The 56,036-nt window shown below is 67.3% G+C and carries 56 protein-coding genes and 1 pseudogene (1 of these 57 running past the window's edge); 38 read left to right on the top strand and 19 right to left on the bottom strand.

Annotated features, from left to right (window positions below; translation table 11 throughout):
- The 4 genes from IEW15_RS13675 to IEW15_RS13660 form a co-directional block, all read left to right on the top strand.
- On the top strand, window positions 1-79 hold the 3' end of the coding sequence (locus tag IEW15_RS13675) for a class II aldolase/adducin family protein (RefSeq protein WP_229708099.1). 722 nt of this gene lie to the left of the window's left edge; 79 of the gene's 801 nt are visible here — the last part of the coding sequence; the start codon falls outside the window, past its left edge; the stop codon is at window positions 77-79.
- A 49-nt stretch (window positions 80-128) separates the two neighbouring features.
- The gene (locus IEW15_RS13670) at window positions 129-971 is read left to right on the top strand and encodes a TauD/TfdA dioxygenase family protein (RefSeq protein ID WP_188578782.1); all 843 of its coding nucleotides are present in this window, start codon (window positions 129-131) and stop codon (window positions 969-971) included.
- A 140-nt stretch (window positions 972-1,111) separates the two neighbouring features.
- Window positions 1,112-1,672 (top strand): redoxin domain-containing protein, encoded by a 561-nt coding sequence (locus IEW15_RS13665; protein ID WP_229708098.1) that lies wholly within the window; start codon window positions 1,112-1,114, stop codon window positions 1,670-1,672.
- Window positions 1,673-2,002: 330 nt separating this feature from the next.
- The gene (locus tag IEW15_RS13660) at window positions 2,003-3,349 is read left to right on the top strand and encodes an ammonium transporter (RefSeq protein ID WP_188578780.1); all 1,347 of its coding nucleotides are present in this window, start codon (window positions 2,003-2,005) and stop codon (window positions 3,347-3,349) included.
- Between the two features lie 87 nt (window positions 3,350-3,436).
- Here IEW15_RS13660 and IEW15_RS13655 read toward each other — a convergent pair whose 3' ends face one another.
- The gene (locus IEW15_RS13655) at window positions 3,437-4,606 is read right to left on the bottom strand and encodes a zinc-dependent alcohol dehydrogenase (RefSeq protein WP_188578778.1); all 1,170 of its coding nucleotides are present in this window, start codon (window positions 4,604-4,606) and stop codon (window positions 3,437-3,439) included.
- A gap of 163 nt (window positions 4,607-4,769) precedes the next feature.
- Between IEW15_RS13655 and IEW15_RS13650 the strand changes: the two genes are divergently transcribed.
- The 7 genes from IEW15_RS13650 to IEW15_RS13620 all read left to right on the top strand — a co-directional run bounded on the left by IEW15_RS13650 (window position 4,770) and on the right by IEW15_RS13620 (window position 12,557).
- Entirely contained in the window at window positions 4,770-5,960 is a 1,191-nt protein-coding gene (locus IEW15_RS13650) for a serine hydrolase domain-containing protein (RefSeq protein WP_188578775.1), read from the top strand.
- A 75-nt stretch (window positions 5,961-6,035) separates the two neighbouring features.
- Window positions 6,036-6,860, top strand: a complete 825-nt coding sequence (locus tag IEW15_RS13645; RefSeq protein ID WP_188578774.1) for an AraC family transcriptional regulator — start codon at window positions 6,036-6,038, stop codon at window positions 6,858-6,860.
- 122 nt (window positions 6,861-6,982) lie between these two features.
- Complete coding sequence (locus tag IEW15_RS13640; RefSeq protein ID WP_188578772.1) at window positions 6,983-9,130, top strand: TonB-dependent receptor; 2,148 nt, start codon at window positions 6,983-6,985, stop codon at window positions 9,128-9,130.
- Complete coding sequence (locus IEW15_RS13635; protein WP_229708097.1) at window positions 9,127-10,221, top strand: MFS transporter; 1,095 nt, start codon at window positions 9,127-9,129, stop codon at window positions 10,219-10,221. Before IEW15_RS13640 ends, IEW15_RS13635 begins: the two co-directional genes overlap by 4 nt.
- Before the next feature lie 52 nt (window positions 10,222-10,273).
- A complete protein-coding gene (locus IEW15_RS13630) occupies window positions 10,274-11,191 on the top strand; it encodes a methyltransferase domain-containing protein (protein WP_229708096.1) in 918 nt (305 codons plus the stop codon).
- 123 nt (window positions 11,192-11,314) lie between these two features.
- Window positions 11,315-11,638 carry a cupin domain-containing protein gene (locus tag IEW15_RS13625; protein WP_188578768.1) on the top strand — a complete coding sequence of 108 codons (324 nt, stop codon included), beginning with the start codon at window positions 11,315-11,317 and terminating at the stop codon, window positions 11,636-11,638.
- An 82-nt stretch (window positions 11,639-11,720) separates the two neighbouring features.
- Window positions 11,721-12,557 (top strand): universal stress protein, encoded by an 837-nt coding sequence (locus IEW15_RS13620; RefSeq protein ID WP_188578767.1) that lies wholly within the window; start codon window positions 11,721-11,723, stop codon window positions 12,555-12,557.
- 39 nt (window positions 12,558-12,596) lie between these two features.
- Here IEW15_RS13620 and IEW15_RS13615 read toward each other — a convergent pair whose 3' ends face one another.
- From IEW15_RS13615 to IEW15_RS13590, 6 genes are all read right to left on the bottom strand, one after another.
- A complete protein-coding gene (locus tag IEW15_RS13615) occupies window positions 12,597-13,625 on the bottom strand; it encodes an ABC transporter ATP-binding protein (protein WP_322111503.1) in 1,029 nt (342 codons plus the stop codon).
- Window positions 13,626-13,627: 2 nt separating this feature from the next.
- A complete protein-coding gene (locus tag IEW15_RS13610) occupies window positions 13,628-14,644 on the bottom strand; it encodes an ABC transporter ATP-binding protein (protein WP_188578814.1) in 1,017 nt (338 codons plus the stop codon).
- A 43-nt stretch (window positions 14,645-14,687) separates the two neighbouring features.
- Complete coding sequence (locus IEW15_RS13605) at window positions 14,688-15,578, bottom strand: ABC transporter permease (protein ID WP_229708093.1); 891 nt, start codon at window positions 15,576-15,578, stop codon at window positions 14,688-14,690.
- Window positions 15,578-16,555, bottom strand: a complete 978-nt coding sequence (locus IEW15_RS13600; protein WP_188578765.1) for an ABC transporter permease — start codon at window positions 16,553-16,555, stop codon at window positions 15,578-15,580. The genes IEW15_RS13605 and IEW15_RS13600 overlap by 1 nt, the downstream gene beginning before the upstream one ends.
- A gap of 72 nt (window positions 16,556-16,627) precedes the next feature.
- Window positions 16,628-18,202 carry an ABC transporter substrate-binding protein gene (locus tag IEW15_RS13595; RefSeq protein WP_188578763.1) on the bottom strand — a complete coding sequence of 525 codons (1,575 nt, stop codon included), beginning with the start codon at window positions 18,200-18,202 and terminating at the stop codon, window positions 16,628-16,630.
- A gap of 53 nt (window positions 18,203-18,255) precedes the next feature.
- Window positions 18,256-19,098, bottom strand: a complete 843-nt coding sequence (locus IEW15_RS13590) for a sulfite exporter TauE/SafE family protein (protein ID WP_229708092.1) — start codon at window positions 19,096-19,098, stop codon at window positions 18,256-18,258.
- A gap of 401 nt (window positions 19,099-19,499) precedes the next feature.
- Between IEW15_RS13590 and IEW15_RS13585 the strand changes: the two genes are divergently transcribed.
- From IEW15_RS13585 to IEW15_RS13550, 8 genes are all read left to right on the top strand, one after another.
- Window positions 19,500-21,137, top strand: a complete 1,638-nt coding sequence (locus IEW15_RS13585; protein WP_188578761.1) for an amidohydrolase — start codon at window positions 19,500-19,502, stop codon at window positions 21,135-21,137.
- The gene (locus tag IEW15_RS13580; RefSeq protein ID WP_188578759.1) at window positions 21,134-22,168 is read left to right on the top strand and encodes a CobW family GTP-binding protein; all 1,035 of its coding nucleotides are present in this window, start codon (window positions 21,134-21,136) and stop codon (window positions 22,166-22,168) included. Before IEW15_RS13585 ends, IEW15_RS13580 begins: the two co-directional genes overlap by 4 nt.
- Before the next feature lie 176 nt (window positions 22,169-22,344).
- Window positions 22,345-23,232: a crotonase/enoyl-CoA hydratase family protein gene (locus tag IEW15_RS13575; RefSeq protein ID WP_188578808.1), complete on the top strand. Its 888-nt coding sequence runs from the start codon at window positions 22,345-22,347 to the stop codon at window positions 23,230-23,232.
- Window positions 23,233-23,304: 72 nt separating this feature from the next.
- Window positions 23,305-24,408 (top strand): NADH:flavin oxidoreductase, encoded by a 1,104-nt coding sequence (locus IEW15_RS13570; RefSeq protein ID WP_188578757.1) that lies wholly within the window; start codon window positions 23,305-23,307, stop codon window positions 24,406-24,408.
- 10 nt (window positions 24,409-24,418) lie between these two features.
- On the top strand, window positions 24,419-24,871 hold the full coding sequence (locus tag IEW15_RS13565) for a hypothetical protein (RefSeq protein ID WP_188578755.1): 453 nt from the start codon (window positions 24,419-24,421) through the stop codon (window positions 24,869-24,871).
- 41 nt (window positions 24,872-24,912) lie between these two features.
- Complete coding sequence (locus IEW15_RS13560) at window positions 24,913-25,269, top strand: MliC family protein (protein ID WP_188578753.1); 357 nt, start codon at window positions 24,913-24,915, stop codon at window positions 25,267-25,269.
- Window positions 25,270-25,362: 93 nt separating this feature from the next.
- Window positions 25,363-25,980: a gamma carbonic anhydrase family protein gene (locus IEW15_RS13555; RefSeq protein WP_188578751.1), complete on the top strand. Its 618-nt coding sequence runs from the start codon at window positions 25,363-25,365 to the stop codon at window positions 25,978-25,980.
- Between the two features lie 43 nt (window positions 25,981-26,023).
- Entirely contained in the window at window positions 26,024-26,461 is a 438-nt protein-coding gene (locus IEW15_RS13550; RefSeq protein WP_188578749.1) for a VOC family protein, read from the top strand.
- Between the two features lie 147 nt (window positions 26,462-26,608).
- Here IEW15_RS13550 and IEW15_RS13545 read toward each other — a convergent pair whose 3' ends face one another.
- Window positions 26,609-27,520, bottom strand: coding sequence for an AraC family transcriptional regulator (locus tag IEW15_RS13545; RefSeq protein WP_188578747.1), 912 nt, complete (start codon window positions 27,518-27,520; stop codon window positions 26,609-26,611).
- A 129-nt stretch (window positions 27,521-27,649) separates the two neighbouring features.
- On the opposite strand from IEW15_RS13545, the gene IEW15_RS13540 reads away from it, so the two are divergent.
- The 12 genes from IEW15_RS13540 (at window position 27,650) to IEW15_RS13485 (ending at window position 41,112) form a co-directional block, all read left to right on the top strand.
- Window positions 27,650-28,405, top strand: coding sequence for an SDR family oxidoreductase (locus IEW15_RS13540; RefSeq protein ID WP_188578746.1), 756 nt, complete (start codon window positions 27,650-27,652; stop codon window positions 28,403-28,405).
- A gap of 174 nt (window positions 28,406-28,579) precedes the next feature.
- Window positions 28,580-29,785, top strand: a complete 1,206-nt coding sequence (locus IEW15_RS13535; RefSeq protein ID WP_188578744.1) for an acyl-CoA dehydrogenase family protein — start codon at window positions 28,580-28,582, stop codon at window positions 29,783-29,785.
- A gap of 20 nt (window positions 29,786-29,805) precedes the next feature.
- The gene (locus IEW15_RS13530; protein ID WP_188578741.1) at window positions 29,806-30,954 is read left to right on the top strand and encodes an acyl-CoA dehydrogenase family protein; all 1,149 of its coding nucleotides are present in this window, start codon (window positions 29,806-29,808) and stop codon (window positions 30,952-30,954) included.
- 76 nt (window positions 30,955-31,030) lie between these two features.
- A complete protein-coding gene (locus tag IEW15_RS13525) occupies window positions 31,031-31,858 on the top strand; it encodes an enoyl-CoA hydratase/isomerase family protein (RefSeq protein WP_229708089.1) in 828 nt (275 codons plus the stop codon).
- Between the two features lie 43 nt (window positions 31,859-31,901).
- Window positions 31,902-33,626 carry a class I adenylate-forming enzyme family protein gene (locus tag IEW15_RS13520; RefSeq protein ID WP_188578739.1) on the top strand — a complete coding sequence of 575 codons (1,725 nt, stop codon included), beginning with the start codon at window positions 31,902-31,904 and terminating at the stop codon, window positions 33,624-33,626.
- A gap of 93 nt (window positions 33,627-33,719) precedes the next feature.
- The gene (locus tag IEW15_RS13515) at window positions 33,720-35,009 is read left to right on the top strand and encodes an ABC transporter substrate-binding protein (RefSeq protein ID WP_188578737.1); all 1,290 of its coding nucleotides are present in this window, start codon (window positions 33,720-33,722) and stop codon (window positions 35,007-35,009) included.
- Between the two features lie 174 nt (window positions 35,010-35,183).
- Window positions 35,184-36,089, top strand: a complete 906-nt coding sequence (locus IEW15_RS13510) for a branched-chain amino acid ABC transporter permease (RefSeq protein WP_229708088.1) — start codon at window positions 35,184-35,186, stop codon at window positions 36,087-36,089.
- Window positions 36,086-37,135 carry a branched-chain amino acid ABC transporter permease gene (locus tag IEW15_RS13505; protein ID WP_229708087.1) on the top strand — a complete coding sequence of 350 codons (1,050 nt, stop codon included), beginning with the start codon at window positions 36,086-36,088 and terminating at the stop codon, window positions 37,133-37,135. Before IEW15_RS13510 ends, IEW15_RS13505 begins: the two co-directional genes overlap by 4 nt.
- Window positions 37,132-37,896 (top strand): ABC transporter ATP-binding protein, encoded by a 765-nt coding sequence (locus tag IEW15_RS13500; protein WP_188578735.1) that lies wholly within the window; start codon window positions 37,132-37,134, stop codon window positions 37,894-37,896. Before IEW15_RS13505 ends, IEW15_RS13500 begins: the two co-directional genes overlap by 4 nt.
- Window positions 37,889-38,608 (top strand): ABC transporter ATP-binding protein, encoded by a 720-nt coding sequence (locus IEW15_RS13495; protein ID WP_188578733.1) that lies wholly within the window; start codon window positions 37,889-37,891, stop codon window positions 38,606-38,608. The genes IEW15_RS13500 and IEW15_RS13495 overlap by 8 nt, the downstream gene beginning before the upstream one ends.
- 28 nt (window positions 38,609-38,636) lie before the next feature.
- The gene (locus IEW15_RS13490; protein ID WP_229708086.1) at window positions 38,637-40,400 is read left to right on the top strand and encodes an AMP-binding protein; all 1,764 of its coding nucleotides are present in this window, start codon (window positions 38,637-38,639) and stop codon (window positions 40,398-40,400) included.
- Window positions 40,401-40,413: 13 nt separating this feature from the next.
- Complete coding sequence (locus tag IEW15_RS13485) at window positions 40,414-41,112, top strand: TetR/AcrR family transcriptional regulator (protein WP_188578731.1); 699 nt, start codon at window positions 40,414-40,416, stop codon at window positions 41,110-41,112.
- Between the two features lie 31 nt (window positions 41,113-41,143).
- Here IEW15_RS13485 and IEW15_RS13480 read toward each other — a convergent pair whose 3' ends face one another.
- The 3 genes from IEW15_RS13480 to IEW15_RS13470 form a co-directional block, all read right to left on the bottom strand.
- The gene (locus tag IEW15_RS13480) at window positions 41,144-41,512 is read right to left on the bottom strand and encodes a VOC family protein (protein WP_188578729.1); all 369 of its coding nucleotides are present in this window, start codon (window positions 41,510-41,512) and stop codon (window positions 41,144-41,146) included.
- Between the two features lie 115 nt (window positions 41,513-41,627).
- Window positions 41,628-42,317, bottom strand: coding sequence for a helix-turn-helix transcriptional regulator (locus tag IEW15_RS13475; protein ID WP_188578727.1), 690 nt, complete (start codon window positions 42,315-42,317; stop codon window positions 41,628-41,630).
- A 117-nt stretch (window positions 42,318-42,434) separates the two neighbouring features.
- Window positions 42,435-43,328, bottom strand: a complete 894-nt coding sequence (locus IEW15_RS13470; RefSeq protein WP_188578725.1) for an NmrA family NAD(P)-binding protein — start codon at window positions 43,326-43,328, stop codon at window positions 42,435-42,437.
- A 196-nt stretch (window positions 43,329-43,524) separates the two neighbouring features.
- Between IEW15_RS13470 and IEW15_RS13465 the strand changes: the two genes are divergently transcribed.
- Window positions 43,525-43,950, top strand: coding sequence for a winged helix-turn-helix transcriptional regulator (locus tag IEW15_RS13465; protein WP_322111501.1), 426 nt, complete (start codon window positions 43,525-43,527; stop codon window positions 43,948-43,950).
- Here IEW15_RS13465 and IEW15_RS13460 read toward each other — a convergent pair.
- Together IEW15_RS13460 and IEW15_RS26360 are read right to left on the bottom strand one after the other, a co-directional pair.
- A complete protein-coding gene (locus IEW15_RS13460; RefSeq protein WP_188578722.1) occupies window positions 43,934-44,404 on the bottom strand; it encodes a CopD family protein in 471 nt (156 codons plus the stop codon). The genes IEW15_RS13465 and IEW15_RS13460 overlap by 17 nt on opposite strands.
- A 40-nt stretch (window positions 44,405-44,444) precedes the next feature.
- Window positions 44,445-44,708 (bottom strand): annotated as a pseudogene (locus IEW15_RS26360) (DUF3817 domain-containing protein); the annotation flags it as partial.
- 166 nt (window positions 44,709-44,874) lie between these two features.
- Between IEW15_RS26360 and IEW15_RS13450 the strand changes: the two are divergent.
- Together IEW15_RS13450 and IEW15_RS13445 are read left to right on the top strand one after the other, a co-directional pair.
- Entirely contained in the window at window positions 44,875-45,864 is a 990-nt protein-coding gene (locus IEW15_RS13450; RefSeq protein WP_188578720.1) for a GlxA family transcriptional regulator, read from the top strand.
- 129 nt (window positions 45,865-45,993) lie between these two features.
- Entirely contained in the window at window positions 45,994-46,536 is a 543-nt protein-coding gene (locus IEW15_RS13445; protein WP_188578718.1) for a peptide deformylase, read from the top strand.
- A gap of 30 nt (window positions 46,537-46,566) precedes the next feature.
- On the opposite strand, the gene IEW15_RS13440 is transcribed toward IEW15_RS13445, so the two are convergent.
- From IEW15_RS13440 to IEW15_RS13435, 3 genes are all read right to left on the bottom strand, one after another.
- On the bottom strand, window positions 46,567-48,105 hold the full coding sequence (locus tag IEW15_RS13440) for a 2-isopropylmalate synthase (protein WP_188578716.1): 1,539 nt from the start codon (window positions 48,103-48,105) through the stop codon (window positions 46,567-46,569).
- 131 nt (window positions 48,106-48,236) lie between these two features.
- Entirely contained in the window at window positions 48,237-48,362 is a 126-nt protein-coding gene (locus IEW15_RS26355) for a hypothetical protein (protein ID WP_268237162.1), read from the bottom strand.
- Between the two features lie 212 nt (window positions 48,363-48,574).
- Entirely contained in the window at window positions 48,575-49,144 is a 570-nt protein-coding gene (locus IEW15_RS13435; RefSeq protein WP_188578714.1) for a lasso peptide biosynthesis B2 protein, read from the bottom strand.
- Window positions 49,145-49,165: 21 nt separating this feature from the next.
- Between IEW15_RS13435 and IEW15_RS13430 the strand changes: the two genes are divergently transcribed.
- Together IEW15_RS13430 and IEW15_RS13425 are read left to right on the top strand one after the other, a co-directional pair.
- Complete coding sequence (locus IEW15_RS13430) at window positions 49,166-49,537, top strand: hypothetical protein (RefSeq protein WP_188578712.1); 372 nt, start codon at window positions 49,166-49,168, stop codon at window positions 49,535-49,537.
- Entirely contained in the window at window positions 49,515-50,882 is a 1,368-nt protein-coding gene (locus IEW15_RS13425) for a sensor histidine kinase (protein ID WP_188578710.1), read from the top strand. Before IEW15_RS13430 ends, IEW15_RS13425 begins: the two co-directional genes overlap by 23 nt.
- A gap of 142 nt (window positions 50,883-51,024) precedes the next feature.
- Here the strand turns inward: IEW15_RS13425 and IEW15_RS13420 are convergent, their stop codons facing one another.
- The gene (locus IEW15_RS13420; RefSeq protein WP_188578709.1) at window positions 51,025-52,002 is read right to left on the bottom strand and encodes a replication protein RepA; all 978 of its coding nucleotides are present in this window, start codon (window positions 52,000-52,002) and stop codon (window positions 51,025-51,027) included.
- 61 nt (window positions 52,003-52,063) lie between these two features.
- Complete coding sequence (locus IEW15_RS13415) at window positions 52,064-52,447, bottom strand: hypothetical protein (protein WP_188578707.1); 384 nt, start codon at window positions 52,445-52,447, stop codon at window positions 52,064-52,066.
- 778 nt (window positions 52,448-53,225) lie between these two features.
- On the opposite strand from IEW15_RS13415, the gene IEW15_RS13410 reads away from it, so the two are divergent.
- Window positions 53,226-54,266: a ParA family protein gene (locus tag IEW15_RS13410; protein WP_188578705.1), complete on the top strand. Its 1,041-nt coding sequence runs from the start codon at window positions 53,226-53,228 to the stop codon at window positions 54,264-54,266.
- Window positions 54,266-55,198, top strand: coding sequence for a ParB/RepB/Spo0J family partition protein (locus tag IEW15_RS13405; RefSeq protein WP_188578702.1), 933 nt, complete (start codon window positions 54,266-54,268; stop codon window positions 55,196-55,198). Before IEW15_RS13410 ends, IEW15_RS13405 begins: the two co-directional genes overlap by 1 nt.
- A gap of 110 nt (window positions 55,199-55,308) precedes the next feature.
- Here the strand turns inward: IEW15_RS13405 and IEW15_RS13400 are convergent, their stop codons facing one another.
- Window positions 55,309-55,872 carry a GNAT family N-acetyltransferase gene (locus tag IEW15_RS13400; protein ID WP_229708085.1) on the bottom strand — a complete coding sequence of 188 codons (564 nt, stop codon included), beginning with the start codon at window positions 55,870-55,872 and terminating at the stop codon, window positions 55,309-55,311.
- Window positions 55,873-56,036: the final 164 nt, after the last annotated feature.

Raw genomic sequence — 56,036 nt, 5'->3', positions numbered from 1 at the left:
CATCAAGCGGCCGGGCTTCCGGGAATGGCCCGGGTTCATCCGCATGCTCGACGAGCTTGCACCCGGCTATGCCGACTGACCGCCCCTCCCCCCCCTCGCTCTATCCTATCGACAGAAGGACCAGCCCCATGGAGATCAGGGAACTCTCGCCCGTCATTGGCGTCGAGCTTCTGGGTGTCGATGCCTCGGCACCGATTTCCGATGCCGAGGTCGCGCGGCTGCGCGACCTGCTGAACACGCATTCGGTGCTGCTGCTGCGCAACCAGTCGCTGACCGAGGCCCAGCATGTCGCGTTCTCGCGCTATTTCGGCGACCTTCAGATCCACGTGCTGACCCAGTACCTGACGACCGCCCATCCGGAAATCTATGTGCTGTCGAACGTCAAGGAAGCCGGACGCAGCATCGGCAACCACAAGGAGGGCTGGAACTGGCATTCCGACTGGTCCTATCTGGAAATTCCCTGTTTCGGATCGGTGCTCTATGCCCGCGAATGCCCGCCCGAGGGCGCCGACACCCTGTTCGCATCGATGCATGCCGCCTGGGAGGCACTGGATCCGGAATTGCAGGCGCGCATCCGCGACATGACCGCCGTGCATTCCTATAGCGGCTATTACAACAAGGCCTTCGGCGATCGCGAGCCGTTGAGCGCCGCCCAGATCGCGGCCACGCCCGATGTGGTGCATCCGGTGGTGCGCACCCATCCGGAAACCGGCCGGCTGTCGCTTTATGTCGGCGAGGACATCGTCAAGGAGATCCAGGGCCTGCCGGCGGACGAATCAGCGGCGCTGCTGCACGCCCTGAACAGCCATGCGATTTCCGATGCCTTCGTCTATCGGCACACATGGCAGGAAGGCGACCTGCTGATCTGGGACAATCGCTGCACCATGCACAAGGCGACGCCCTATGACGACGTGAAATACCGCCGGATCATGCACCGCGCCACCATCAAGGGCACCGACCGGCCGGTGTGACCGGCACCGCCGGCCGCTCACCAAGATGTGATCCGCGCCGAGCTGCGGTCGCGTTGACATCGGCAGGGCCAGCGGCCAGCCTCAGAGCCATACCCCCGGCGCATCGGGCGCCGGGGCAGATGATCACGAGGCGCCCTCGCATGTCAGATCCGACCGAAACCGCCGTCACGGCCCATCCCGGGATGGCCCATCCCGGGATGGCCCTTCCCGGCATGACCTTTCCCGCCATGGACTGGCCGCAGACCGACGGCGGCCGCCTGAACCCGGCGGCGATGACCGGCTGGCGCATGCTGGTGGTCTATCGCGGCGCCCATTGCCCGCTGTGCAAGACCTATCTGAAGACGCTGGAAGCGCTGAAAGCCGGCTTTGCCGAGGCCGGTATCGCGGTGGCGGCGCTGTCGGCCGACCCGGCCGACCGCGCCGCCGCCGAAGCCTCGGAACAGAGCTGGACCTTCCCGGTCGGCTATGACCTGACCCCTGATCAGATGCGGGGTCTGGGCCTGTATGTCTCGGCGCCGCGCTCGGCCCAGGAAACCGACCGCCCCTTTGCCGAACCGGGCGTGTTCGTCATCAACCCCGATGGCGCGGTGCAGATCGTCGACATCTCGAACGCACCCTTCGCGCGACCGGATCTGGCCGCCCTGCTGCGGGGCATCAGCTTCGTTCAGGCCAAGAGCTATCCGATCCGCGGCACCGCCTGAGGCACGCCCGGCACCGTCCGGAGCACACCCGAGGATCTGCCTGGCCCTTGTGCCCATCGGGGCACGAAGGGTGCAGGCCAAGCCGGGATAGCCGGTGGAATTAGCGGTGGATGCCTTGAATTTAGGCGACTGTTTAAATATTGAGCGACGACAGTTCTCTGTCGTCGTTTTTTTTATGACATTATATCAAAGCCTTGGACACATCCCCCAAACTGGCGCGGAGATTGCTTTGGACCGGCCCGGCCAGATTCGGGCCTGCGCTGCCCGCTGACGAGACCGCGCAATCGACGCTTCTGGATCAAGCCGTTCCTAGAGGACCAGGGGATAGTAATGAAGCACGTAAGAACCCTTCTTGCCGCGGGCTCTGCCTTGGCGTTGTCGGCGCTGCCGGCCTGGGCGCAGGACGCAACCCCAGCCATAGCCGATGCCGCCGCGGCCGCCACGATGGACAAGGGCGATACCGCCTGGATGATGGTGTCCACCATCCTGGTTCTGTTCATGATCCTGCCCGGCCTGGCGCTGTTCTATGGCGGTCTGGTGCGCGCCAAGAACATGCTGTCGGTGCTGATGCAGTGCACCATGATCACCGGCGTGGTGATCATCGTCTGGACGCTCTGGGGCTATTCGATGGCCTTCGGCGATGCGCCAAGCCTGTTCTGGGGCGGGCTCGACAAGGCCTTCCTGGCTGGCGTCACCATGGACAGCATGGCCGCGACCTTCACCGATGGCGTGGTCATCCCCGAATACGTCTTCATCTGCTTCCAGATGACCTTCGCCTGCATCACCCCGGCGCTGATCGTCGGCGCCTTCGCCGAGCGCATGCGCTTCACGGCGGTGGTGGTGTTCGTGGTTCTGTGGGTCACCTTCGTGTACTTCCCCATCGCCCATATGGTGTGGGACAGCGACGGGCTGCTGTTCGCCTGGGGCGCGCTGGATTTCGCCGGCGGCACGGTCGTGCACATCAATGCCGGTATCGCGGGCCTGGTCGGCTGCATCATGGTCGGCAAGCGCGCCGGTCTCGGTCGCGACATGATGGCGCCGCATTCGATGACGCTGACGATGGTCGGCGCCTCGATGCTGTGGGTGGGCTGGTTCGGCTTCAACGCCGGCTCTAATCTTGAAGCCAATGGCGGCGCGGCGCTTGCCATGATCAACACCTTCACGGCCACCGCCGGCGCGCTGGTTGCCTGGGTGGTCATCGAATCCCTGGCACGCGGCAAGGCCTCCATGCTGGGCGGTGCCTCGGGCATCGTCGCCGGTCTGGTGGCAGTCACCCCGGCCGCCGGCCTGATCGGCCCGGTCGGTGCCATCGTGCTCGGCGTCATCGCCAGCACCGTCTGCTATGTCTTCGTCACCGTGATCAAGAACAAGTTCGGCTATGACGACAGCCTGGACGTGTTCGGCATCCATGGCGTCGGCGGCATCATCGGCGCCATCGGCACCGGCGTGTTCACCAGCGCCTCGCTGGGCGGCATCGGCTTTGCCGACGACGTCACCATGGCCGATCAGGTCTGGACCCAGATCCTGGCGGTTCTGGTCACCATCGCGTGGTCGGGCATCGGCAGCATCATCCTCTACAAGATCGTCGACCTGATCATCGGTCTGCGGGTCAGCAAGGAGTCGGAAACCGAGGGCCTCGACCTGTCGAGCCATGGCGAAGCCGCCTATCACGGCTGATACCGGGGGGCGGCCGGACCGGTTCCGGCCTGCCGCCACAACGCAACCAGTGCCCCGCATCATCACAATGCGGGGGCATTTCGCGGTTCAAGGCCGCATCACCACTTTGATGCAGCCATCGGCCTTGTCGCGGAAGGTCTTGTACAGGTCGGGGCCGTCGTCCAGCGAGGCGCGATGGGTGATGACGAAGGACGGGTCGATGTCACCATTCACGATCCGGTCCATCAGCATCGGCAGATAGCGCTGCACCGGCGTCTGGGCCATGCGGAAGGTCAGGCCGCGATTGATCGCCGATCCCATCGGAATCTTGTCGAGCAGCCCGCCATAGACGCCCACGATAGACACGGTGCCAAAATTGCGGCAGCATTGGATGGCCTGCCGCAACACATGCGGCCGGTCGGTGCCCATGAAAGTTGCGACCTTCAACCGGTCGACCACGGCATCCAGACCGCTTGCCACGCTCGCCTCGGTGCCGACCGCGTCGATGCAGGCGTCGGCGCCACGGCCCTTGGTCAGTTCCTGGATCCGTTCATAAACGTCATCCTCGGTGAAATCGATTGTATAGGCACCGGCGGCGCGCGCCAGATCCAGCCGCTCCCGTACCGCATCGATGGCGATCACGCCGCCAGCGCCCAACAGGAAGGCGCTGCGGATCGCCATCTGGCCCACCGGACCGCAACCCCAGACGGCCACGGTGTCGCCGGGCTGAATGTCGCAGAACTCCGCCGCCATGTAACCGGTCGGGAAGATATCGGACAGAAACAGCACCCGTTCATCGTCCAGTCCCTCCGGCACCTTCACCGGCCCGGTGTCGGCATAGGGGACACGCAGATATTCCGCCTGACCGCCGGCATAGCCGCCCAGCAGATGCGAATAGCCAAACAGCCCCGCCGGCGAATGGCCCCACATCTTCTCGGCCGCTGATTTGTTGGGATTGGACCGCTCGCACCCTGAATGGAACCCGCGTTTGCAGAAAAAGCATTCGCCGCAGGCGATGGTGAACGGCACGACCACCCGGTCGCCGACCTTCAGCGCCTTGTTGTCGCGGCCGACCTCGACCACCTCGCCCATCGCTTCATGGCCGACCACATCGCCATGCTCCATCGACGGCATCACCCCGTCGAACAGATGCAGATCCGATCCACAGATCGCACAGGACGTCACCTTGATGATCGCGTCGCGGCCATGCTGAATGGCGGGGTCGGCCACGCTTTCGCAGCGGATATCGCCTTTGCCGTGCCAGGTCAGAGCCTTCATGCTTGCCTCGTGCTGCCGGAAAGATACCTCTCCGCTCAACAAGGCAGACGTCGCGGTGTTCCAGACGGGCATGGACCATACGCGCGGGTTGCGCCGCAGGGATGGTGCGGCGCACCATGCATCCATCGGCATCCGCCCGTCCCCGGCATATGATCGGACCAGCATGGCCAGCGACCCCACCATACACGGCACCACCGACGGCGCATTCCAACACCTGCGCGACATCTTCCGGCACAATCTCACCAGCCGCGGTGAGCTAGGTGCCGCGGTCGCGGTCTATCATCGGGGCCGCAAGGTGGTGGATCTGTGGGGCGGCAGCCGCAATCGCCGCACCGGCGAGCCCTGGCAGCAGGACACGCTGGTGCCGGTGTACTCGACCGGCAAGGGGCTTGCCGCCATTGCCTGTGCCGTGGCGGTGTCACGCGGCCATCTGGCCCTGGACGCGCCGATCGCCGACATCTGGCCGGGCTTTGCCCGCCATGGCAAGGACACCATCACCCTCCGCTGCGTGCTGGACCACAAGGCCGGGCTGGTGCTGTTCGGCCGCACCGTCACCCGCCAGGATCTGGCCGATCCGGGCGGCATGGCCGCCATTCTGGAAGAGATGGTGCCGCTGTGGCGGCCGGGCAGCCGCTGGGGCTATCACATCGGCAGTTTCGGCAGCCTGCTTGCCGAGTTGATCCGGCGCACCGATCCGGCCGGCCGGTCCTTCGGACAGTTCTTCGCCGACGAGGTGGCGCGGCCGCTGGGCATCGACGTCCATTTCGGCCTGCCCGATGACCTGCCGCAGGACCGGCTGGCGCGGATTTCGCGTCCCTCGGCCGCCGGGCTGCGCAGCGGTCTGCTGCATGCACCCTTCGCCCTGCAATGTCAGGTCTATAACCCGGTGTCGCTGCTGCACCGTGCGATCCGCGAGATGCCGGACTTGAACGTCAACGACCGCGACTGGATGCGGCATGATTTCCCCTCGGCCAACTGCGCCGCCACCGCCCGGGGGATCGCCGCGGTCTATGGCAGCCTGGCCACCGGCGGCGAGGCCCTCGGCATCGACCCGGCGCTTCTGGCCCAGATGTCCAGCCCGCCCGCCCGGCCACCCGGCGGCCCCGCCGACCGGCTGTTCGGCATCGACCTGCTGTGGAAGCTGGGCTTCATGCGGCCCGGCGCCAGCTTCCGCTTCAGCCCCACGCCCGGTGCCTTCGGCATGGCCGGGCTTGGCGGATCCTTCGGCTTCTGCGACCCGGAGCACGGCATCGGCTATGCCTATGTTCCCAACCGTCTGGGCGTTCTGCCCTTTGCCGATCACCGCGAACAGGCGCTGCGCAAGGCCGTGTATGACGCGATCGCCACGGCATAGCCGGCGACGGATCTTATATGCGAATAACTCGCATTTGCGATACGCTCGCGTGGGACTCGCGAGCGGGAGGCGCAGATGGAGATCATCGAAGCGGCGGGACTGGAGATCTTTCTGTACCGGACGGCGATCCGACACGGCGACCACTGGACATCGACCGTGGCGCCGGGGCTGTGGCTGGGCACCCTGGCGCAGGGCAGTGTCGCCATCGACCGCCAGCCGGCCGCCTGGGCGCCGGGCATGGCGGCCCGGTTCTGGAGCGCCGATCCGTTTCCCAGCCACCATACCGCCACCGGCGACGGTATGGTCGCGGGTGTGTTTCTGCGCGTGAAGCCCGATGCCGTTACCGATCTTCTAGGGCCGGAGGCCGAGCGGCTGACCGCAGGGCGACCGGATGGCCCGCAGTCTGATGGCGCGCATGTCGTGGACCTGCCCATGGCCCTGATCTGGCGGATGCTGGGCACCTCCGGTCCGGCAACCAGCCGGCGCCTGCATCTGACCGCCATGGCCCTGCATCTGCTGGGGCTGGCGCTCGACACGATCGGCGATGCCGATGTTGTTGCCCCGCCCGCCCGGCTGTCCGCCGGTGATATCGAGCGACTGCATGCCGCGCGCGACATCCTGCTCGGCGATCTTGCCACGCCGCCCGACGTGCCCATGCTGGCGCGGATGGTCGGGCTCAACACCCGCAAGCTCGGCCAGGGCTTTCGCCTGCTGTTCGGCAGCCCGGTCTATGCCTTCGTCAAGAACCGCCGGCTGGAGGAAGCCCGCCGGCTGATCGAGGATGAGGGCCTGGGCGTGGCGCAGGCCGCCTGGCGGGTCGGCTATAGCCCCGCCCATCTGTCCACCGCCTTCCGCCGCCATCATGGCGTCGCCCCGACCATGCTGCGCCGGACGCCATAGCCGCGGCCCGTCCCGAATGCGCATGCGTCAGTCCGGATCGCGAAAGCCGGCGCCATTGCCGTCGGGCCCCTTGAGAGCGTTGAATGCGAATCATTCGCAAGTGACCTCGCGGGATGCCCGACATGACCTCGACTGCCCTCTCCATCCTGCGCCGCGGCCTGCTGGCCGGTGCGGCCTGCATCGCCGCTCTGCCCGCCTCGCCCGGCCTCAGTCTGGCCGATGATGGCCGGGCCGCCGAAGCCGCCCCGGCCGAAGGCGGGATATCGACATTGGAACCGTTGACCGTCACCGCGCGGCGGCGCACAGAAACCACCCAGGATGCCCCAGTCGCGGTGACCGTCATCGGGGCCGATCGGCTGGGCGAGGCCGCGATCCGCGATCTCGACGACGCGGCGAAACTGGTGCCGAACACCAGCTTCAGCCTTCAGGGTGGTCCCTTGACCATCCGCGGCATCGGCTCGCTGGGCATGGATGGCGGCGTCGACCGCCAGCCGGGCGTGGGGCTGTTCGTCGATGACGTCTATATCGCCCGCCCCAACGGCTATCCCACCGCGTTTCAGGATCTGGACCGGGTGGAGGTGGTGCGCGGCGCGCAATCGACCGTCTATGGCAAGAACACCATCGGCGGTGCGGTCAATCTGGTCTCGCCGGTGCCGGGTGCCGATCCGGGCGTGTCGGCCACGGCCGGCCTCGGCAGCGATCGGCGGCTGGATCTGCGCGCCACCCTCGATACCCCGCTGATGGAGCGGTCCGCCGGCGACCTTGCGGTCAGGGCAACGGTCTCGCTCACCCGCGATGACGGCTTCATCCGCGACGACGCCAGCGGCACCCGCCCTGGCCGCACCGATCGCCAGGCGGCGCGGGTCGCCCTTGGCGGCATGCTAGGCGATGCGACCGACATCGTGATCCGGGCCGACGTCACCCGTGACCGCGATGATGGCGGGCTCGCCTATGCGCCCCTGCCGCTGGCCTTCGACCATCGCTCCACCCACGATACCGAAGGCCGGCGCAGCCTGGACAGCGCCGGTGTGTCGGCAACGCTGACCCATGATGCCGGCGGTATGGTTCTGCGGTCGATCACCGCGATCCGCGGCCATGACATGGATCATGTGCTCGACGGTGATTTCACCGGCCTGCCCTATTACGTCCAGGCCCAGACTGAGGACCAGCGCCAGATCTCGCAGGAACTGCGCCTGTCGAGCCCCGAGGATGGCCGCCGCCTGGGCTGGACGACCGGTCTGTTTTATATGCGCGAGGATTTCAACGGCGCGCAATTCTATGACCTGACCACAGTGTCGCGTGCCGATTGGAGCCGCAGCGCCTTCGACCAGACCACCGATACCGTCTCGGGCTTCGGCGAGGCGCGGCTGCGGGTGCTGCCATCGGTGGATGTCACCGCCGGGCTGCGCTACACCCGCGAATGGAAGCGCACCCGTTCCAAAATCACCAGCCCGTCGGGCAACTGGATGATGGGCGGGCCGCTGGATGTGTCGGGCAAGGCCGATTTCGACGACATCTCGCCCGAGATGACCATCCGCTGGCGCCCTGGGCCAGAGGGCATCACCACCTTCGCGCGCGTCGCCCGCGGCTTCAAATCCGGCGGCATCAGCCCCTATCCCGAACTGGATGGCGAGGTGAACCGCTATGATCCGGAAACCGTGCTGACCTGGGAACTGGGCGCCAGGACGCTGTGGCTGGACGACCGGCTGGCGGTGGACGTGACGCTGGTTTACAACGACTGGAAGGATCAGCAGGTGTTGATCTATACCAGCCCGCTGACCCGGGTGTTGCGCAATGCCGCCCGTTCCACCTCGCAAGGTGCCGAAGTCGAGGCCCGGGCGCAACTGACCGACGCCGTGCAGCTTCGTCTGGCCTATGGCTATCTGGATGCGCAGTTCGACGATTTCGTCGACACGGTCCAGGGCACCGATTATTCCGGCCATGACCTGCCCTATGCGCCCGAACACACGCTGGCGCTGGGCGCGGACCTGCGGCAACCGGCCGGCAATGGCGTCGATCTGATCGCCGGCATCGACTATGCATGGCGCTCGTCGATGAGCTTCACGCCATCGGGCAGCTATCGCCAGGGCGATACCCATCTGGTCGACGGCCGAATCGGCTTCGACACCGGCCCGTGGGCGGCGACCCTGTGGGCGCGCAACCTGCTGGACGAGGACTATCTGACCCATTACTACCAGATGGGCGGCACCGATATCGGCGTTGCCAGTCGCGGCCGTTCGCTCGGCCTGCAACTGACCGCGCGGTGGTGAACGCCACGCGGTCGCAGACAATCAGAGCAACCGATGCCGGCACCGAACCCGGCCTGATCCTGATCGGCGCGCTTTATCTGGCGCAGGGCCTGCCGATCGGCTTCGCCTTCGAAGCCCTGCCCGTGCTGCTGCGTCAGGCCGGCATTCCGCTTGCGGTGATCGCCTGGGTACCACTGGCCGGCCTGCCCTGGGTGCTCAAACCGCTCTGGGCGCCGCTGGTCGACAATCACGGCGGCGCACGGATCGGCCGTCGCCGCGCCTGGATCATCCCGATGCAGCTTGTCCTGGCCGCGTCCATGGCCGGGCTTGCCGTCATCGATGCGACGGCCGGCATGGCGCTGTGGATCGTGGCCCTGACCCTGATCGCCTCCACAGCCGCCGCCACCCAGGACATCGCCACCGACGGCCTTGCCGCCGTGCTGCTGCTGGCTGGGCTGACGCCGGTGCTGAGCTGGGCCGAGCCGCCCGCCTCCGCGCGGCCAGCGTCGGCGCCCGCGCGGGTCGGCGGCTATTTCCGCCGCCCCGGCGGCTGGGCATTGCTGGCGGCGGCACTGTTCTTCGGCCTGCCCTATTCCGGCGTGCTCGCTCTGTCGAAGCTGTGGCTGTCGGATGCCGGCATGGCGCTGGGCCGGATCGGGCTGGTCGGCATCGCCGGCAGTCTGGCGATGATGGCGCTGGGATGCCCGCTGGCCGCGCAGGCCATCCGCCGCTTCGGGACCGGCCGCACCCTGGCCGGCGGCCTCGCCATCGCCATCGTCGGTCTGCTGCTGTGGACACTGGCGGTGACCGGAATCACGGCGGCCACGCTCGCGGGCGTGCTGCCGGCCGCCCTGGTTCTGGGATTGGGCGGCGGTGTCGCCTCGGTCGCGGCCTCCACCGTCATCATGCGCTTCGCGGCCGGTGGCGACCAGACCGGCACCGACGTCACCGTCGCCCAGGCCGTGCATGTGTTCAGCGAAACCATGACCGGCAGTGTCGCGATCACGCTGGCGGCGGCCGCGGGCTATGCCGGCGCGCTGTCGGCCATCACCCTGGCCAGTCTTGCCGGCATCGCGGTCATCGCCCTGATGCTGCGCCGCATGCCCGGCTGACATCACCGTCCGACATCACCTGCCCCCATCGTTTCGACAAAGGCCCTGACCCATGAGCGCGACCTTCATGGACCGACTGGTCGACCGCATCGCCCGCCGTCCCGGCGGGATGATCGGCCGACTGCTCTATCGCCATCCCGCCGGTCACAAGACCAGCTTCGACATGACCCTGGATGCCCTCGGTCCCACGCCCGATGATCACCTGCTGGATCTGGGCTGCGGGGGCGGCGTCTTCCTTGAGCGGGTGCTGAAAACCGGTGCCAGTGCCGCCGGGCTCGATCATTCGCCCGACATGGTCGATGAAAGCCGCCGCCGCAATGCCGCCGCCTGCGCGGCCGGGCGGCTGACGCTGTGCCAGGGCGATGTCGGACGGCTGCCCTTTCCGGATGGCGCCTTCACGCGGGTGACGGCACTCAACGCCTTCTTCTTCTTTCCCGATCCACAGGCGGCCGTCGCCGAGATGGCGCGGGTGCTGGCACCGGGCGGCCGGCTTGCCATCGTCACCACGCCGCCCGAGCAGGCCGCCGCCCTGAAGCGGTATTTCGGCCCGGTTGCATCCCGCATGCGTCTGGATGCGCCAGAGGTGCTGGGCGACTGGCTGCGGGCGGTTGGGCTGGTGCCCGGCACCGTGCGGCCGGTCAGGGCGGTGGGCTATCTGATCACCGCCCGCAAGCCGGTCATGCCAGCCACGACCGGTGCTGTGATCGAGATGCCCGGCTTCCATGGCCTCATCACCGGCCGGATCGGCGATCTGCTGGTGGTCGAGGCCGACGTCACCGGCGCCATTCCGGCCCACACCGCCCAGGGTGCCGAACTGGTGGTGGTGCTCTCAGGCGAACTGCATGCGCGGGTCGATGGCACCGAACGCGTGCTGCGACAGGGTGAGCATGCGCTGATCCCCGCCGGCGCCAGCCATGGGGCGACGGTTGCCGGCCCGACCCGGCTGTTGCTGATCGGCCCGCCCGAGTGATCCGGCATTCGCCGGGCGCGCGATCAACCATGTCGGTCGAAGGCTGCGCGTATTAAGCTGTGGGGGTTGGTATCAGGCCCGGTTCGGGCCACTCTTCACTCTCAGCGGATGATCAGACCACCCATGCCGAACCTGCTCTCACCCCTGCCGTCGCGTGCCGTGGACGAAGTTTTCACTGAGCTTCTCAATCGCCCGGGCGTGCGGGTGGAACGCATTGTCTCATGGGGACAATCGACCCCGGAGGGTGAGTGGTATGACCAGAGTTGGGATGAGTGGGTGGTGTTGCTGACAGGCTCCGCCGGGCTGCTGATCGAAGGCCAGGGCGAGACCGTGCTGGGCCCCGGCGACCACATCCTGTTGCCGGCCCGGCTGCGTCACCGGGTCATCTGGACCGATGACCGCGAGCCGACGGTGTGGCTGGCGGTGCATTTCGGCCGTGACGTCTGACAGGACACCGCTGGCATTCACCGCCCACCCGCGTTTCAATAGGGCTGGCCATCCATCCATCCGCGCGTCCCGGAGACCAGCCATGCCCCCCGCCCCGCCCGCACCGCCGAACATCCTGCTTGCCACCGACATCACCGGCCGGACCGACCGGGCGCTGGACCGGGCGGTGGCTCTGGCGCGCCAGACCCGCGCCCGCCTGACCATTCTGCATGTCGCGGAAGCCGATAGCGGCGCCGAGGGTTCGGCCGAAGAGCAGATGCGGGCGGCGGCGGCCCGGCTGGCGGCGGACCTCCCGGCCGGGCTGCTCGATGGCGCGGCCGCCCAGGACTTCAGCATCACCACACGGATCGAGGAAGGCGTGCCGGCCGATGTGATCGCCGATCTGGCCGATCGTGAGGGGATCGACGTGATCGTCACGGGGCTCGCCCGCGCCGAGCCGCACGGCCTGCTGCTACTGGGCGACACGGTCGACCGGCTTCTGCGGCGGGCGCCGGCACCGGTTCTGGTGGTGCGGCGGCGGGTGACCGGCCCCTATCAGCACCTGATGATCGCGACCGATTTCTCGAAGCCCGCCCGCCATGCGGTGGAGGCGGCGCTGGCGCTGTTCGCCACAGCCCGCATAACGGTCGTCCATGCTCATGACCCCGCCGAGGCCGACGAGGCCGGCCCGGCCCTGGACCGGTTCATCGACGGGCTGGCGATCGCGGTACCCTTGCGTGACCGCATCGCCCGCATTGCCGCGCCCGGCACGCCGGCCACGGTGTTGCAGGATCAGGCCACCGCGCTCGATGCCGATCTGGTCGCCATCGGCACGCGCGGCCATGGCATTCTGGCCGAGGCGGTGATGGGCAGCGCCGCCCGTCAGGTTCTGGCCGCGATCGATTGCGACGCGCTGGTGGTGCCGGCGCGGGGGCGCTGACCGGCATTCAGGCGGGCCAACGGCCAGGCGGGCCGGCGTTCAGATCGTGGGCCCGTCGATCTTCTCGGCATGGTGGCAGGCGACGTAATGGCCGGGCGACATCGCCCGTTCCAGCGGGGTTTCGGTGCGGCAACGGTCATCGGCAAACGGGCAGCGGCCGGCGAACCGGCAGCCCGGCGGCGGATCGATCGGGCTTGGCGGTTCGCCCACCACCAGAAAGCGCCGCTTCAACGCGTCGCGCAGCGGACCGGCCGGGGCCGCGGCCGACATCAGCGACCAAGTATAGGGATGCCGCGGCCGGGTGAACAGCGATGTGGTCGGCGCGCGTTCGACGATCCGCCCCAGATACATCACCGCGACCTCGGAACAGATGTGCTGCACCACGCCCAGATCATGCGAGATGAACACATAGGTCAGGCCCAGTTCGTGCTGAAGCCGGCGCAGCAGGTTGAGGATCTGCGCCTGGATCGCCACGTCCAGCGCCGACACCGCCTCGTCGCACACCACCAGCGATGGCGATGAGGCCAGCGCCCGCGCGATGCAGATCCGCTGGCGCTGCCCGCCTGAGAACTGATGCGGAAACAGCCCGCCGGCCGATTGCGGCAAACCCACCGCATCGATCAGCGATACCACCCGATCGGCCCGTTCACGCGTCGTGCCGATGCCCAGACGGTCCAGCGGCTCGCGGATCGCCTCGGCCGCCCGCCGGCGCGGGTTCAGCGACGAGAACGGATCCTGGAAGATCATCTGCACGTCGCGGCGCGCGGCGCGCAAGCCCGCGCCCGACAGCTCCGACAAGGGCTGGTCGCCCAGCCGGATATGGCCGGCGCTCACCGGCGCCAGCCGCATCACCGCGAGAGCCGTGGTCGACTTGCCCGATCCGCTTTCGCCGACGATCCCGAAGGTGCCGCCCCGGGGCACGGTGAAGCTGACACCGTCGACGGCGTGCACCACCCGATGCGGCCCGAAGGCGCCCTTGCGGCCGGCGGGAAAATGCACCTTCAGATCATCGACCTGAAGCAGAGGCGCGGTCCTTGACGCGGTTGTGTCGTTCGCTGCGGTCATCATGGTCATGCGCCGATCTCCTCGCGCCGCCAGCACGAGACCGCATGGCGGCTGCCGGCCGACACCGCCTCAAGCGGTGGCTGGGGTCGTGTGGTGCATGCCAACTCGGCATGGCGGCAGCGCGGCGCGAAGCAGCAGGCGGCGGCCCGCTGGCCGAGCGGCGGCACCAGCCCCGGAATGTCGTCGAGTATCTCAGGTGCGGCCGCGGCCGCCGCCCCCAGTTTCAGATGCGGCACACAGGCGATCAGCCCGCGTGTATAGGGGTGGCCGGGGCGTTCGAGCATGGTTGCCACCGGCCCGCGCTCGATACAGCGGCCGGCATAGAGCACCGCCACCTCGTCGGCCATGTCGGCCACCGCCGCCAGGTCATGGGTGATCATGACGATGGCGGTGTCGTTCTCGGCCTGAAGCCGCTTCAACAGGTCGAAGACCTGGGCCTGAACCGTCACGTCGAGCGCCGTGGTCGGCTCGTCGGCGATCAGCAGCTTCGGCCGACAGGCCAGGGCCATGGCGATCATCACCCGCTGGCGCATGCCGCCCGACATCTGGTGCGGATAATTGTCGACCCGGCTGTCCGCCGCCGGGATCTGCACCGCGCGCAGCATCTCGATCGCCCGCGCCCGCGCCTCGGTGCGCCCCAGCCCCTGATGCAGGCTCAACGCCTCGCCGATCTGGTCGCCGACGGTATAGACCGGGTTCAATGCGGTCATCGGTTCCTGAAAGATCATCGACATCGCGTTGCCGCGCAGCCGCCGCAGCCGCCGGCCTGGCGCATGGGTGATGTCCTCGCCCGCCAGCCGGATATGGCCGCCGGCGATCCGGAAGCCTTCGGGCAGCAGGCCCATGATCGCGAGCGCGGTCATGCTCTTGCCGCAGCCGCTTTCACCAACCAGCGCCACCGTGCGCCCCGCCGCCACCGACACGCCGAGGTTTTCCAGCACCGGCACCGATGGCCGGCCGCGGCCCTGATCCAGCGTCACGGTCAAGCCGTCGATCTCCAGCACCGGCGCGCCCGCGCCCATGCCCGCACTCATCTGATCAGGCACAGCCATCGCAGCCGTCATGTCAGCGCCTCCGCCTGAGACGCGGGTTGATCGCGTCGTTGATACCGTCGCCGATCAGGCTGACCGCCAGCACCGCCACAAAGATCGCGGCCCCCGGCGCGGTCACCGACCACCAGGCATCCAGCAGGTAGTTGCGGCTCTGGCCGATCATCAGCCCCCAACTCATGACATTGGGATCGCCGAGCCCCAGAAAGCTCAACCCGCCTTCGAACAGGATCGCCACGCCGATCGCCAGCGTCGCCGACACGATGATCGGCGGCAGCGCGTTGGGCAGGATGCAGCGCAGGATCAGATACAGGCTGTCGGCACCGCCGGTGGTCGCGGCCTTCACATATTCCAGGCCCCGGATGCGCATGAACTCGGCCCGGGTCAGCCGCGCGGTCTGGGTCCAGCTCACCCCGCCGATCGCCATGGTGATGATGTCCAGCCGGGCCCCGAACAATGCCACCAGCACCATGGCGAACAACAGCGCCGGCAGCACCTGGAACACCTCGGTCAACTTCATCAGCACCGCATCGACGATGCCGCCGAAGAAGCCGGCGACCGCGCCCACCGTCACGCCGATGACGACCGATATCAGCGCGGCAACAGCACCGACTGCCAGGGTGGCGCGGCCGCCATAGAGCAGCCCGGCCAGAACGTCGCGGCCCAGATAATCGGTGCCCAGCGGCGCATCGGCATCGGGCGGCCAGAACGGGATGCCGGCGATCTCGAACGGATCGACCTGATAGATCATCGGCCCGAAGATCGTGCCGGCGATCAGCGTCGCCAATAGCAGCATGCCCATCAGCCCCGATGGATGGGTCACCATCCGCTTCAGCATCTCGCGGGTGGGCGAGACCGCGGCCGGCGCTTCCGGTGTGACGGTTGTGGTGTGATCGGTCATGGTCATCAGCCACCGGTCCGGATGCGGGGATCGATCAGACGATAGACGAGGTCGGTCAGGATATTGACCGCCATCACCAGCACCGCCGAGAAGAACAGCACACCCAGCAGCGTCGGATAGTCGCGCCGCAGGATCGACTCATAGACCAGCCGCCCCATGCCCGGCCAGGCATAGACCGTCTCCACCAGCACGGCGCCGGCGAAGAGCTGGCCGAATTGCAGGCCAACGACGGTGACCACCGGGATCAGCGCGTTGCGCAGCGCGTGCTTGAACACCACCCGCCCCTCGCCCAGCCCCTTGGCCCGGGCGGTGCGGACGTAATCGGCATCCAGCGCGTCGATCATGGCGGTGCGCGACAGCCGGCTGTATTGGGCGACATAAACGATGGCCAGCGTCGCCGCCGGCAGGATCAGGTGATGGGCCACATCCAGCACATAGCCGAAGGGGCCGTAGCTGGCCGCCACCCGCGACATGCCCGAGGTGGGGAAGATCGGCCACAGCGACGCGAACAGCAGCAGCAGCATCAGGCCGGTCCAGAACACCGGCGCCGAATAGCCGGCCAGCGAAATCGCGGTCACGATGTGGCTGAAGATATGGCGCGGCCGCCGGGCGCTGATCACGCCCATCACCACGCCCACGATCACCGACAGGCCCAGCGCCGCGCTCACCAGCAGCAGCGTTGCCGGCAGCCTTTGCAGGATCAGCGATAGAACCGGTTCGTTGAAATAGAACGAATAGCCGAAATCACCCTGGATGATCCGCCCGAAATAAGCCCCGAGCTGCACGGTGAATGGCTGATCCAGGCCATAGCGGGCGCGGATCTCGGCCAGGATCTCGGCCGTGGCGCCGCCCATTTCGCCGGCGATCACTTCAGCCGGGTCACCCGGTGCCGCATGGATCAGGGTGAAGTTCAACGTCACCACGATCGCGAGCAGCAGGCAGGCATTCAGGATCCGGCGCAGCAGGCCGAACGCGATGGTCATGGGATATCCCGTCTTCCTGAAGGTCCGGGCGGGCGGGGGCACGCCGGCATCGCGACGCCCCCGCCGACGCGATCACTTGTCCCAGTACATCTCGTCCATCGGCGACGACGGACCCCAGATGGTCGTGGGGGTGTTGCGCAGCCGCTTGTCGAACGCCGAGTGATAGGGGATGGCGTTGACATAGAGGATCGGCACCTCATCGACCACGATCTTCTGGAATTCGGCGTAGAGCGCCTTGCGCTTCTCCACATCCATCTCGCTCGCCGCCTGCGCCAGAATCTCGTCGACCCGCGCATTCTTGTACTGCTGGGTGTTCGACCAGATGATGCCCTTGCGGATATTGCTCGACAGATAGGTGCGGTCGACACCGATCACCGGATCGGCCCAGTTGAACACCTGATCCATGGTCAGGTCGAAATCATGGCTGCCGACGCGCTGCGCCCAGGTCGGGAAGTCCGGGGCCGCGCGCACCACCACCGTGATGCCGACCTTGGCAAGCTGCGGGCGGATATATTCGGCCAGGTTGCGCTGCTGGTCATTGCTGTTCGGGATGTAATCGATGGTCAGGGTGAAGCGGCTGCCATCATCCTTCTTGGGGAAGCCGGCCTCGTCGAGCAGGGCTTCGGCCGCGGCCGGATCGTAGGGGTATCTTTCGACGTCATCGGTATAGAACGGCGTGCCCGGCATGATCGGGGTCAGCGCCGGCGTCGCGGTGCCGCCCATCAGCTTGTCCAGGATGAAGCCCCGGTCGACGGCATGGGCGATGGCCTTGCGAACCTTCACATTGTCCAGCGGCGGCTTGCCGGTGTTGAAGGCCAGCCAGTTGATCGGGCCGATGGCATCGTAGCCCTTCGCCGTGGCCTCGACATTGTCCATCTTCTTCATGCGCATGATCTCGCGCACGCCCGACACATAGCTCAGCATGCCGGTCTCGCCACGTTCCAGCATGATCAGACGGTTGTTCTCGTCCGGCACGATCCGGGTCACGATCCGGTCCAGATAGGGCCGGCCGGGCATGAAATACTTGTCGAACTTCTCAAGGACGAAATACTCGCCCTGCTTGTATTCGGTCAGCTTGAACGGGCCCGATCCGACCGGCGCCAGATTGGCCGGATGGCTTTTCACGTCCTGACCGTCGCCATAGATATGCTTGGGCAGGATCGGCATCAGCGGCGGCGACATCGCCAGCAGCAGCGCCGGATGCGGCTTTGACAGCCGGATCACCACGGTGTGCGCATCGGGCGTTTCAACCGTGTCCACCGGCGCCAGCATGGTCTGGAACGGGTGGTTCGCCTTGATCACCCCGATCGAGAAGGCGACATCCTCCGATGTCACCGGCTTGCCATCGTGGAACACGGCGTTTTCGACCAGATGCAGGGTCACCGACAACCCGTCGGGCGCCACCTCCCACGACCTGGCCAGATAGGGCTGCGGGTTCCACTGGTCGTCGAACCGCAGGGGGCTTGCAAAGATCTGTGTCGATGCCACGGCCGTGGCGATGCCAGACTGCACCGCGCCGTTGAAGTGCCGCGGCACCTGGCTGGATGCAATCACCAGCTCGCCGCCGGGTTTGGGTTCGGCCACCGCCGTTCCCGCTGTCAGCCATGCCGTCATCGCCGCGATCGCGGCCGTCTTCAAGATACGCATCTTGTCCCCTCATGCCTCCCGTGGTGGCAGGCCCGCCAGCGGCATGGCCGGCATCAATAGATCACGATCTCGCGGATGATCGTGGTCAGGCCGGTCGCCAGCAGGATGATCAGCGCCGCCGGGCGATAGAACCGTGTGGCCCCCAAGCCGAACAACGCCGCCCCGATCGCGCTGCCGCCGATCACCAACGGCAGCGAGATTGCCGTCAGTACCAGCTCCGTCCGCCCGATCAGCCCTGCTCCCCAGGCACTGATCGTTCCGGCGACAGCGGTGAAAAAGAAGAACACCATCAGCGTGGCCCGGATGACCCGCGGATCGCGTTCGGCCGCCAGCATATAGGCCACCGCCGGCGGCCCCGGCATGGCGGCAAGCCCTGTAAACAGCCCGGCCAGCGCTCCCACGCCGATCCGGACCGATCGCAACCGCACCAGATCTCCCAGATCCGGCGGCCGCCACGACGCGGCCACCCCCAGCAACACCACCCCGCCGATCGCGATCCGCGTGGTGGCGGGCGGCAGCCAGATCAGCAGCCACATGCCCAGCGGCGTGGCCAGGGCCACACCCACGGTCAGCCACAGGACGACGCCGCGGTCGACGGCGCGGCGTTCCCGTACCGCGTCGCCGGTGCCGATGATCAGTTGCACCACCATCACCACCGGCACCACCACTTCGGGCGGCAGAACCAGGCTGGTCAGTGGCACTGCCGCCAGGGCAAAGCCAAATCCGGTGAAACCGCGCAGCACCGCCGCGCCGAACACGGCCACGCCCGCCCAGAACAGATCCTGTGCGGTCAGCCCCGGCGCCAGAAACCCCGGATCCAGCCAGTCAGCCAGCATCTGCGCCACCTGCAGCCAATGCCCTGCAAGGGGGCCACCTGTCACAGCTCCGGTGGACATGCATATGCCGGTCCTGCCTTTCGGTTCCGGTTGCCGACCTCTTCATCCTGCGGTGCGGCGCCGCACCGCCACAGGGCCACATCGGGTCGATCGACTGGGCCAAGATGGCCGGTGCCCTGCCGGCCGTCGCCCGTAAGATGCAGGATATCCACATCGCCATCACATCGTCCCGCCGCCTGGGTAGAATGCCCTTGTATCGTACATCGCCTCACCGTGTAATAGTGTTATGTCATCGATTGACCGACCCTGGCCCGGTCGATGCGGCTGTGGTGGCTCTGTGCCCGCCCGCGCACCCGCCGCACCATCTGGCATCCGTTCCACAAGCCCGTCCAATCCAGAGCATCTGGCCAGAGCATCTGGCCAGGGCGATCAGGCCACAGCGATCAGGGAGCATCAGAACCATGCCGGTCAGCGTTTTCCAGGCCAAGCGGATCATCACGCTGAACGGCTATCGGCCGTTCGCCACCCATGTGGCCGTGCGTGACGGCCGCATCCTGGGCATGGGCGACGAGACCATGCTGACCGCATTCGGCCGAGCCAGCCTCGACGACCGCTTCGCCGGCAAGGTGCTGATGCCGGGCTTCGTCGAGGGCCACGCCCACGTGTTTGAAGGCATGGTCTGGGACGACCGCTATGTCGGCTTCTTCGATCGCCGCGGCCCCGATGGGCGGGTCTGGCCGGGCCTGACCAGCATCGATGCGGTGGTCGAGGTGCTGGCGGCGGAGGCGGCGGCACTGACCGATCCGACACGGGCATTATCGGCCTGGGGCTTCGATCCGATCTATTTCGATGGCCGGCGGATGACCCGCTGCGACCTCGACCGGGTGTCGACCACCCGGCCGGTGCTGGTGCTGCATGCCTCGGCCCATATCCTCAACGTCAACAGCGCCGCACTCGATCTGGTGGGTCTGCGCGATGACACCGATCTCGACGGGCTGGCGCGCGACGAAGCCGGCCGGCTGACCGGCGAATTGCTGGGCCCGGAGGCGATGGGCTGGGTGCGCAGCAAGATCGACAGGGTGCCGGTGCTGCGTGCGGCCGACGAACGGGTTCTGCGCCGCTTCGCCGATATCGCCCGCGCCAGCGGCGTTACCACCTGCACCGATCTTCTGAACCAGCTCGGGGCCGAGGCGGTCGAGGTGCTGACGACGGTCACCGGCGCCGATGATTTCCCGATCAGGCTGGCGCCGGCGCTGGCGCAACGCATGCACAGCCTGGACGACGGCGTCGCGCGCTGGAAGGTTCTGGCCGGCGCCAGCACCGACCGGCTGAAATTCGGGCTGGTCAAGCTGGTGGTCGACGGCTCGATCCAGGGTTTCACCGCCCGGCTGCGCTGGCCCGGCTATCACAACGGCGCGCCCAATGGCATGTGGTACATGGCGCCGGCCGATGTGATGCAGGTGGTGGACGCCTATCACGCCGCCGGCGCGCATCTGCAGATCCACACCAATGGCGATCAGGCGAGCGAGCTTGCCATCGACGCGATCGAGGCGGCGCTGATCCGCACGCCGCGCGCCGATCATCGCCACACCCTGCAGCATGCCCAGATGCTGGATGAAGCGCTGCTGCGGCGGATGAAGACGCTGGGCATCTGCTGCAACATCTTCGCCAACCACATCTATTACTGGGGCGACGCCCATGCCGCCCAGACCGTGGGGCCGGTGCGGGCCGAGCGGCTGGACCCCTGCGGCACGGCGCTCAGGCTGGGTGTGCCGTTCTCGATGCATTCCGATGCGCCGATCACGCCGGTGGCGCCGCTGTTCACCGCCTGGTGCGCGGTCAACCGGCTCACCGCCTCCGGCGCCCTGCTCGGCGCCGAGGAACGCATTCCGGTTGAAGCCGCCCTGCGCGCCGTCACGCTGGGGGTTGCCTATACCATGAAGCTCGATCACCTGGTCGGCAGCATCGATGTCGGCAAATACGCCGATTTCGCGGTGCTCGACGATGATCCGCTGGCGGTGGACCCGATGGCGCTGAAGGATGTGGGCGTGCATGCCACCGTCGTCGGCGGCCGCGTCTTTCCGGCACCGGGCTCATGACCGCGCGGCCGCCGATACCGGTCACGGTTCTGGGCGGATTCCTGGGCGCCGGCAAGACCACGCTGCTGAACGCGCTGTTGGCCCGCGGTGACCGGCGCTATGGCATCATGGTCAATGATTTCGGGGCGATCAACATCGACGCGACGCTGATCCGGCGCCGCGACACCCGGATGATCACCCTGACCAATGGCTGCATGTGCTGTGGCCCGGCCGCTGATCAGAACGCCGCCCTGCTGGCCCTTGCCGAGGGCGGCGACGACGGTATTCCTCCGGACCAGATCGTGATCGAAACCAGCGGCGTCGCCGATCCGCGGCGCGTGGCGCAGCTTGCGGCGCTGGAGCCAGGGCTTCTGATCGATGCCGTGGTGGTTCTGGCCGATGCCTCGACCGCCGAAGGACTGCTGGGCGACCGGCTGGTGGGCGACACGCTGATCCGGCAGTTTGCGCGCGCCGATCTGATCCTGCTGACCAAGACCGATCTGGTGAACCCGGCCGGGCTTGCCCGGGCCCAGGCCGCCATCGCCCGGGCGGCACCGGGCGTGGCGATGATCGCAAGCCCCGCCTCGACCGCATCGCCGGATGATGGCGGCTTCAGCGCGGCCCTGGTCGCCAGCGGCCGCCTCGCCCCGCCTGCGGGCACGGCGGCGGCGCGGCACCTGCCCGACGACGATATCGACCATCAGGCCGACGCTCACTTCAGCAGTTGGAGCTGGGCCAGTCGCGGCCCGGTCGACCGGGGGCGCCTGCTGGCGACGCTGACCGCCCTGCCGCCGGGCGTGCTGCGGGTGAAGGGCGTTCTGCCGGTGGCCGGCGCCGATGGCCGGCCGGCCGCCACCGTCGTGCAGATGGTCGGCCGCCGCTGGCGCCTGACGCCACTGGTCCCCGCCGTTTGCGACACCGCCCCCGCCCTCGGCGACACCGCCCGTGGCATCGGCCATGATGGCCAGGGGGCGCTGGTGCTGATCGCCGCCACCGGCGCCCTGCCCGCCGCCCCCGACCTTCAGACGATGTTCGACGCGATCCGGCTGTAATCGATTGCGTGCGATCATTTTTCGCGTCATGATTTTTCGCACAGTAAAACGAACGTTCGAATTGTCTTGTCGGACCGGGCATAAGCGGGTCACGATGGCGCGGCCGGCTTCAGGTGGCGCAGACCACCGGCGCCGGGCTGTCGCTGATGCCCCAGAAACCACCGGAGGTTCGCCCGATGCCCGCCGATCCCAAGCAGCCCGCGTTCAGAACCCTCGACTATGCCGTCGCGGACGGTATCGCCACCGCCACATTCAACCGCCCAGAGAAGATGAACACCTTCAACGGCGCGATGATGGATGATCTGCTGCGGCTGTTCGACGTGACCGATGCCGATGACGATGTCCGTGCCGTGATCGTCACCGGGTCCGGCCGCGCCTTCTGCGCCGGGGCCGATCTGGAAAGCGGCGGCGACACTTTCGATTTCGACAAGCGGGTCGGCATCCGCGATCAGGTCGCCGGCGTGCACCGCGATGGCGGCGGCCAGGTGACGCTGAGGATCTTCGACAGCCTGAAGCCGGTGATTTCGGCCGTGAACGGCGCCGCGGTCGGGGTTGGCGCCACCATGCAGCTCGCCATGGACATCCGCATGGCATCAAACAATGCCCGCTTCGGCTTCGTCTTCGCGCGTCGCGGCATCACCCCCGAAGCGGCATCCTCGTGGTTCCTGCCCCGGCTGGTGGGCATGCAGACCGCGCTGGAATGGGTGTATACCGGCCGGGTGTTCAATGCCGACGAGGCCCTGGCGCGCGGCCTGGTGCGATCGGTGCACGCGCCCGATGATCTTCTGCCGGCCGCCCGCGCGCTGGCGCGTGAAATCGCCGACAATGCGGCGCCGGTCTCGGTGGCCATGGCCCGCCAGATGCTGTGGCGCCTGCAGGCCGAAGACCATCCAATGGCCGCCCACCGCATCGACAGCCGCGCGATCGTCTCCCGCGGCCGCAGCAGCGATGTCGAGGAAGGCATCAAGGCCTTCCTGGAAAAGCGCCCGGCGCAGTTCGCGAACACGGTCTCCGCCGACATGCCCGATGTCTATCCCTGGTGGCCCGAGCCCAAATTCCTCTGATCGTTGATCCCGCGCCCCTCCCCCCCGCACACCCGCCGCCGCACCCCATTCCCCACACAGAGCGATACCCGCATGGCCGCGACCGATCTTCTGTTCCGCCCCTTCGATCTGGGGCCCCTGCACATGCCGAACCGCATCGTCATGGCGCCGATGACCCGGTCGTTCTCGCCGGGCGGCGTGCCGACCGCCCAGGTCGCCGCCTATTATCGCCGGCGTGCCGAGGGCGGTGTCGGCCTGATCGTGTCGGAAGGCACCGGCATCAATCGCCCCGCCTCGCTGAACGATCCCAACGTGCCCCGCTTCTGGGGCACCGAGGAACTGGCCGCCTGGAAGCATGTGATCGACGAGGTGCATGCGGCGGGCGGGTTGATGGCGCCGCAGCTCTGGCATGTCGGCTCGGCGCGCAACACCCAGACCGACTGGAAGGCGCCGGGGCCGGTCGACAGCCCGTCGGGCCTGTCGTCGCCGGGAAAGCAGTTTGCTGAACCGATGACCGATGCCGCCGTGGCCGACACCATCGCCGCCTTCGGTCAGGCGGCGGCCGATGCCAAGCTGCTGGGCTTCGATGCCGTGGAGTTGCATGGCGCCCATGGCTATCTGATCGATCAGTTCTTCTGGGCCGGCACCAACCAGCGCACCGACCGCTGGGGCGGCAGCACGCTGCCCGAACGGACCCGGTTCGCGGTGGAGATCCTGAAAGCGGTGCGGGCGGCGGTGGGCCCCGGCTATCCGGTCATCATCCGGCTGTCGCAGTGGAAGCAACAGGATTTCAAGGCGCGTCTGGCGGAAACCCCGGCCGAGATGGCCGCCTGGCTGGAGCCGATGGCCGCGGCGGGCGCAGACATCTTCCATTGCTCGCAGCGCCGGTTCTGGGAGCCCGAATTCGACGGTTCCGATCTCAACTTCGCGGGCTGGGCCGGCAAGCTCACCGGCCGGCCGACCATCACTGTCGGCTCGGTGGGGCTGTCGGGTGAATTCGTCGCTGCCTTCCGTGGCGAGGGGTCGGAGCCCGCATCACTCGACGGGCTGATCGAACGGATGGCCCGCGACGAGTTCGATCTGGTCGCGGTCGGTCGTGCGCTGCTCCAGGATCCCGATTGGGTTGAAAAGATCCGCACCGGACGCAATGAAGACTTAATGAATTTTGGTCGGGAGGCGTTGGCGACCTTGTACTGACGTTATCACGATGCCGGCGCACATCCGTCGGCATCGTGCCTCTTTTTGGCAATATCATCGGATCGTGCTGGCGATTTTCGCCGAAACAGTGCTTCCTTGGGGTTCGGGAATGATCCCGACGCGGAGGCCAATGATGCGGCGGACGGCACCCTTAGCACTCAGTAGTCTGCTCCTTATCGCGCTTGCGGCGTGCGGAACGGAACGCTACGACACCTCGAACGTCGCACCCAGGGCCGGGCCGTGGTCGGCATCGTATAGCTGTGCCGATGGCGGTACGCTGAAGGTGCGTTTCGAATCAGACCATGTCGTTATCCGCACCGGTGATGGCGAACAGTTGATCTTGCCATTGCAGACCAGCGACTCCGTAAGGTTGTATGCAACCAACCGCCACAGCCTGCAACAGAGCGGCGATCAGGCGATCTGGGCTGTCGGCAGCGGCAGACCGGTGGCCTGCAAGGCCTGATCTGCCGACGACCACCGCTTTGAACCCATCGGGAGAGACAGATGAGACCCAGGCATCACCTGGGCCCGATTCTGGCCGGCTTGGTTGTCGTTGCCGCTATCCTCGGTGGCTGCGCGGAACGCCCGATCTCGGCCACCGATGCCGCCACATCGCCACCACAGGTCTTCACTGCCCGCTATGTCTGCGATGACGGCAGCATACTCGACGTGCGCTTTCAGGGCGACGCGGCCACCGTGACCATGTCGACCGGCGGAACCGTGGTGCTGCCGCAACGCGTCTCCGGCTCGGGCTTTCGCTATGCCGATGCAGGCCACAGCCTGCGCGGCAAGGGCCGCGCGGCCAGCTGGACCGTCGGCGGGGCCACCGCCACGACCTGTCAGGACCAGGAACCGGACTGACGGCAGCGGCGCCGGTTGCAGATCGCCGCGCGTATCGGCACAGTGTCGCCGGGGTGGAGGTTGCAACAGACGGAACGCGAAAGGTCAGTACCCATGTTCAGTGGAGCGGATATCGCCGCGGCACGGGCCGCCGGTCTGCGGATCGGCGCCCAAGTGGTCGTGGACCCGGTGGCACGCATCGACCGCTCAGCCGCCATCTTCGGCAAGGTCACGCTCAAGGCCGGCGTGTCGGTATGGATGAACGTGGTGTTCCGCGCCGAGATGTTCGACATCGTCATCGGCGAGAACACCAATATTCAGGACTTCGTCATGGTTCATGTCGGTTCCCATACCGGCACCCATGTCGGCCGCAACTGCTCCATCACCCATCATGTCACCATCCATGGCTGCCAGATCGGCGACAATGTTCTGGTCGGGATCGGTGCCACGGTGATGGATGGCTGCGTGATCGGCGAGAATTCGATCATCGCGCCCCAGTCCTGCCTGAAGGAAGGCACGATCATTCCACCGAATTCCATCGTGGTCGGCACGCCGGCCAAGGTGGTGCGCACCCGCGACAACGGCGCCGCCAACCGGCTGAACGCCTTCCTCTATCGCCGCAACGCCGAAGCCTATGCCGAGGGCGACGATCGCTTGTGGTCACGCGACAGCTTTCATACCGAGATGGATGCCGAAATCGCCCGCATCGCCCGCGAGGCTGCGGGCGCCTGATCCGGCTGCGCCATCATCGACCCCATGCCGAGGGATCTCCGCCATGCATTTTCTGCACACCATGATCCGCGTCCGCGACCTGGATGCCACGCTTGCCTTCTTCTGCACCCATCTGGGCCTGCGTGAACTGCGCCGCAAGGAATCGGAGGCCGGACGCTTCACCCTGGTGTTTCTGGGCGCACCCGACGACATCACCACGGGCGATGAGACCTCGCCCCTGATCGAGCTGACCTATAACTGGGACCGGGAAGACTATGGCAGCGCGCGCAATTTCGGCCATCTCGCCTTCCAGGTCGACGATATCTATGCCACCTGCGCCCGATTGATGGCGGCAGGCATCACCATCAACCGGCCGCCACGTGACGGCTATATGGCCTTTGTCCGCTCCCCCGACCTGATCTCGGTCGAGTTGCTGCAGAAGGGCAAAGCTCTGGCGCCGGCCGAGCCCTGGGCATCGATGCCCAATACCGGCGTCTGGTAACGGATCGGCATCCGGCGGAAGCCGCTGATCACCACGGCACCCCCGGCAACCTGCTGCGCGTGGATTATGCCCTGACGGATCCGGGGCGCGGCCTGCTGGCGCCGATCGATGCGCTGGCAGGCTGGGCGCTCAACCACCGCGCCGCCATCACGCCGCGGCTTGCAGCCGGTCGCGCATCGCCGCCATGTCGCGGGCTGGCGGCAACCCGAACATCCGGCCGTAATCGCGGGTGAAGTGCTGCACGCTTTCATAGCCAACCCGGAACGCAGCCTCGCTGGCATTCACGCCGTCCGCCAGCATGATCCGTCTGGCCTCGATCAGCCGGAGCTGTTTCTGAAACTGCAGCGGCGTCAGAGAGGTGACGGCCCGGAAATGCCGGTGGAACGACGACATGCTCATGCCCGCCGCCGCCGCCAGCCGCTCCACTGGCAGGCGCCGGGCATAATCGGACCGCAGCAGCGCCACCGCGCGTGCCACCCGTTGTGCATGGCCATCGGCCAGGCCAAGCCGCCGGATGGCAGCACCATGGCGCCCGGCCAGAAGCCAGTAGTGGAATTCCCGCACCAACGGCGCCTGCAAAATCGGCACCGATGTCGGACGCTCGATCAGCCGCATCAGCCGCAGCGCCGCATCGGCAACCTCGGCATCGGTCGGTTCGATCCGCACGGCCCCGTGATGATCGGCGGCGGTCTGGGGCGCCATCTCGGGCACCAGGCTGGCGATGACCGCCGCGTCCAGGTCCATCACCAGCGAGACATAGGGCATGCCGGTGCTGGCGCGGGTGATCTGACTGACGGTGGGCACGTCGGCGGTGATCAGCAGCAGATCGCCGGCGCTGAAGGTGAATGACCGGCTGCCGGTCGTGACCTGCTTGGTGCCCTGCAGAACAAGGCAGACCAGCGGTCGCGCGATGGCATAATCCAGCGCGGTGCGCGCCGCAGCCCTGATCGCCGTCAGCCCCGGAACGGGGGTCCGCGCGATGCCCGACCGGTCGGCATGGGCCTCGGCATGGCGGCGCACGGCATCGAGAAGCGCTGCGGTCACGGCACGATCCTTCATGCGACAGGCCCTCTGCATCTGACACGCCGCGATTTTGCAGGATCAGGCAAACAACGTCCAGCTTCCGGCAACGCGACCCCGCCGGCCGGACCGATACTGGGCCCATCACCAAACCATGGAGACGGGTCAATGACCAGGATCGCGATCGTCACCGGCGGCAGCCGGGGGCTGGGCCGGAACACGGCGCTGAACATCGCCCGCAAGGGTGGAGACGTCATCATCACCTATCGCAGCCGCGCCGACGAGGCCGAGGCCGTGGTCGCCGAGATCGAGGCCATGGGCCGCAAGGCGCTGGCCCTCGACCTCGATGTCGGCGACATCACAGGTTTCGCGGCGTTCGCAGACCGGCTGCGGGCAGCACTCGCCGCGACATGGCAACGCAACAGCTTCGACCATCTGGTCAACAATGCCGGCCATGGCGACATGGCCCTGATCGCCGACACCACCGAAGCGCAGTTCGATCACCTGATGAACGTCCACCTCAAGGGCGTGTTCTTTCTGACCCAGGCGCTGCTGCCGATGCTTGCCGATGGTGGCCGGATCGTGAACCTGTCATCCGGCCTGACCCGCATCGCCTATCCCGGTTTTGCCGCCTATGCGGCGATGAAGGGAGCGGTCGAGGTGCTCAGCGTTTATCTGGCCAAGGAGCTGGGCAGCCGCGGCATCGCCGTCAACACCGTGGCGCCGGGCGCGATCGAGACCGATTTCCTCGGTGGCGCGGTCCGCGACATGCCCGACCTGAACAAGGTTTTCGCCGGCATGACCGCTCTGGGCCGCGTCGGCGTGCCCGACGATATCGGCCCGATGATTGCCAGCCTGCTGTCAGCCGACAACCGCTGGATCAACGGCCAGCGGATCGAGGTGTCAGGCGGCCAGACCATCTGACCGCGCCTCTGGTGGAGTGGTATCGTCCACCGATGCCGCTCCACCTCCATCGCGCCGCACAATCATTCTCATAGTTTCTTTTGCGCCGCAGCATGAGATTTCATCTTGCGCATACGCGCGGTTTCAACGACAACAATGGTGACTGATGAATCATTAATCAATTCGGAGCGAGGCATGCACGCCGAGTTCACGGCAAAAGAGCGGGCCTTCCGCGACGAGGTACGGCGGTTCTGTGAAGAGCGACTGCCCGACGACATCCGCGCCAAGGTGCTGGATGGCCGCCACCTGACCCGCGACGACCATATCCGCTGGCAGAAGATCCTGTATGACCGTGGCTGGATCGCCGGCTTCTGGCCCAAGGCGTGGGGCGGCTGCGACTGGTCGCCGGTCGAGGGCTATATATTTCAGGAAGAAACCGCGCGCGCCGGCGCGCCCTGGCTGCTGCCCTTCGGCGTCAATTACGTCGGCCCGGTGATCTTTACCTATGGCAACGAAGACCAGCAGGCCCGGCATCTGCCCGGCATCCTGTCGTCGGACGTGTTCTGGTGCCAGGGCTATTCCGAGCCGGGCGCCGGATCCGATCTGGCCGGCCTGAAGACCCGGGCGGTTCGCGATGGCGATCATTACATCGTCAACGGCTCGAAGATCTGGACCACCATGGCCCATTGGGCCGACATGATGTTCTGTCTGGCCCGCACCGATCCCGATGCCGCCCGGCCGCAGGAGGGCATTTCCTTCCTGCTGCTCGACATGAGGCAGCCGGGCGTGACGGTGCGGCCGATCATCTCGATCGATGGCGCCCATCATCTGAACGAGGTGTTCTTTGATGACGTCCGCGTGCCGGTGACCGAGCGGGTGGGCGCCGAGAACCAGGGCTGGACCTACGCCAAATTCCTGCTGGGGCATGAGCGGATGCTGTCGGCCGAGACCGGTAAGGCCCGCCGCCTGCTGGCCAAGCTGCGCCGCACCGCCGCCCGCCTGCCCCATGCCAACGGCCAGGGTGTGCTGGCCGATGATGCGCGCTTCCGCGACCGCGTGGCCCGGATCGAGATCCGGATCATGGCGCTGGAATGGACCACGCTGCGCATGCTGGACGCGGCCATGGACGGAGCGTCCCCCGGCGCCGAGGCATCGTTGCTGAAGATCCGCGGCACCGAACTGCTTCAGACGATCACCGAATTGTCGACCGATGTGCTTGGCCTGTATGGCGTGCCGTTCGATGTCCGGCTGCTTGAGGCCGAGGCTGAGGGCATCGAGATCGGACCCGACGGCGCCGCCGGCATCCTGGCTGAATACCTTTATCATCGCGCGCCGACCATCTGGGGCGGCAGCAACGAGGTTCAGCGCAACATCCTCTCCAAGCACGCCCTCGGGCTCTGACGGACAAGGGCGGCACTCGCATGAATTTCCGCTATACCGACGAACAATCGATGCTCCGCGACATGGCCCGCCGCTGGGTCGATGAGCGCTACGATCTTCAGCGGCGCAAGGCCGCCGCCGCGACCGGCCTTGATCGCGCGGCATGGGCCGCCATGGCCGAGATGGGCTGGCTGGGTGTCGCGCTACCCGAAATGGCCGGCGGCAGCGCCGGCGGCGCGATCGAGACCATGATCGTGATGGAGGAGATCGGTCGCGGGCTGATGACCGAGCCCTATGTGTCGACCGCCGTGATCGCGGCCGGGCTGATCTTGGACAGTGCCGCCGCCCATGATGACCAGCGGCTTCAGGCGATTGCCGGCGGCGGGCTGATCGCGGCCTTCGCCCACGACGAACCCGGCCTGCGCGACCCGCGGGCGCCGCGCGTCACCCGCGCCATGCCCGGCGACGATGGGATCTGGCGGCTGGACGGCACGAAGACGGTGGTCCGCGCCGGCGCCGAGGCCGATCATCTGATCGTCACCGCCACCGGCCCGGATGGCGAGGCGCTGGTATTCCTGGCCGACGCCACCACACCCGGCATCACCCGCACCGGCTATCCCACACTCGACGGCATGCGCGCAGCCGAGATCGCCTTCGAAGGCGTGACCCTGCCCGCCGGCGCCCTGCTGCTACGCGGCGATGCCGCAACCACAGCCCTCGCCCGCCGGCTGGACGCCGCCATCACCGCCGAACTCGCCGAGGCGCTGGGGGTGATGGAGCGGCTGAAGGACGCGACACTGGAGTATGCCCGCACCCGCCATCAGTTCGGCCAGCCGATCGGCAAGTTCCAGGCTCTGCAACACCGCCTGGCCGACATGCATATCGCCTGCGAGGAAGCACGGTCGATGGTGATCATGGCCAGTGTCGCCCTGATCGGCGCGCCATCGGCGGGGGATGAACCGCAGGCGCGCGGCCATGCGGTGTCGGCCGCGCGGCTGCATGTGGCCGAACTGGCCATGCAGGTGGGACGCGAGGCGATTCAGCTTCATGGCGGCATCGGCATGACCGACGAGTTGATCATCGGCCATGGCTTCAAGCGCATCAAGGTGATCGCGGCCGGCTTCGGCGGCAATGACCTGCATCTCGACCGCTTCATCGCCCTCTCCGACCAGAGCAATGCCGCCGCCTGAGCGGCATCCCGACGACGCCACAACCGACAAGGGCGGCGCTCGAACCGCCCCCATCCGCCACGGAGGAACCCAAGCCTTGACCACCGACACTTCAGCCGGACCCCGCCCCTTCGCCTTCCGCGATTACGAGTGCTTCACCTTCGATCGCCGCGACCGCGTGCTGACCATCTCGATCAACCGCCCGGAGGCGATGAACGCGGTCAATGCCCGGCTGCACGAGGAATTCTCGCGGGTGTTCACCGATGCCGCCCACGACCCGGACAGCGACATCATCGTGCTGACCGGCCATGGCCGCGCCTTCTGCGCCGGCGGCGACATCAACTGGATGCAGGAGCATATCGACGTGCCGGGCGAGTTCGAGCGCACCGGCGTCGAGGCCAAGCGCATCGTGTTCAGCCAGCTTGATCTTGAAAAGCCGCTGATCTGCCGGCTGAACGGCCATGCCACCGGCCTTGGCGCCACCATCGCGCTGATGTGCGACATCATCATCGCGTCGGACAAGGCCAGGATCGGCGATCCGCATGTGTCGGTCGGGCTGGTCGCCGGCGATGGCGGCGCGGTGATCTGGCCGCAGTTGATCGGCTTCGCCCGCGCCAAGGAGTTCCTGCTGACCGGCGATCTGCTGACAGCACCCCGTGCGGCCGAAATCGGCCTGATCAACCGCGCGGTGCCGGCCGACCAGCTCGATGCCGAAGTCTATGCCCTGGCCGACCGGTTGGCCGGCGGCGCCACCAAGGCGATCCGCTGGACCAAGACCGCAACCAACATCGCGCTGAAGCAGCTCGCCCATTCGATGATGGATGCCTGCATCGGCTATGAAAGCATGTCGAACCTGACCGAAGACCATAAGGAAGCCGTGGCCGCCTTCCGCGACAAGCGCAAGCCGGTGTTCACCGGCCGCTGACCGGCCCCGCCATCCGACCGACGCCCCCGCCGGAGTTCCCGCCATGACCGACCCACAGGCCGACACCACCGTATCCGGAGCCGCCCTCGACGCAGCCCTCATGGTCGCGATCGCGGAAACCGGCACGCTTGCGCGCCTGCTGGACCGGCAGGCGGCGCGCTTCGGCGCGAGGCCCATGCTGGTGGCGCCATCGGTGCTGGCGCCGGCCGGTCCCGACGGCCTCGCCACCACCAGCTTCGCAGAGATGGCGGCCCGCTCCGCCGTGCTCGCACGCGGCCTGTATCAAGCCGGAATCCGGCCGGGCGAGGCGCTGGGGGTGCTGGCCACCAACATGGCGATCACCGAGGCGCATCTGGTGCAGTTCGCGGCGGCGCGGCTCGGCGCCGTACTCGTGCCCCTGAACCCGCGTTATGGCGACGAGGATCTGGACCATGCCCTGGCGTTGTCCGATGTGCGGATGGTGATCGCCGAAACCGCGCTGATGCCGCGTCTGGCTGCCGCCCGTGCGCGATGCGGGCGCGGGTTCGTCTGCGTGGATGCCGCGGCCGATGATGGCCTGCAAGCTCTTCTGGCCGCCGGTGCCGCCATCTCTGTCCAGGCCTGGGCCGAGCCGACGCCATCGGATACCGCCGATCTGATCTTCACCTCCGGGACCACCGGCCGGCCCAAGGCGGTGGTGCACACCCAAGGGTCGGCCGTGGCGACCGGCGCCATCTTCGGTACCGCGCTGACCCTTGGCCCCAAGGATATCCACCATCACGCGGTGCCGTTCTTCACCAGCTCGGGCGTGCATTTCAACCCGCTGGCTGCCCTCTGGGCAGGGGCCACCATGATCGTGGAGCCCGCCTTCGATGCCGATGCGATCCTGAACCGGATCGCCGCCCGCCGCAGCACCGTGCTGCTGTCGGTGCCGTCGGGCTATCTGTATATCCTGGATGCGTTGACGCGCCGTGGCGACGACGCGCCCGACCTGTCCAGCATTCGGATCTGGGACTATGGCGGCGCCGCCATGCCGCAAGAAGCGGTGATCGCGCTGGCCAAACGCTTCCCGGATGTCGACCAGCGCCAGAATTACGGCATGACCGAGACCGGCCCCACCGGCACCATGCTGCAACCGGATGAGGTGCTGAGCCATCCGGGGTCGGTCGGCCGGCCGATGCCGCTGTGCCGGGTGCGGATCACCGATGAGGAATGCACGCCACAGCCGGCCGGCCAGCCCGGCGAGATCGAGATAGCCAGCCCCGCCAACATGGCCGGCTATCACGGCGATGCCACGGCGACCGCCGCCACGCTACGCGATGGCTGGGTGCGCACCGGCGACTGGGGGCTGATCGATGGCGATGGCCATCTTCATCATCTGGATCGCCTGAAGGACGTGATCGTCCGGGGCGGGCTTAAAATCGCCGCGCGCCGGGTGGAAGAGGTTCTGCACCGCGTGCCCGGCGTGTTCGAGGCGGCGGTGATCGCCCTGCCCCATCCACGGCTGGGCGAGGATGTCGCCGCCGTGATCGTCCGCGGCCGGACGCATGAGCCTGCGCCCGCCATCGACGAGACCGACCAGCAGTTCATTACCCGGCTGACCGCCGCCGCCCGCGCGGTGCTGGCCGACTATGAAACCCCGCGCCGGATCTTCATCACCGATGCGCTGCCCCGCAATCCGCTGGGCAAGGTGCTGAAGACCGAGCTTCGCCGCCACTACGCCAAGGTGACGGTAACCGACACCCACCCCACCACCAGCCCCGTATCGACAACAGCACGACAGGCATGACACAGACGCGGAAAGACCGACACGCCGGCACCACGGACACCGTGCCCCGGCCGATAACGGCACCGCTACCCATGCCATTGGGAGGAGACGACGATGACCCGTTCGAATGACGGCTACCGGTTCAGCCGCCGCACATTGCTGAAGAGCACCGCCGCCGCAGCAGCGCTGGCGCCGCTCGGCCGCTTGTGGATCCCCGGCGCGCGCGCCGCCGACAACCCGATCACGCTGGGCCTGGTGACGCCGCTGTCGGGCGCGCAGGAGATGCTCGGCAGCTTCGTGCGCCATGGCGCCGAAATCGCGATCGAGAAGATCAATGCCGATGGTGGCGTCAACGGCCGGCCGCTGGCGCTGGAGATGCGCGACAGCAAGGCCAATCCGGCTGCCGCCACAGTGGCCGCGCGCGAATTGCTGGGCCAGGGCGTGAACCTTCAGCTCGGCGCCATCAGCTCGCCAGTGGCGCTGGCCATGGGGCCGCTGATGCAGGCCGCCGGCGGCGTGGTGCTCACCTGCGGCGCCGGCACCGAAAAGCTGAACCATGAAGACTATAACCCCCATGTGTTCCGCATCGGCGACAGCCCCTATTCGCGGCAATACGGCCTGATCCGGATGATCGCCGAGCGCTATCCCAATATCACGAGCTGGGGCGGCATCATCCCGGATCACGAATATGGCCGCACCACCTGGGCGATCTTCGTCGACGCCATGTTGACCGTGTTCCCCCAGGTCACCGGCAAGCAGCCCGAGATTTCGCGGCCGATCCTGATCCCCTATGGTTCCGGCGACTATAAGAACTTCATCGCCGCCGCGATGCGCCAGCCGTTCGAGGGCCTGTACACCTCGGCCTATGGCGGCGATGCCGTCACCCTCTATCAGCAGGCCCGACCCTTCGGCCTGTTCGACAAAACCAAGGTTCTGGTCGATTCGGCCAATGAATTCCTGGTGCCGCTGGCGATGAAGGACCAGTCCCCCGACACCTGGACCGGCACGCATTGGTATTTCAAGGCCAATCAGGGCAATCCGATGTCGGATCACCTCTACAACGCCTATGTCGAGCGGACCGGCAACCACTATCCGATGGGCTGGGCGGCGGAAGCCCATGCCGCGGTCTATGCCTACAAGGCCGCGATCGAGAAGACCGGCGGCGACACCAAGGCGGCGGCGATCATCGCCGCCCTGAAGGGGCTGACCTTCGACACCGCCACTGGCAAGCGGACGCTCCGCGCCGAAGACAATCAGGCGGTGAAGAATGCCGAAGCCATGCGCATCCAGCCCAAGGCCGGCAGCGCCGACGGTTTCGAGGTCACCGACTATATCTCGGTGCCCGGCGACAGCGTGGTCGAGCCGCCGCGCCCGGGCGAGAAGCTGGAGCTGAAGACGCTCTGACCCGCCGACAGGATTGCTCTCAACCTCCCCCTCTTGAGAGCACCTTGGCAGCCGCCGGGCCGGCCTGTGTGATCGCGCCTCCCCGGTGAAGTGCCGCGTTCCGGCGGCTGTCCTTTGTCTTCCGTTCGATCCTGTGGCGGTCCGATCGCTCAAGCCGGGCAGGCGGCCACACCCATGGAGGCGATGATGACCCTCGCCGATCTGGCGCTGATCATGTTCAACGGCATGTCCTGGGCCGCCGCGACCTTTCTGGTCGCCGCCGGGCTGACGCTCATTTTCGGTATCCTGCACATCCTGAACTTCGCCCATGGCGGGTTCTTCATGATCGGCGCCTATATCGCCTTCACGCTGATGCAGTTGCTGGGCGGCGGTGCCGTGCCGCTGTGGCTGTATATGGTGGTGGCACTGGCCTCGGGCATGGCGGTCGCGGCCCTGGGCGTCGCCGCCGATTTCGCCATCTTCCGGCGCCTGCGCGACGTGGAAGACGCCTATGTGCTGATCGCGACCTATGCCCTGCTGCTGGTCTGCGACGGTGCGGTCAAGCTGATCTGGGGCCTGAACTTCATGTCGGTGCCGACCCCCGCCGAGCTTGGCGGCGCCCTGTTCCTGGGCGACATGATCATGCCCGAATTCGCCATCTTCGTGATCGTCTGCGGCATCCTCACCTTCATCGGCCTGGACCTTTTGATGGAACGCACCAGCTTCGGCAAGCTGATCAGGGCCGTTGCCATGGATAGCTGGATGGCGACGCTGCTGGGCATCAATGTCGGCCGGGTGCTGATGGTGACGGTGGTCATCGCCTTCGGCCTGGCCGGTCTGGCGGGCGGGCTGCTCGCCGCCAATCAGAGCCTGTCGCCCAGCCTGGCCGGGGTGTTTCTGCTTCAGGCCTTCGGGGTGATCATCGTCGGCGGCATGGGCAGCATCCGGGGTGCTGCGATCGCGGCGGTGATGCTGGGCATGATCGAGAGCTTCGGCACGGTCTTCGTGCCCGATTATCCGGGCATCTTCTTCTTCATCGCGCTGGCGGCCGTGCTGCTGATCCGGCCGCAGGGCCTGATGGGCAAGGCACAGGTGGCATGATGACACCCGATCGCACTCGAAAAGCCGCCGGTACCGGCGGCGCCACCCTGCTGGCGCTGTGGCCGCTGGCGCTCGGCATGGTGCTGTTCGCGCTGGCGCCCGCCGTGCTGAACCAGGGGCTGGTGTTCCTGGCCGGTCTGGTGCTGGTCAACATCGTCTTCGCGCAGGCCTGGAATCTGCTGTTCGCCTATGCCGGCCTGTTGTCCTTCGGTCAGGCGATGTTCTTCGCGGTCGGCGCCTATACCATGGCGGCTGGGCCGCAACAGCTTGGCGGCGGGCCGTTCCTGGGCTGGCTGCTGATCGCGACCCTTCTGGGGGCCCTGGCCGCCATCATCTTCGGTCTGGTCGCGCTGCGCCGTTCCGGCGGGATCTATTTCGCCGTCCTCACCCTGGCCTTCGCCGAACTCGTGCATGTGATCATCACCAAGACCGACTGGCTGGGCCGCAATGACGGGCTGGTGGGCATCACCCGGCCGGTGATCGATCTGGGTGTGATCACCATCGATCTCACCCGGGGCGATGCCTATTACTATGCGATGATCCTGGGCTGCGGGCTTGCCTCGGCGGCGCTGTGGTGGGCGGGGCACGGCGTGCTGGGCCGCAGCTTCCGCGCCATCCGCCAGGATCCGGTCCGCGCCGCCTTCCTTGGCCTGGATGTCGACCGCCACCGGCTGATTGCCTTCGCGATTTCGGGCGCCGCCAGCGCCTTTGCCGGCGCCATGTTCGCGCCCTGGACCCAGATCGTGACGCCGGAACTTGCCCATTGGAGCCAGTCGACCCGGCCGGTGCTGTATGCGCTGCTGGGCGGCGCCGGCAGCTTCTGGGGCCCCGCCGTCGGCGCCATCCTGTTCGGCGCCGTGGAATATGCCACCCGCACCATGCACGGCATCGCCGATATCACCACCGGCCTGATGCTGCTGGCGGTGGTGCTGGCCATCCCCGGCGGCGTGATGGGGCTGGTGATGAAGCTGCGCGGGCGTGCCGCCGCACGATCGACGGCGACACCGTCGCCTGCCTCCGGCCGCCCACAGGAGCAGACGCCATGACCGCCACCCCCATCCTCTCGGCCCGCGGACTGGTCAAGTTCTATGGCAAGACCCAGGTGCTGCACGACGTGTCGATCGATGTGGCCGAGGGCGAGGCCCATGTCGTGATCGGCCCCAACGGCGCCGGCAAGACCACGCTGTTCAAGGCGGTATCGGGTGAATTTCCGGTCGATGGCGGCGAGATCCGGCTGGGCGCCGATATCGTCACCCGGCTGGCCGGCTGGCAGCGGGTGCGGCGCGGCATCGGCCGGTCGTTCCAGGTCGCCCGGATCTTCGGCGAGATGACCACGATCGAAAACCTGATCGTGGCGGTGGAAGCGCGGGAGCGCCGGGCGCGCGGCGGCTTCGCCCTGACATTGCGGGTCAACCCGCGCAAGTCGACCATGACCGAGGCCCGCCACCTGCTCGACGGGCTGGGGCTGGGCGATCAGGCCGACCGGCCGGCGAAACTGCTGTCGCATGGCGACAAGAAGCGCCTGGAGCTGGCGATGAGCCTGGCGCTGCGCCCGCGCCTGATCATGCTGGACGAACCCACCGCCGGCATGTCGCCAGGCGACCGCAGCAACGCGGCGGCGCTGATCGCCGACACCCAGCGCGCCCATGGCCTGGCCTTCCTGCTGACCGAACACGACATGGGCGTGGTCTTCGGCCTTGCCCAGCGACTGACCGTGCTGCATCACGGCGCCGTCATCGCCAGCGGCGCGCCCGCCGACGTGCGCGACGATCCCACCGTCAAGGAGGTCTATCTGGGCCATGGCTGATCCGCTGCTGCGCATCGACGCACTCCATGCCGGCTATGGCGACGCGGTCGTCCTGCACGGCATCGACCTTACCATCGCCGATGGCGCCGCCGTGGCGCTGCTGGGCCGCAATGGCGCCGGCAAGTCGACGGTGCTGAAGACCATCCTGAATGCCGGCCCGAAACTGGTCTCGGGCCGGATCAGCCTGGATGGCCGCGACCTCCGCACCCTCGGCGCCGATGCCCGCGCCCGCGCCGGGTTGATGCTGGTGCCGGAAGACCGGCGGATCTTTCCACACATCACCGTGGCCGAGAACATCGCCCTTGGCGTCCATGCCGCCCGCCCGGGGGTGAAGCCGATGACCATGGACGAGATCTGGGATCTGTTCCCCGCCCTGGTGCCGTTCGCGGAGCGCGCCGGCTATGCGCTCTCAGGCGGCCAGCAGCAGATGGTGGCGGTGGCGCGCGGCGTGATCGCCCGGCCGCGGCTGCTGTTGCTGGATGAACCGGTCGAGGGGCTGGCACCGGTGATCGTGGACCAGATGGCGGCCGAGATCCGCCGGCTGCATCGCGATCACGGCCTGACCGTGCTGGTCACCGAACAGAACCTGTCCTTTGCCCGCGCCGTCACCGATACCCTGCATCTGATCGACAGCGGTGAACTGGTTCATTCCGGCGACTGGGCCGGCTTCGATGCCGATCCGACGCTGAAGACCCGCTATCTCGCCGTCTGACCGCGCCCCCGCCTCAGGATGTCCGCCCATGTCCGCCATGTCGCCCCCCACCGCAACGCTGATCGACGACCCAAGCGGCTTCCGCCTGCGCTTCACCGCCGATGAAACCGCCCGCCGCCGGGCCAGCGGCGACTGGACCGGCCGCACGCTGGCCGATGATGCCCGCCACCGCGCGGCCACCACGCCCGACGCCATCGCCTGCGTCACCGAGACCGGCGGCCTGAGCTTCGGCCAGATCTGGAACCGGGCGGTGCGACTGGCGCGGCGGATGCGGGCGCATGGGCTCACCCCCGGCGCGGTGGTCAGTTTTCAACTGCCGAACTGGGACGAGGCGGTGGTGTTGAACCTTGCCTGTTCGCTGGCGGGGCTGGTGATCAACCCGATCGTGCCGATCTATCGCGATCGCGAGGTCGGCTTCATCCTGAACGATGCCTGCAGCCGCCTGCTGATCCTGCCTGCCCGCTGGCGCAATTTCGACTATGCCGCCATGGCCGCGGCGCTGAAGCCCGGCCTGCCGTCGCTCGACAGGATCATCACCGTGCGCGGCACGGCGGATGGCTGCGACAGTTGGGACGACTGGACCGGCGGCCCGCCCCGCGACGATGGCGGTGATGACGATCGCGTGGTCACCGACCTGGCGCCCGATCTGGTCGGCGCCGATGCCTCGTCGCTGAAGATGGTGATGTATACCTCCGGCACCACCGGCCGGCCCAAGGGCGTGCTCTATGCGCACGAGACCTCGCGCCGGGCCTTGATGAGTTCGATGCGCGCCTGGAACATCCGCGCGGGCGACGTGCTGCTGATGCCATCGCCGGTCACCCATGTCACCGGCTATTCCTATGGCATGGAACTGCCATTCTATCACGCCACCCGCACCGTGTTCATGGAACGCTGGGATGGCGCGCAGGCGCTGGACCTGATCGCCGATCATGACGTGGCCTTCATGATCGGCGCCACGCCCTTCCTGCAGGAGTTGACCGCCGCCGCCGAGGCGGCCCGCGCCGCCGGGCGCCCGCCCGTCGCCACCAGCCTGAAGATCTTCGCCTGTGGCGGTGCCGCCGTCCCGCCCGAAGTCGTCAGACGCGCCCGCAAGGCGATGCCCGGCCTCGCCGCGTTCAGGGTCTATGGCTCCAGCGAATGCCCGATGATCACCCAGGGCTATCCCGGCACCGACCCGGCATCGGCCGAGGCTGCCGCCACCAGCGATGGCGCGGTCTATGACTGGGAGGTGCGGGTGGTCGACGAGGCCGGACAGCCCGTGCCGACGGGCGCCGAGGGTGAGATCGTGGCGCGCGGCCCGGCCCTGTTCCGCGGCTATACCGACCCGGCCGCCACCGCCGAGGCCTTCGATGCCGATGGCTATTTCCGCACCGGCGACCTTGGCACCGTCGCCGAAGACGGCCGGCTGGTGATCACCGGCCGCAAGAAGGATCTGATCATCCGCGGCGGCGAGAACCTGTCGGCCAAGGAGATCGAGGACGCCTTGCACGAACACCCGCTGGTGCGGGAAGCCGCCGTCGTGGCCATGCCCCATGCCCGGCTCGGCGAGGGTGTCTGCGCCTGGCTGATCCCGACGGACGCCGCCCGCGACGCCACCCATGACGGCCAGATGCTGCCGGATCGCGATATGATCGCCGATTTTGTTGCATCGCGCGGCCTGGCGCGGCAAAAGCTACCGGAACGGATCGAATGGGTCGACGATTTCCCCCGCACGGCGTCGGGCAAGATCCAGAAGCATATCATCCGCAAGCTGGTCACGGAACAGCAGGGCGGACAGGCCGTCATCAAGTGAGGAAACCGACAACATGGCGGGGCGCAGGCGCAACGAACGCGCGGAGGTGGTGCGCGAATCGGTGATCCAGGCGGCCGCCCGGACCATCGGCGACAAGGGCTATGACAAGACCTCGATCGCCCGCGTCGCCGAGCAAGCCGGCATCGCCCATGGCTCGGTCTATCTGCATTTCGAGAACCGGCAGGCATTGTTCGACAGCCTGTTGCCGACCTTGGGCCGCCGGATGCTCGATTTCATCCGCGGCCGCACCCGCAATGCCCGCACAGTGCTGGAACGCGAGCGGATCGGGCTTGAAGCCAATTTCGCCTATCTGTCGACCCACCCCTATCTGCACCGCTTGACCAATGAGGCCGAGTTTTTCGCGCCCAATGCCCATCGTGAATTCTACGACCATCTGGCCACGGGCTATGTCCGCGCCCTGCGCCGCGCCCATGCCGGTGGCGAACTGCCGGGCTATACCCCCGACGATCTTGAGCCGATGGCCTATATGCTGATGGGCGCCCGGGAATTCCTGCTGGCACGCTATTGCGTCGACGGCACGACGGTGCGGCCGCTGCCGCCCGAGGTTGAGCGGATCTACATGACGATCGTCGCCCGCGCGCTGTCGGGCACCACCGATCTGCCGGAGGAAGCCGCCCCCTCGGCCGAACATGCCGCCGACGCGCTGGCGGCGGCGGCACAATTCGACCAGAACCGCGACGCCGCCGATTAGCGGCGCCGCCGGCTCAGCCGATGTTCTGACGTCAGGCCGGCCGCACCATCACCCGCAGGCGATGACCATCAGGATCGACGGCGACGAAATTGCGGCCGAAATCCTGATCGGTCGGCGGCTGAATCATGGTGATGCCACGGGCCGCCCAATCGTCATGCATCGCCTGAAGCGTGGCATGATCCGGCGCGCGAAAGAGGATTTCCGTGCCGCCGCCGGTCGTGGTGGTGGCCGGCGACACCACGTGCCGCGACCACAGGGACAGAAACATCCCGCTCGGCAGCGTGAACAGAACGAAGCTCTCGGTCACGTCGAGCGGTGTCAGGTCCAGCAGATCGGCATAGAACCTGCTGCTGGCGGCGGTATCGTCGACATAGAGCAGCAGATGGGTCGGGATTGCCATGGTCGTCGTCTCCGGTCATGTGGGCGATAACCGGATCATAGATGCCCCCCCTGTCAGTTTCCGGCAGCAGCGGCAGCGGCGATGTCGTGATCACCGGTCATTCGTGATCACCGGGTCATGGCGGCGGCGCGATGTCCCGCTCGATCTGCCAGGCTTTCAGCAGCACCTGGCGGCGGCGCGGATATCGGGTCGTGGTTTCGGAGCAGGCGCTGATCCGGTCGATGCGGAACACGCGGAAGCCGTCGCGCAACTCGCACCACGCCACCACCACCTGCACCCGGTCGAAGAAGCCGATCGCGAACGGCCAGATCACCCGTTCGGTCAGCGCCCCGGCCGCATCGCCATAGCTGATGATCAGCTTGCGTTCCGCTCGGATGGCCGCGCGGACAACGGCGGTATCGATGACCACAACCGGCCCTGGCCCCGGCCCGACCAGCAGCGCCGACGCCGCCATCTCGTCGCGCAGCGCCGGCGGCAGCACATCGGCGATCCGGGCCTGCGCCGACAATGCCGCCTGCCCCAGCCGGTCGTCGCCGCGCCGCGCCACCCAGCGCGCGCCCAGAACCAGGGCCTCGATCTCGTCCACGGTGAACATCAGCGGCGGCAACATGAAGCCCGGCTTCAGCACATAGCCAAGCCCCGGTTCACCCTGAATATCGGCGCCCTGGCCCTGCAGGGTGGCGATGTCGCGATACAGCGTGCGGATGCTGACCCCCAGCCGGTCGGCCAGCACCTGCCCGCTCACCGGTTGGCGATAGCCGCGCAGGATCTGCAACAGGTCGAGCAGGCGTTCTGATCGCGACATCGCCGGCACCTCGGGAACAGCATGCCGTCATCGCGCGATTGCAGGCCAAAGGGCCGGGCGATGCGCGGAACGGGCGGGCCGCAGTGTGCCACTGTCTGGCCCGCCCGTCTCTAGTGGCTAGGCCTCTGGCAGAAAGGCCGCGCGATTGGCCGCGAAGAACGCGGCCAGGGTCTGCGGTGCCTGCCCGGTCAGCCCTTCGACCACGTCGGTGACGACGTCGATCCGGCCGGCACGGGTATTGGCATCGAACGACACCACCAGGTCGACCACGAAGGGCGGCATGCCCGCCGCCGCCAGCCCGCCTGCCAGTTGCTCGTCGGTGACCTGGACCACTGAAATCGGCCGATCGAAGACCTCCGACGCGATCGCCGCGATCTCGTCGGTCGTATAGGCGGTCGGGCCGGTGATGGTATGGGTTGCGGTGCCGGTGGCCGAGGCCAGCGCCGCCGCTGCCGCGCGCGCGGCATCAGCGCGCGCGACATGGGCCACCCGGCCGGTGCCCGCCGAGGTGTACCAGGTGCCGGTCGCCAGCACATGCGGCAGCGAGGCGACCAGATTCTCCATATACCAGCCATTGCGCAGAATGGTGTGGGGCACGCCGCTTGCGGCCAGCGCCAACTCGGTCTGATGATGATCGGGCGCGAAGCCGATCGGCGACACCGGTTCGGGATTGGGCATCGAGGTATAGACGATATGCGACACGCCGGCGCGGACCGCCGCCGCCACCGCCGCCTGATGCTGGCGCAGCCGCAGCCCCGGTTCACCCAGCGCGTCGGTCGACACGATCAGCAGCCGGTCGATGCCGGCAAAGGCCGCGTCCAGCGATGCGGCGTCGTTGAAATCGGCCGCCACGGCCTCGGCGCCACGGGCGACAAGGTCGGCCAGTTTGGCGGTGTCGCGGCTGGCCGCGACCAGATTGGTGGTGCCGGCATCGAGCAGCAGCTCGACAACGCGTCGGCCAAACTGGCCGCCGGCGCCGGTGACGAGCAGACGGGGGGTGGTGGTGGACATCGGGTGCGATCCTGCCTTGGTTCATGATCGGGTCAAGGTCTATGATAGAGACCGCTTGGAGCCCGCGTAAGGAGGCAGGTTTCAGGGACAAGGTAACGCCCAAGGAACCACCTCACGACAAGAACCACCTCACCATAAGGACCAGCCGATGTCCGCCGCACCAGCACAGCTCGTCCGACCAGCCACGGCATCAGCCATGCCCAGCGATGATGGCGCCAGCCTGGCGGCCAGTTTCAGCTACTGGCAGACCGTGCGCCTCAATCCCGCCACCTGTCCGGTGCGCGACGTGCTCGACCGGCTGGGCGACAAATGGAGCACGCTGATCCTGATCGCACTGGCCAACGGGCCGCTGCGCTTCAGCATGATCCGGCGCAACATCCCCGATATCTCGAAGCGGATGCTGACCCAGACCCTGCGCGACCTGGAACGCGACGGGCTGATCACCCGTCATGTCTTTCCGACCAAGCCGCCCAGCGTGGAATACCGGCTGTCGCCGCTGGGCCGGTCGTTGCAAGGGCCGCTGGTCGCCCTGATCGGCTGGGCCGAGGCCGTGCATGGTGACATCAACGATGCCCGCGCCCGCTTCGACACCGAAGCCGAGGCGGTCAGAACGGCCGGATGATCACCAGCACCACGATCACCGCCACCAGCACCGCCGTCACGGCCGCCGCGTGGCGCACGGGCGGTGGCAGCGCCAGGGATGGCTGATCGCCGCCCATCTGATCCCCGGCCATCTGATCCCCGGCCATCCGGCCGCGACTCAACCGGCGCAGACTGCCGGCCTGCATGCCGTGCAGGGCCGACAGCCCCAGCACCGCCACCAGCTTGACCATCAGCCAGGCATCGGGAAACCAGCCGCCCATCACCGCCAGCGACAGCCCGAACAGCCATGTCAGGCCCAGGGCCGGTCCGGTGACGCGGCTGTCCCAGGCTGTCATTGTCGCCAGCATCGGCGCGGCCTGCCGCCGCAACGACATCGTCGTCGCCATGCGCAGCACCAGCGCATTGGCCAGCATGCCGGCAATCAGCGCGAAAACCGCCAGCAGATGCGCCGCCTTCACAACCGCATACAGCATTCAGCCCCCCCTTGCGCCGCAACAGGATGGCGACCGTTATCGCGCCGAAGGGAATGAACGCCGCCAGAACCAGCCACACCGCCTCGCCCCGCCGCCAGCCCCCGGCCGACAGCACCGTGGTCACCACCCACAGATAGGCCAGGAAGGCGAGGCCATGGATGGGCCCCATGATCCGCGTCGCCTCGGGCACGCCCCACAGATGCTTCAGCGGCACCGCAACGCAGATCAGCAGCACCAGGGTCGTGCCCTCGATCATCGATGCCAGACGCAGGCGGCGCAGATCGCCCGCCGATGCCGTCACCATCATCCGTCCCGTCCTCCACATATCAGGATCGACTTCATCGGCGGCAACGATGCCCCGGGCGTCCGCGCTGTGCCAGTGGCGGAAATGCCAATCTCCGTTCAAATTCGGCCAAGCCCCGGTCGCGGGATCTTGACCGGCCGGCCGCCGGCGCGGCAGCCTGCACGCCATGCCCCATCTGGTTGCCGTGCTCGCCCTTCACGATGTCGTGCCCTTCGATCTCGCCACGCCGTGCGAGATTTTCAGCCGTGTCCGCCTGGCCGATGGCAGCGCGCCCTATCGGCTGCGGGTCTGCGGTGTGGCGCCGCGCATCCGCGCCCGGGCTTATGACCTCTGTGTTCACCACGGGCTCGACGGGTTGCGCGATGCCGACACCGTGATGGTGCCGGGCATCAACACGCCGCTGGCCCCGGTTCCACCGGCGGCGATCGCGGCCCTTCAGGCGGCAGCCGCCCGGGGCGCGCGGCTGGCGTCGCTGTGCACCGGCGCCTTCGTTCTGGCCGCGGCCGGCCTGCTCGACGGGCTTGCCGCCACCACCCATTGGCAGGCATCGGCATTGATGGCGGCGCGCTATCCCGCCGTGCGGATCGATCCGGCGGCACTGTATGTCGACAATGGCCGGATCCTCACCGCGGCCGGTGCCGCCGCCGGCATGGATCTGTGCCTGCACATGGTGCGGCGCGACTGGGGCGCCGCGGTTGCCGCCGCCGCGGCACGCGACGCGGTGATGCCGCTGGAACGCGCCGGCGGTCAGTCGCAGTTCATCCTGCATGAACCGCCGGCATCCTCGGCCGGGCTGGCGCCGCTGCTGGCCTGGATGACCGACAATCTCCATCAGACGCTGACGGTTGATATCATCGCCGCGCGCGCCGCGATGAGCCCGCGCAATCTGGCGCGCCGTTTCCGCGAACAGACCGGCACCACGCCGCTGCAATGGGTGTTGACCGCCCGCATCCGTCGCGCCCAGCATCTGTTGGAAACCACCACCCGATCGATCGAACAGATCGCGACCGATGCCGGCTTCGACAGCGCGGTCACCTTCCGCAACCGCTTCGCCCGCGTCACCGGCACCAGCCCATCGGCCTGGCGGCACAGTTTCGGCGGCGGCGGCCCCCTGCCACGGGCGGGCAGACCCGCGACCGCCACCCTGTCCGCATGAGATATCGGCTGCATAAGGCGCAGCATCCAGCGACACAAGATGATTGAACCCAGGGCGATCCGGTGGCACACCGGGTGGGTGCCCCCTCGCACCCCCGAGGGCTGCCCCCGCCAGAAGGAGCCGGATCCCATGAGCCTGCGCGAGATCATCAAGGTGCCGGACCCGAGACTGCGCATGCCCTGCGCACCTGTCGAGCGTTTCGACGACGACCTGCGCCAGTTGACGATCGATCTGGTCGATACGATGCGCGCCGCACCGGGCATCGGCATAACCGCCGCCCATGTCGGCATTCTGCAGCGCATCGTGGTGATCGAGCTTGAGGACGACCCGGTCGGCGTGCGCGCCTATGTCAACCCGATCATCGAATGGTCGTCGGATGACTGGGTGGTGCACGAGGAAGGCAGCGTGTCGATGCCCGGTGTCAGCGACGAGGTGGAACGCCCCGCCCGCATCCGGCTGCGCTGGCAGGATCTGGACGGCGCGTGGGAGACGGCAGAGGCCGACGGCCTGCTCGCCGTCTGCCTGCAGCATGAAATCGACCAGTTGGACGGGATCTTCTGGACCCAGCATCTGTCGAAACTGCGCCGCGACCGGCTGACCAAGCGCTATGACAAGTTGCAGCGCCTGGCCACCCGGCCCAAGGCCGTTCCGAGCGATCAGCCGAAGGTCTGACCAATCTGGCTGACCGATCTGGCTGACTGGTCAGGCAGACAGCCGTGCCAGTGCCGCCGCCTCGGCGGCGGCCAGCGCTGCCGCACGGTCGGTACCGAAGCCCACGCCAAAGGCCTGGCTGCCATCGGCATCGGTGACGGTGACGTAAGCAGCTATATCCGCGCCACGCCCGGCCACGCCGGGTCGCGTATGGGCCTCCGCCGCCGTCACCACCGCGGCGCTGGCGGCGGCGGCGGCCAGGGACGGCGGCGTGGTCGTGACATAGGCATCGGCGAACGCCGCCCAGATGTCGTCGGCGGTGAGTTCGCGGCCGGTGTGGTCGGCGATGATCTGCAGGCGGTGGGCGAAATCCACCTGGATGGCGCGGGGCAGGTTCAACCCGTGGGTCCGGTTCAGAATCCAGCTCGCACCGGCCTTGCCCGACTGGCCGTTGACCCGGATCACCGCTTCATAGGACCGGCCCAGATCGACCGGGTCGACCGGCAGATAAGGCACCTCCCAGACCGGATCATTGCGCTGGTCTCGATCAGCGAAGCCCTTGCGGACCGCGTCCTGATGCGAGCCCGAGAACGCCGTGAACACCAGCTCGCCGGCATAGGGGTGCCGGGGATGCACCGGCAGCCCGGTGACCTCGGCCGCGATCGCCACCGTGCTGTCGATGTCGCTGAAATCCAGCCCCGGCGCCACCCCCTGGCTGTACAGGTTCAGGGCCAGCGTCACCAGATCGACATTGCCGGTGCGCTCGCCATTGCCGAACAGGCAGCCTTCCACCCGCTCGGCGCCGGCCAGCACCGCCAGCTCGGCGGCGGCAACCCCGGTGCCACGGTCGTTATGGGGGTGAACGCTGATCACCACGCTGTCGCGCATCGGCACATGGCGGCAGAAATGCTCGATCCGATCGGCATAGACATTGGGTGTCGAGACCTCGACGGTCGCCGGCAGGTTCAGGATCACCTTGGCCTGAGGCGTCGGCTGCCAGACATCCAGCACCGCGGCACAGACCGCCAGCGCCACATCCGGCTCGGTGCTGCTGAAGGTTTCGGGTGAATACTGGAAGGTCCATTCGGTGTCGGGATAGCGCCGGCTTTCCGCCAGGATGCGGCGGGCGCCGGCCACCGCCAGCGCCGTCACCTCGGCGACGCCACCGCCGAACACCACCCGCCGGAAGGCCGGCGCGATGGCGTTGTACAGATGCACCGTGGCGCGCGGCACCCCGGCCAGCGCCTCGAAGGTCCGGATGATCAGGTCATCGCGCGACTGGGTCAGCACCTGGATGGTGACGTCGTCGGGGATGGCGTCCTGGTCGATCAGGTCGCGCACGAACTGGAAATCGGTTTCCGACGCCGCCGGAAACGCCACCTCGATTTCCTTGAAGCCGATATTGACCAGATGATCGAACAGCCGCCGCTTGGCGGCGCGGCTCATCGGGTCGATCAGCGCCTGATTGCCGTCGCGCAGATCGGTCGACAGCCAGCGCGGCGGGCTGGTGATGGTGCGCGCGGGCCATTGGCGGTCGGCCATGTCCATGACCGGCGCCGGGCGGTATTTGGTCTGAGGTATCTGCAACATGATCTGGATCAGTCTCGCATCCGGGCCGCGCGGTGGCGGACCGGGAACCATGACAGGCGCCGCCGCCATATCGGCGGCGGGCGGCGGTGCGGGCGTCTGTCGGGCGGGCATCGGCGGGCGGCGGGCGGCCGTCAGCGCGTGCCGCCGGCGATAAGTCGCAGCACCAGATCGAAGCGGCAGAGATAATCGGCGACGGCCATGCGTCGGGACATGGCGACAGCCGGCCAGAAGGGGCCGGCCGGTACAGGCATCATCATCAGGGACATAACGATCACAGGCCAACAGCGAAACGACGGCTCAAGCGGTGCCAAGCACCCGCAACCCGGCCTCTCAGGAGGCCGGGCGGAGAAGTCGAAGCTGCTGGCGGGCGGCGGGCAGCGCGTGCCGGCCGTGGGCGCCGTCAGGCACCCGATATCGCGTGATCATGCATCGATCATGGCCGCCCGGGCATGTCGATGTCAACCCCGCTTCACATCGCCCCCGGCCTGTCCGCGCGCCCGGTCTGTCCGCGCCGTCGGCCGCCGGCGCCTTCGGGGAAACGCGCAATCTCGGTATGCGCCGGGGCCACCTCATGGCCCAGGAAGCCCTGGCCGCGATATTCCAGCCAGGCATGGGCCTCGATGCCACCGCCGGGCGTCTGGCGCTTCACGCCATAGACGATCTCGGTCGGCACGCCGCGACGACGCAGCATGCCCTGACCGACCAGCGCCTGCGGCAGACACACCGCCGCGAACGGCACCTTCCGCGCCGCAATGGCCACAAGGCGCCCGATCTGCCACGCGGTCCGGAAATCCGGATCCGCTTTCAGACTGTCGGGCTCCTCCGTCACCGGCGGCATCGCCTTGCCCGACGGCAGCGGCCGCGACGACCACGCCGCCAGACGCCGGAACGGGATCAGCTTCACCGACAGAACCGCCGTCGCCAGCCCCAGCCCCGCTTCGATCAGGATCAGGCGCTGGCGCCATACCGATAGGGCCGGCGCCTTGGGGGGGATATGGGCGGCATCCGCCGGCGGCGCGGCGGAGGGATCGGCAGTCATCTGGGCAATCGTCCGGAACAGGTGAGCATCGCCCCGATCATAGCCGCGCCGGTGTCTGGCGCCAAGCGGCGGCTGGCCCGGCGTCATGCCGATACGCCGTGGGCCGCCGCCCCCACATCCACCAGGGTTCGAACAAAGGCCGGTTGGTATCCATGCAGGTTAAATCATATGCAGACAAGGATAGAGATCCGACATATTTTAGGGAACCACTCGATACCTGACCCGAATCGGGCAGATTCGAGTAAACATGGCATTTGTATATTTTATGTCGTGTATTTTATCCGTTTTATCGGCGAATGGACACGCTCGATGAAATGGAAGTGGCAAGGTCTGGTGCCGGAACCAAAGAATGAGCAGTCGGAACGTTTTGATGAGCCGCGTGCCACAGCATGATGACCCCGACAGCCCCGATACCGCCACCGGCTCGTCCGAGGCGGCCGCAGGGGTCAGACGGATGACACCGCAGGCGATGTCCACCACGCCGGCGGCCCTGCGGGGTCTTGTCCACAGCCTGGCCACGCGGGCCGGTGCCCGCCAGGTGGTGGTGCTGCGCAGGCTGGCCGGCGGGCGGCTGGAACCGGTGGCTCATGCCGAACCGCCATCGACCTCCGGTGCCGATGGCGGCTTTCGTCCGCCAAGCTGGATGATCCGCGACATCACCGGCAGACCGGTGATCCTGTCCGGGCTGAGCGTACCACGCAATCTGTGCCTGCCGATGACGCCCGACGCCACGGCGCTGTGCCTGGATGCCGGCGACGTGATCGCCGTCTTCGGCTGGGCGACCATCCCCGATGCCGCCTCCGTTGCCGCCGCGACGGAGGCATGGGAAGACCTGTGCATCGCCATCGGGCTGATCGCCGCCCAGCAGCCCATCGCCACTCCCCTGCCCGGTCAGCCGGCCGAATGGTCGGCCGACATGGCGGAGGCGCGCCGGCAAAGGGCGGCCGCCGCCACGGCCCGCAGCCATTTTCTGGGCCGCATGAACCATGAACTGCGCACGCCGCTGAACGCCATCATCGGCTTTTCGGAACTGATCCGCTATCAGGCGCTGGGCCCGGCCGCCATCGATCGCTACATGGAATATGTCAACGACATTCATGTCAGCGGTCTGCACCTGTTGCGGCTGGTGGATGATCTGCTCGATCTGGCGCGGATCGAAACCGGCGGCTTCGATGTCAGCGCCCGACTGTGTCCGCTGGCCGAGATCGTGCGGCATCCGGTTGCCGCCGCACGCAAGCTGGCCCGCCAGGGCGGTGTTCATTTCAGCCTGGAGGCGGCACCAGAGCTGACCGAGATCCGCGCCGATCCCGATGCCCTGCCCCGCGCCTTGACGCGGCTGCTGATCGACGCCGTCGATGCGGCTCTGCCGGGTGGCACCGTCCGCCTGATCATCACCCAGCCGACCGAGACAGAAGCTGGCACCGCCGGCCACGACAACTTTTCGCGCCCGGGTACAGGCGACAACTCTCCGCGCCCGGGTACAGGCGACAGCCTGCCGCGCCCGGCGACGGGCGCCTGCCGGATCGTGGTTGAAACCGATGGCTGTCTGGCGTTGAGCGATGATCCGTCAGGGGGCGACATGACCCGGCTGACCGATCCCACCATCCATCGCCGCGACGGCACCGGCATCGATCTGCCGCTGGTGCAGGATCTGGTGGAGCTTCATGGTGGCCGCATGATGTTGCGGGCCAATGAAGCCGTTACCCGGGTGATCATCGATCTGCCAGGCTTGCGCTGAAGCCGTCGTCGTCGGCGGCCGATCGGCGGGCGGGCGATCATCGGCGGATGGGCGGGCGGCGCCGCCCTTGCCGTTCAGATGTCAGAACCGGGAACCGCGCCGCCCGGATCACATGGTCAACGCGCGCGGGAGGGGGCGCGGATCAGGCCCGCCGGAGCCGGCCGGGCAGCTTCACGGCCACGCTCGATACCGCCACCGACGGCTTCGACGGCCGCAGCACCAGCCCGCGGCCGCTGGCCTCGACATTGGCTTCAGGATACACCGCCACCACGTCCTTCAGCACTTCCTTCAGCCGGAAGGCCAGCACGCGATGGCCGCTTTCGCTGCCGAAATGGTCCGACAGGGCGTGCCAGGGCACGGTAATCTCGCGCTTCAGCGCGTGCAGGCGATAGGTCAGCCACACATACAGATCAAGCGCCAGGCTGGAATGCTTCAGCCGGGCGATGGCTTCTTCCGACAGCGGCACCGAGTGTTCCATCAGGTGCTCATAGAAAGCCTCTGACAGCTTCACATGGCGCACCCATTCGCCACCGGTTCGGAACAGATCTTCGGCGTCGCTGTCATCGCGCCACAGATCCATGCCGTCGACGATCCGCTGATCGGCCAGCCGGGCTTCGGCGGTGCCGCGTTCGAAGCGCATGGTGAATTCGCACCGCGCGATCCGCAGCGCCTGTTCGCGCACCGGGGCATAGGATCCGCGCGGGCCGCCCGATGTCGACAGCCCCATCTTGCGCAGCCAACTGGCCATGGTCGGCCCCAGATCGACCACCTGGCTCTGGCTGCGCACCGCCTCGGTCTGGAAATAGATCATGATCAGCCGCGCCTTCGTGCCATAGGGTACGCCGATGTCGACGATCTTGTCCTTCAGGGGCAGAATGCCCGGCCGGATGATCAGCTGATAGGCGCCGTTGCGCCGGACCCAGGGTTCCAGCGGGTTCTTCGGCTCCCGATGCGGCAATGCCGCCTGAGCGAAGCCCGAGTGAAGATAATTGATCGTCTCGTGCTCAAGCGACATCATCTCATGCGCCCAGCGCACCCGCCGCCGTTCGGCGGCGCTGTCGGCCGTGGCCATGACCTGATCCAGGCCGTGGAGCATGAGCTGCTGATGCACGTCCGCCATCTCGACCTCCGGGCTCGTTTCCAAGGCGTGCACCCGCCTCCGGACACGGTTATGCCTGCCGTCAATGGCAGACGATCTTCATGCCTGATCCGTCACGATCCGACTGTACACGCTTTGCTGCCTCAGGAAAGACCGCGCGGCGCTCCGCCGTCACCATGCGGCACGAATCCGTTGCAAGTTCAGCGACGCCTGTCGGCCGGTCGTGCCGATCCGGAACCTGTCGCCATTCCTGCCGCCGCATCATAGGCTTGGCGGCGATGTCGCCACAGGCCGCATCATGGGCCGCAATCGCTTTGCGTATCAAGTTCAGCGTTGTTGCAACACTCAGGAAGCCATCGCGAGCCCCGGACCGGCGGTGACCCGCGGTTATCCGCGCTTTTCCACGCTGAACTCGTAACGCCTGGCGGCCCGGCAAGCGGCCAACGCTGATGATGATACGCGCCAACGCTGATCTCGATACGCCCGGCCCGGCCGGCAGCGCTGAAGTCGCGACGCCAACCGCAGTTATCCACGCTGAAGTCGACACCCCTTCCTATAGAGACTAGATCCTATAGCTCTTCTAAACCTGATAGGGCGAGTTCGCCTGCGGCCCGTGCCCGCCGCTTCAATCTCGACCGGCATCGCAGCCATCTGCCACAACGGCCTGTATTGCCAGCCAAAAAGAGGCAGGCCGTGTTCGTCCACACCACCCTGCCGCACCTCCGGTGTTACGACTGTACGAAAATCTGCCCACAGGTCGGAGGCCGATGTATCGCTGAGTTTGATACGGTAGAGCGTTTGGCGGCATCTGGTCTTTCAACGCTGATCTTGTAACGCTTCCCAGTCCGCCGCAGTGCTGTCAAGCGGTCCAGGCGTATCAACTTCAGCGTCGATCCTGCCGCATTTCTGCGGGATACAGCGATCGGTGGCCCCTTTACGCTGAAGTTGATACGCCCAGACGCCACAACACCGAACGATCCCGATCGCGGACCTTTCAACGCTGAAGATGTAACGGTGCACGATCATCGATCATGCCGGCCAAGCCACCAGATGCCCCCGCTTCCGTTCCGAATCCCAGTCAACCATCAACTTCGCTATTGATGCGTTGATAGGCGCCATGCCATTCTGTGTCCGGATGACGATCAGGCGACACCGATACAGTCCGATCTGCATCATCATGTCCGGCATCAACAGACATGGCCAAAGATCCACGTCCTGAAAGACAGACTGATGAGGCTCTGCCAATGAATGGCGAACGCATGCGCGAACTGCGCCAGCAGCTACGCTTCAGTCAGGCTGATCTGAAGGAAGCCCTCAATCGCATGCTGCAGCGCAGCTATGACAAGCCCAAGATTTCGCGGTGGGAGAATGGCCGCGACCCGATCCCGGCCGACGTGTCGATGGCACTCAGCCGCCTGGTTGAAGGGCGTGGCCGCGAGGCGCGAACCATCGTCTTCGCCAATCAGAAGGGCGGCGTCGGCAAGACCACCAGCGCCTTGAATCTGGCCTACGCGCTCAGCCGTGGCGATCACCGGGTGCTGCTGGTCGATATGGATCCGCAGGCGACGGCCACCGTCGCCCTGCTCGCCGAAGGCGCCGTCGAGGCCTATCGTCAGGGCAAGACCATGGCGCAGGTCATTCTGGGCGACGTGCCGATCAGCCGGATCATCATCCGTGCCGGTGAAGAGATCATGCCCGATCGCGCGCCGCTCTGCGATCTGGCCGCCAGCCACATCGATCTGTCCGAAACCGATGGCCGCCGCGAACCAGGCTTCGACATCTCGCTGCGCGAGGCGCTCGACGAAGTTCGCGACCGCTATGATTTCATCGTGATCGATGCCCCGCCCAATCTGGGCATGCTGACCTGGATGTCGCTGGCGGCGGCCGATGATGTGTTCATCCCGGTGCGCACCGAGCCCTATGACACCATGGGTGTCGGCCTGATCCTGGGCACGATCAACAAGGTCCAGCGCCGCCTGAACCCGGCCTTGCGGTTGACCGGCATTCTGCCGACGCAATATGGCCGGCGCAAATCGGTCGATCGCGAGGTTCTGGCGCATCTGGTCGCCGCCATGGGCGATATCGCCCCGGTTCTGGAGCCGGTGCCCAACAGCGCCGTCTTCGGCCATGCGGCCCGCAATGGCCGTATCGCGCTGGAAGCCTCGCCATCCAGCGTTGCCACCACCGTGTATCTGAGGCTGGCGGAAGGGATCATCGGCGATACCCCCCTGCCCCGCGCCGATGTTGACAAGGCCTATGCCGGTCTTGAGGAGGAAGAGGTCTGATGGCGCCACGACGCAAGGCTCCCTCCCCGATCCTCGGTGCCGTGCGCGGCATGATCGCCGATGCGTCCGACACGCTGGTGACCGAGAGCAGCCGCTTTCGCCATACTTTCGAACTCGCCATCGATCGGGTGTCGCCCGATCCGGAACAGCCTCGTAAATATGTCGATGACGACGCCATCACCGAGCTGGCGCGCACTATGGCCGAGCATGGCCAGTTGCAGCCGATCCTGGTCCGGCGCGACCCCGGCGATCGCCGGCGCTTCATCATCGTTGCCGGTGAGCGACGCTATCGGGCGGCCGTACAGAATGGCTGGCCAGCGCTTCTGGCCATCGAGCATGAATCCGACCCTGAGATCGCAGCGCTGATCGAGAATCTGCAGCGGGTCGATCTGTCGCCGATCGACGAGGCGAGGGGGCTGGCCCGGCTGATCGAAGGTCGCGGCTGGAGCCAGTCGGAAGCGGCGGGGGTGCTGGGCAAGGCCAAAAGCGAGATCAGCGGCGTGTTGCGCATCCTGACCCTGCCTGACGATCTGCTGAATGCCGTTCTGACGTCCGAACTGGCGCTGTCGAAGAATGTGCTGGTCGAACTGGCGCGGATCGAAAGCCCGGTGGTGCGCAATCGTCTGGTGGCGCTGGCATTTCAGGGCCGGCTGACCGTCAGGGCCTTACGTGCCGCCAGGGCCGAGGACGAGTTGGCACGCGCGGAGGACAGCGCCGCTGTCACCGCCAATGACGCTGAAGTCGATACGGAGACCCCGAGCGGGCCGGCAGAGCCGACGCCACCGCGTCTGGTTCTGCGCCAGCTCGACCGGGTTTCCGCAGCACTTGAAGCCGCCGTGCGTCGTGATACACCATTGAGCCGCGCAGAGCGGGAACGGCTGGCAACCCTGCGTCGCCACATCGACCAGCTTCTTGGGTCCGAGGCGGTGTGAGCGGGGCCGCCATCTGCTGCGGGCACACGCTGAACTCGTAACGATATACCGGCGCCGATGTAACTCGGCACCGGTGCCATCGACGCTGAAGTCGATACAGGCTGGCGGGTTCAGCCGATCTGCTTGGCCATGAAGACGCGCGAAAAGCCCTCATCGACCCGGCGATCGGTTTCCTGATAGCCCAGCCTGCCATAGAGCGCGATGTTGCGCGCCATCTTCACATGGGTGTAGAGCCGCACCTGGGTCTGGCCCAGCTCCAGGGCGCGGGCGTCGACAAAACGCATCAGCCGGCGCCCCAGCCCGGTGCCTTGAGCGACGGGTGCGACGGCGACGCTGTGCAGCAGCACATGATCCGGTTCAGACATCAGAACCACCAGCCCCGCCGCCTGCCCTGGCGTGCGGTCGGACGGTATCTCGCCCGGCCCGGCGGCCAGATCGGCAATCCATACCTCCGTGCCGGGTGCGGACAGCAAAGCCGCGATGTCGTCGCCCATCGGCCCGGGCTCGCGGCCGATGATCGGGATCCACGGCCGATAGGCGGCGTCGGTCAATGCCGTGATCGTCGCTGCATCCGTCACGCCGGCCCGTCGCAGACCTGCTGCCTGCGCAGCCGGACTGGTGGTGTTCATCATCGTCGGGTTGGTGGGTGTCGGTTCCGATTGGTTGCTGGCCATGGCGTGATCCCCCGGCAGCCTGTCGCTGAAGTCGATACGTTAGCATGAACCGGCCCGGCCGTCATCGCGGCGGATCATCGCGCCAGGGCAATCGGGTGAAACTGTGCGTGACAGGGCGGAAAAAGTCTGAATCTCTCGTTGTCGACCTTTTTGGCTTGGGAGGG

It is taken from the genome of Tistrella bauzanensis (assembly GCF_014636235.1).
Taxonomy (GTDB): domain Bacteria; phylum Pseudomonadota; class Alphaproteobacteria; order Tistrellales; family Tistrellaceae; genus Tistrella; species Tistrella bauzanensis.
The sequence above is the reverse complement of the archived record's forward strand: the minus strand, read 5'-3'. Positions and strand labels throughout refer to the sequence as shown.

Excerpts from the sequence above, each read along its gene's own strand:
- IEW15_RS13670 (WP_188578782.1), top strand. The coding sequence starts at position 129 with ATGGAGATCAGGGAACTCTCGCCCGTCATTGGCGTCGAGCTTCTGGGT.
- IEW15_RS13665 (WP_229708098.1), top strand. The coding sequence starts at position 1,112 with ATGTCAGATCCGACCGAAACCGCCGTCACGGCCCATCCCGGGATGGCC.
- IEW15_RS13660 (WP_188578780.1), top strand. The coding sequence starts at position 2,003 with ATGAAGCACGTAAGAACCCTTCTTGCCGCGGGCTCTGCCTTGGCGTTG.
- IEW15_RS13655 (WP_188578778.1), bottom strand. The coding sequence starts at position 4,606 with ATGAAGGCTCTGACCTGGCACGGCAAAGGCGATATCCGCTGCGAAAGC.
- IEW15_RS13650 (WP_188578775.1), top strand. The coding sequence starts at position 4,770 with ATGGCCAGCGACCCCACCATACACGGCACCACCGACGGCGCATTCCAA.
- IEW15_RS13645 (WP_188578774.1), top strand. The coding sequence starts at position 6,036 with ATGGAGATCATCGAAGCGGCGGGACTGGAGATCTTTCTGTACCGGACG.
- IEW15_RS13640 (WP_188578772.1), top strand. The coding sequence starts at position 6,983 with ATGACCTCGACTGCCCTCTCCATCCTGCGCCGCGGCCTGCTGGCCGGT.
- IEW15_RS13630 (WP_229708096.1), top strand. The coding sequence starts at position 10,274 with ATGAGCGCGACCTTCATGGACCGACTGGTCGACCGCATCGCCCGCCGT.
- IEW15_RS13625 (WP_188578768.1), top strand. The coding sequence starts at position 11,315 with ATGCCGAACCTGCTCTCACCCCTGCCGTCGCGTGCCGTGGACGAAGTT.
- IEW15_RS13620 (WP_188578767.1), top strand. The coding sequence starts at position 11,721 with ATGCCCCCCGCCCCGCCCGCACCGCCGAACATCCTGCTTGCCACCGAC.
- IEW15_RS13615 (WP_322111503.1), bottom strand. The coding sequence starts at position 13,625 with ATGATGACCGCAGCGAACGACACAACCGCGTCAAGGACCGCGCCTCTG.
- IEW15_RS13610 (WP_188578814.1), bottom strand. The coding sequence starts at position 14,644 with ATGGGCGCGGGCGCGCCGGTGCTGGAGATCGACGGCTTGACCGTGACG.
- IEW15_RS13605 (WP_229708093.1), bottom strand. The coding sequence starts at position 15,578 with ATGACCATGACCGATCACACCACAACCGTCACACCGGAAGCGCCGGCC.
- IEW15_RS13600 (WP_188578765.1), bottom strand. The coding sequence starts at position 16,555 with ATGACCATCGCGTTCGGCCTGCTGCGCCGGATCCTGAATGCCTGCCTG.
- IEW15_RS13595 (WP_188578763.1), bottom strand. The coding sequence starts at position 18,202 with ATGCGTATCTTGAAGACGGCCGCGATCGCGGCGATGACGGCATGGCTG.
- IEW15_RS13590 (WP_229708092.1), bottom strand. The coding sequence starts at position 19,098 with ATGTCCACCGGAGCTGTGACAGGTGGCCCCCTTGCAGGGCATTGGCTG.
- IEW15_RS13585 (WP_188578761.1), top strand. The coding sequence starts at position 19,500 with ATGCCGGTCAGCGTTTTCCAGGCCAAGCGGATCATCACGCTGAACGGC.
- IEW15_RS13580 (WP_188578759.1), top strand. The coding sequence starts at position 21,134 with ATGACCGCGCGGCCGCCGATACCGGTCACGGTTCTGGGCGGATTCCTG.
- IEW15_RS13575 (WP_188578808.1), top strand. The coding sequence starts at position 22,345 with ATGCCCGCCGATCCCAAGCAGCCCGCGTTCAGAACCCTCGACTATGCC.
- IEW15_RS13570 (WP_188578757.1), top strand. The coding sequence starts at position 23,305 with ATGGCCGCGACCGATCTTCTGTTCCGCCCCTTCGATCTGGGGCCCCTG.
- IEW15_RS13565 (WP_188578755.1), top strand. The coding sequence starts at position 24,419 with ATGCCGGCGCACATCCGTCGGCATCGTGCCTCTTTTTGGCAATATCAT.
- IEW15_RS13560 (WP_188578753.1), top strand. The coding sequence starts at position 24,913 with ATGAGACCCAGGCATCACCTGGGCCCGATTCTGGCCGGCTTGGTTGTC.
- IEW15_RS13555 (WP_188578751.1), top strand. The coding sequence starts at position 25,363 with ATGTTCAGTGGAGCGGATATCGCCGCGGCACGGGCCGCCGGTCTGCGG.
- IEW15_RS13550 (WP_188578749.1), top strand. The coding sequence starts at position 26,024 with ATGCATTTTCTGCACACCATGATCCGCGTCCGCGACCTGGATGCCACG.
- IEW15_RS13545 (WP_188578747.1), bottom strand. The coding sequence starts at position 27,520 with ATGAAGGATCGTGCCGTGACCGCAGCGCTTCTCGATGCCGTGCGCCGC.
- IEW15_RS13540 (WP_188578746.1), top strand. The coding sequence starts at position 27,650 with ATGACCAGGATCGCGATCGTCACCGGCGGCAGCCGGGGGCTGGGCCGG.
- IEW15_RS13535 (WP_188578744.1), top strand. The coding sequence starts at position 28,580 with ATGCACGCCGAGTTCACGGCAAAAGAGCGGGCCTTCCGCGACGAGGTA.
- IEW15_RS13530 (WP_188578741.1), top strand. The coding sequence starts at position 29,806 with ATGAATTTCCGCTATACCGACGAACAATCGATGCTCCGCGACATGGCC.
- IEW15_RS13520 (WP_188578739.1), top strand. The coding sequence starts at position 31,902 with ATGACCGACCCACAGGCCGACACCACCGTATCCGGAGCCGCCCTCGAC.
- IEW15_RS13515 (WP_188578737.1), top strand. The coding sequence starts at position 33,720 with ATGACCCGTTCGAATGACGGCTACCGGTTCAGCCGCCGCACATTGCTG.
- IEW15_RS13510 (WP_229708088.1), top strand. The coding sequence starts at position 35,184 with ATGGAGGCGATGATGACCCTCGCCGATCTGGCGCTGATCATGTTCAAC.
- IEW15_RS13505 (WP_229708087.1), top strand. The coding sequence starts at position 36,086 with ATGATGACACCCGATCGCACTCGAAAAGCCGCCGGTACCGGCGGCGCC.
- IEW15_RS13500 (WP_188578735.1), top strand. The coding sequence starts at position 37,132 with ATGACCGCCACCCCCATCCTCTCGGCCCGCGGACTGGTCAAGTTCTAT.
- IEW15_RS13495 (WP_188578733.1), top strand. The coding sequence starts at position 37,889 with ATGGCTGATCCGCTGCTGCGCATCGACGCACTCCATGCCGGCTATGGC.
- IEW15_RS13490 (WP_229708086.1), top strand. The coding sequence starts at position 38,637 with ATGTCCGCCATGTCGCCCCCCACCGCAACGCTGATCGACGACCCAAGC.
- IEW15_RS13485 (WP_188578731.1), top strand. The coding sequence starts at position 40,414 with ATGGCGGGGCGCAGGCGCAACGAACGCGCGGAGGTGGTGCGCGAATCG.
- IEW15_RS13480 (WP_188578729.1), bottom strand. The coding sequence starts at position 41,512 with ATGGCAATCCCGACCCATCTGCTGCTCTATGTCGACGATACCGCCGCC.
- IEW15_RS13475 (WP_188578727.1), bottom strand. The coding sequence starts at position 42,317 with ATGTCGCGATCAGAACGCCTGCTCGACCTGTTGCAGATCCTGCGCGGC.
- IEW15_RS13470 (WP_188578725.1), bottom strand. The coding sequence starts at position 43,328 with ATGTCCACCACCACCCCCCGTCTGCTCGTCACCGGCGCCGGCGGCCAG.
- IEW15_RS13465 (WP_322111501.1), top strand. The coding sequence starts at position 43,525 with ATGCCCAGCGATGATGGCGCCAGCCTGGCGGCCAGTTTCAGCTACTGG.
- IEW15_RS13460 (WP_188578722.1), bottom strand. The coding sequence starts at position 44,404 with ATGCTGTATGCGGTTGTGAAGGCGGCGCATCTGCTGGCGGTTTTCGCG.
- IEW15_RS13450 (WP_188578720.1), top strand. The coding sequence starts at position 44,875 with ATGCCCCATCTGGTTGCCGTGCTCGCCCTTCACGATGTCGTGCCCTTC.
- IEW15_RS13445 (WP_188578718.1), top strand. The coding sequence starts at position 45,994 with ATGAGCCTGCGCGAGATCATCAAGGTGCCGGACCCGAGACTGCGCATG.
- IEW15_RS13440 (WP_188578716.1), bottom strand. The coding sequence starts at position 48,105 with ATGTTGCAGATACCTCAGACCAAATACCGCCCGGCGCCGGTCATGGAC.
- IEW15_RS26355 (WP_268237162.1), bottom strand. The coding sequence starts at position 48,362 with ATGATGATGCCTGTACCGGCCGGCCCCTTCTGGCCGGCTGTCGCCATG.
- IEW15_RS13435 (WP_188578714.1), bottom strand. The coding sequence starts at position 49,144 with ATGACTGCCGATCCCTCCGCCGCGCCGCCGGCGGATGCCGCCCATATC.
- IEW15_RS13425 (WP_188578710.1), top strand. The coding sequence starts at position 49,515 with ATGAGCCGCGTGCCACAGCATGATGACCCCGACAGCCCCGATACCGCC.
- IEW15_RS13420 (WP_188578709.1), bottom strand. The coding sequence starts at position 52,002 with ATGGCGGACGTGCATCAGCAGCTCATGCTCCACGGCCTGGATCAGGTC.
- IEW15_RS13410 (WP_188578705.1), top strand. The coding sequence starts at position 53,226 with ATGAATGGCGAACGCATGCGCGAACTGCGCCAGCAGCTACGCTTCAGT.
- IEW15_RS13405 (WP_188578702.1), top strand. The coding sequence starts at position 54,266 with ATGGCGCCACGACGCAAGGCTCCCTCCCCGATCCTCGGTGCCGTGCGC.
- IEW15_RS13400 (WP_229708085.1), bottom strand. The coding sequence starts at position 55,872 with ATGGCCAGCAACCAATCGGAACCGACACCCACCAACCCGACGATGATG.